The 57,671-nt window shown below is 44.1% G+C and carries 46 protein-coding genes (1 of these 46 running past the window's edge); 27 read left to right on the plus strand and 19 right to left on the minus strand.

Going from position 1 to position 57,671, the window contains the following annotated elements:
- Positions 1 to 707: 707 nt before the first annotated feature.
- The 13 genes from M2470_RS11335 to M2470_RS11395 all read left to right on the plus strand — a co-directional run bounded on the left by M2470_RS11335 (position 708) and on the right by M2470_RS11395 (position 15,246).
- Positions 708 to 1,874: a Gfo/Idh/MocA family oxidoreductase gene (locus tag M2470_RS11335; RefSeq protein ID WP_280745232.1), complete on the plus strand. Its 1,167-nt coding sequence runs from the start codon at positions 708 to 710 to the stop codon at positions 1,872 to 1,874.
- Between the two features lie 145 nt (positions 1,875 to 2,019).
- Complete coding sequence (locus tag M2470_RS11340) at positions 2,020 to 3,600, plus strand: SUMF1/EgtB/PvdO family nonheme iron enzyme (protein WP_280745231.1); 1,581 nt, start codon at positions 2,020 to 2,022, stop codon at positions 3,598 to 3,600.
- 34 nt (positions 3,601 to 3,634) lie between these two features.
- On the plus strand, positions 3,635 to 5,035 hold the full coding sequence (locus M2470_RS11345; RefSeq protein WP_280745230.1) for a Gfo/Idh/MocA family oxidoreductase: 1,401 nt from the start codon (positions 3,635 to 3,637) through the stop codon (positions 5,033 to 5,035).
- Positions 5,036 to 5,038: 3 nt separating this feature from the next.
- Entirely contained in the window at positions 5,039 to 5,980 is a 942-nt protein-coding gene (locus tag M2470_RS11350) for a sugar phosphate isomerase/epimerase (protein WP_280745229.1), read from the plus strand.
- 22 nt (positions 5,981 to 6,002) lie between these two features.
- The gene (locus M2470_RS11355; protein WP_280745240.1) at positions 6,003 to 6,677 is read left to right on the plus strand and encodes a helix-turn-helix transcriptional regulator; all 675 of its coding nucleotides are present in this window, start codon (positions 6,003 to 6,005) and stop codon (positions 6,675 to 6,677) included.
- Positions 6,678 to 6,684: 7 nt separating this feature from the next.
- The gene (locus M2470_RS11360; protein WP_280745228.1) at positions 6,685 to 7,257 is read left to right on the plus strand and encodes a LuxR C-terminal-related transcriptional regulator; all 573 of its coding nucleotides are present in this window, start codon (positions 6,685 to 6,687) and stop codon (positions 7,255 to 7,257) included.
- An 84-nt stretch (positions 7,258 to 7,341) separates the two neighbouring features.
- Positions 7,342 to 9,675 carry a TonB-dependent receptor gene (locus tag M2470_RS11365; protein ID WP_280745227.1) on the plus strand — a complete coding sequence of 778 codons (2,334 nt, stop codon included), beginning with the start codon at positions 7,342 to 7,344 and terminating at the stop codon, positions 9,673 to 9,675.
- A gap of 77 nt (positions 9,676 to 9,752) precedes the next feature.
- Entirely contained in the window at positions 9,753 to 10,145 is a 393-nt protein-coding gene (locus M2470_RS11370; RefSeq protein WP_280745226.1) for a DUF2007 domain-containing protein, read from the plus strand.
- Between the two features lie 12 nt (positions 10,146 to 10,157).
- Positions 10,158 to 10,340 (plus strand): hypothetical protein, encoded by a 183-nt coding sequence (locus M2470_RS11375; RefSeq protein ID WP_280745225.1) that lies wholly within the window; start codon positions 10,158 to 10,160, stop codon positions 10,338 to 10,340.
- Positions 10,341 to 10,505: 165 nt separating this feature from the next.
- Positions 10,506 to 11,840: an NADP-specific glutamate dehydrogenase gene (locus M2470_RS11380; RefSeq protein WP_280745224.1), complete on the plus strand. Its 1,335-nt coding sequence runs from the start codon at positions 10,506 to 10,508 to the stop codon at positions 11,838 to 11,840.
- A gap of 240 nt (positions 11,841 to 12,080) precedes the next feature.
- Positions 12,081 to 13,511 (plus strand): RNase adapter RapZ, encoded by a 1,431-nt coding sequence (locus M2470_RS11385; RefSeq protein ID WP_280745223.1) that lies wholly within the window; start codon positions 12,081 to 12,083, stop codon positions 13,509 to 13,511.
- Positions 13,508 to 14,245, plus strand: coding sequence for a nucleotidyltransferase family protein (locus tag M2470_RS11390; protein WP_280745222.1), 738 nt, complete (start codon positions 13,508 to 13,510; stop codon positions 14,243 to 14,245). The genes M2470_RS11385 and M2470_RS11390 overlap by 4 nt, the downstream gene beginning before the upstream one ends.
- Before the next feature lie 17 nt (positions 14,246 to 14,262).
- Positions 14,263 to 15,246, plus strand: a complete 984-nt coding sequence (locus tag M2470_RS11395; RefSeq protein WP_280745221.1) for a metallophosphoesterase family protein — start codon at positions 14,263 to 14,265, stop codon at positions 15,244 to 15,246.
- On the opposite strand, the gene cobS is transcribed toward M2470_RS11395, so the two are convergent.
- From cobS to M2470_RS11420, 5 genes are all read right to left on the minus strand, one after another.
- The gene (gene cobS, locus M2470_RS11400; protein WP_280745220.1) at positions 15,236 to 15,988 is read right to left on the minus strand and encodes an adenosylcobinamide-GDP ribazoletransferase; all 753 of its coding nucleotides are present in this window, start codon (positions 15,986 to 15,988) and stop codon (positions 15,236 to 15,238) included. The genes M2470_RS11395 and cobS overlap by 11 nt on opposite strands.
- Position 15,989: 1 nt before the next feature.
- Positions 15,990 to 17,027: a nicotinate-nucleotide--dimethylbenzimidazole phosphoribosyltransferase gene (gene cobT, locus M2470_RS11405; protein ID WP_280745219.1), complete on the minus strand. Its 1,038-nt coding sequence runs from the start codon at positions 17,025 to 17,027 to the stop codon at positions 15,990 to 15,992.
- The gene (locus M2470_RS11410) at positions 17,027 to 17,536 is read right to left on the minus strand and encodes a bifunctional adenosylcobinamide kinase/adenosylcobinamide-phosphate guanylyltransferase (RefSeq protein ID WP_280745218.1); all 510 of its coding nucleotides are present in this window, start codon (positions 17,534 to 17,536) and stop codon (positions 17,027 to 17,029) included. Before M2470_RS11410 ends, cobT begins: the two co-directional genes overlap by 1 nt.
- Positions 17,536 to 18,450: an adenosylcobinamide-phosphate synthase CbiB gene (cbiB, locus tag M2470_RS11415; RefSeq protein ID WP_280745217.1), complete on the minus strand. Its 915-nt coding sequence runs from the start codon at positions 18,448 to 18,450 to the stop codon at positions 17,536 to 17,538. The genes M2470_RS11410 and cbiB overlap by 1 nt, the downstream gene beginning before the upstream one ends.
- Before the next feature lie 163 nt (positions 18,451 to 18,613).
- A complete protein-coding gene (locus tag M2470_RS11420) occupies positions 18,614 to 21,433 on the minus strand; it encodes a TonB-dependent receptor (protein WP_280745216.1) in 2,820 nt (939 codons plus the stop codon).
- 375 nt (positions 21,434 to 21,808) lie between these two features.
- On the opposite strand from M2470_RS11420, the gene M2470_RS11425 reads away from it, so the two are divergent.
- From M2470_RS11425 to M2470_RS11475, 11 genes are all read left to right on the plus strand, one after another.
- On the plus strand, positions 21,809 to 22,390 hold the full coding sequence (locus tag M2470_RS11425; RefSeq protein WP_280745215.1) for an RNA polymerase sigma-70 factor: 582 nt from the start codon (positions 21,809 to 21,811) through the stop codon (positions 22,388 to 22,390).
- 50 nt (positions 22,391 to 22,440) lie between these two features.
- Positions 22,441 to 23,340 carry a FecR domain-containing protein gene (locus M2470_RS11430; protein WP_280745214.1) on the plus strand — a complete coding sequence of 300 codons (900 nt, stop codon included), beginning with the start codon at positions 22,441 to 22,443 and terminating at the stop codon, positions 23,338 to 23,340.
- Positions 23,341 to 23,539: 199 nt separating this feature from the next.
- Entirely contained in the window at positions 23,540 to 26,878 is a 3,339-nt protein-coding gene (locus M2470_RS11435; RefSeq protein WP_280745213.1) for a TonB-dependent receptor, read from the plus strand.
- Positions 26,879 to 26,896: 18 nt separating this feature from the next.
- The gene (locus M2470_RS11440) at positions 26,897 to 28,390 is read left to right on the plus strand and encodes a RagB/SusD family nutrient uptake outer membrane protein (RefSeq protein ID WP_280745212.1); all 1,494 of its coding nucleotides are present in this window, start codon (positions 26,897 to 26,899) and stop codon (positions 28,388 to 28,390) included.
- 82 nt (positions 28,391 to 28,472) lie between these two features.
- Positions 28,473 to 30,014 (plus strand): sulfatase, encoded by a 1,542-nt coding sequence (locus M2470_RS11445; RefSeq protein WP_280745211.1) that lies wholly within the window; start codon positions 28,473 to 28,475, stop codon positions 30,012 to 30,014.
- Positions 30,015 to 30,028: 14 nt separating this feature from the next.
- The gene (locus M2470_RS11450) at positions 30,029 to 31,465 is read left to right on the plus strand and encodes a sulfatase (RefSeq protein WP_280745210.1); all 1,437 of its coding nucleotides are present in this window, start codon (positions 30,029 to 30,031) and stop codon (positions 31,463 to 31,465) included.
- A gap of 13 nt (positions 31,466 to 31,478) precedes the next feature.
- On the plus strand, positions 31,479 to 33,074 hold the full coding sequence (locus tag M2470_RS11455) for a sulfatase (RefSeq protein ID WP_280745209.1): 1,596 nt from the start codon (positions 31,479 to 31,481) through the stop codon (positions 33,072 to 33,074).
- A 110-nt stretch (positions 33,075 to 33,184) separates the two neighbouring features.
- Positions 33,185 to 34,093: an SPOR domain-containing protein gene (locus M2470_RS11460; RefSeq protein WP_280745208.1), complete on the plus strand. Its 909-nt coding sequence runs from the start codon at positions 33,185 to 33,187 to the stop codon at positions 34,091 to 34,093.
- Between the two features lie 13 nt (positions 34,094 to 34,106).
- Entirely contained in the window at positions 34,107 to 36,107 is a 2,001-nt protein-coding gene (locus M2470_RS11465) for a tetratricopeptide repeat protein (RefSeq protein WP_280745207.1), read from the plus strand.
- 250 nt (positions 36,108 to 36,357) lie between these two features.
- Complete coding sequence (locus M2470_RS11470; protein ID WP_280745206.1) at positions 36,358 to 39,696, plus strand: TonB-dependent receptor; 3,339 nt, start codon at positions 36,358 to 36,360, stop codon at positions 39,694 to 39,696.
- Positions 39,697 to 39,708: 12 nt separating this feature from the next.
- Positions 39,709 to 40,923 carry an ectonucleotide pyrophosphatase/phosphodiesterase gene (locus M2470_RS11475; RefSeq protein WP_280745205.1) on the plus strand — a complete coding sequence of 405 codons (1,215 nt, stop codon included), beginning with the start codon at positions 39,709 to 39,711 and terminating at the stop codon, positions 40,921 to 40,923.
- Here the strand turns inward: M2470_RS11475 and M2470_RS11480 are convergent.
- From M2470_RS11480 to M2470_RS11510, 7 genes are all read right to left on the minus strand, one after another.
- Positions 40,916 to 41,572, minus strand: a complete 657-nt coding sequence (locus M2470_RS11480) for an ABC transporter ATP-binding protein (protein ID WP_280745204.1) — start codon at positions 41,570 to 41,572, stop codon at positions 40,916 to 40,918. The two genes, M2470_RS11475 and M2470_RS11480, sit on opposite strands and share 8 nt — an antisense overlap.
- 10 nt (positions 41,573 to 41,582) lie before the next feature.
- Positions 41,583 to 42,686 (minus strand): hypothetical protein, encoded by a 1,104-nt coding sequence (locus M2470_RS11485; protein ID WP_280745203.1) that lies wholly within the window; start codon positions 42,684 to 42,686, stop codon positions 41,583 to 41,585.
- A gap of 3 nt (positions 42,687 to 42,689) precedes the next feature.
- Positions 42,690 to 43,400 carry an outer membrane lipoprotein-sorting protein gene (locus tag M2470_RS11490; protein WP_280745202.1) on the minus strand — a complete coding sequence of 237 codons (711 nt, stop codon included), beginning with the start codon at positions 43,398 to 43,400 and terminating at the stop codon, positions 42,690 to 42,692.
- A 10-nt stretch (positions 43,401 to 43,410) separates the two neighbouring features.
- The gene (locus M2470_RS11495; protein ID WP_280745201.1) at positions 43,411 to 44,631 is read right to left on the minus strand and encodes an FtsX-like permease family protein; all 1,221 of its coding nucleotides are present in this window, start codon (positions 44,629 to 44,631) and stop codon (positions 43,411 to 43,413) included.
- A gap of 19 nt (positions 44,632 to 44,650) precedes the next feature.
- On the minus strand, positions 44,651 to 45,688 hold the full coding sequence (locus tag M2470_RS11500) for an FtsX-like permease family protein (protein ID WP_280745200.1): 1,038 nt from the start codon (positions 45,686 to 45,688) through the stop codon (positions 44,651 to 44,653).
- 574 nt (positions 45,689 to 46,262) lie between these two features.
- A complete protein-coding gene (locus M2470_RS11505) occupies positions 46,263 to 46,556 on the minus strand; it encodes a transcriptional regulator (protein WP_280745199.1) in 294 nt (97 codons plus the stop codon).
- Positions 46,556 to 47,134, minus strand: coding sequence for a hypothetical protein (locus M2470_RS11510; RefSeq protein WP_280745198.1), 579 nt, complete (start codon positions 47,132 to 47,134; stop codon positions 46,556 to 46,558). Before M2470_RS11510 ends, M2470_RS11505 begins: the two co-directional genes overlap by 1 nt.
- Before the next feature lie 160 nt (positions 47,135 to 47,294).
- Here M2470_RS11510 and M2470_RS11515 point away from each other — a divergent pair, with 160 nt between their 5' ends.
- Positions 47,295 to 48,524, plus strand: a complete 1,230-nt coding sequence (locus tag M2470_RS11515; protein WP_280745197.1) for a PLP-dependent transferase — start codon at positions 47,295 to 47,297, stop codon at positions 48,522 to 48,524.
- 8 nt (positions 48,525 to 48,532) lie between these two features.
- On the opposite strand, the gene gpmA is transcribed toward M2470_RS11515, so the two are convergent.
- The 3 genes from gpmA to M2470_RS11530 form a co-directional block, all read right to left on the minus strand.
- Positions 48,533 to 49,279: a 2,3-diphosphoglycerate-dependent phosphoglycerate mutase gene (gene gpmA / locus M2470_RS11520; RefSeq protein ID WP_280745196.1), complete on the minus strand. Its 747-nt coding sequence runs from the start codon at positions 49,277 to 49,279 to the stop codon at positions 48,533 to 48,535.
- 97 nt (positions 49,280 to 49,376) lie between these two features.
- On the minus strand, positions 49,377 to 49,694 hold the full coding sequence (locus tag M2470_RS11525; protein WP_280745195.1) for a hypothetical protein: 318 nt from the start codon (positions 49,692 to 49,694) through the stop codon (positions 49,377 to 49,379).
- A 104-nt stretch (positions 49,695 to 49,798) separates the two neighbouring features.
- Complete coding sequence (locus M2470_RS11530) at positions 49,799 to 52,150, minus strand: BamA/TamA family outer membrane protein (RefSeq protein WP_280745194.1); 2,352 nt, start codon at positions 52,148 to 52,150, stop codon at positions 49,799 to 49,801.
- 79 nt (positions 52,151 to 52,229) lie between these two features.
- On the opposite strand from M2470_RS11530, the gene M2470_RS11535 reads away from it, so the two are divergent.
- Positions 52,230 to 53,000, plus strand: coding sequence for an RNA methyltransferase (locus M2470_RS11535; protein WP_280745193.1), 771 nt, complete (start codon positions 52,230 to 52,232; stop codon positions 52,998 to 53,000).
- A gap of 157 nt (positions 53,001 to 53,157) precedes the next feature.
- Here M2470_RS11535 and M2470_RS11540 read toward each other — a convergent pair whose 3' ends face one another.
- On the minus strand, positions 53,158 to 53,949 hold the full coding sequence (locus tag M2470_RS11540) for a gluconate 5-dehydrogenase (protein WP_280745192.1): 792 nt from the start codon (positions 53,947 to 53,949) through the stop codon (positions 53,158 to 53,160).
- Between the two features lie 128 nt (positions 53,950 to 54,077).
- On the opposite strand from M2470_RS11540, the gene M2470_RS11545 reads away from it, so the two are divergent.
- Positions 54,078 to 55,292 carry a DUF4861 domain-containing protein gene (locus M2470_RS11545; protein WP_280745191.1) on the plus strand — a complete coding sequence of 405 codons (1,215 nt, stop codon included), beginning with the start codon at positions 54,078 to 54,080 and terminating at the stop codon, positions 55,290 to 55,292.
- A gap of 82 nt (positions 55,293 to 55,374) precedes the next feature.
- Here the strand turns inward: M2470_RS11545 and M2470_RS11550 are convergent, their stop codons facing one another.
- The 3 genes in view from M2470_RS11550 to M2470_RS11560 are tightly spaced (at most 12 nt apart) and all read right to left on the minus strand, a layout consistent with a single transcriptional unit that may run on beyond the window.
- Positions 55,375 to 56,457 carry a membrane dipeptidase gene (locus M2470_RS11550; protein ID WP_280745190.1) on the minus strand — a complete coding sequence of 361 codons (1,083 nt, stop codon included), beginning with the start codon at positions 56,455 to 56,457 and terminating at the stop codon, positions 55,375 to 55,377.
- A gap of 12 nt (positions 56,458 to 56,469) precedes the next feature.
- Entirely contained in the window at positions 56,470 to 57,567 is a 1,098-nt protein-coding gene (locus tag M2470_RS11555) for a D-TA family PLP-dependent enzyme (protein WP_280745189.1), read from the minus strand.
- 3 nt (positions 57,568 to 57,570) lie between these two features.
- Positions 57,571 to 57,671: the 3' end of a RidA family protein gene (locus tag M2470_RS11560; protein ID WP_280745188.1), read on the minus strand. The gene runs 370 nt beyond the window's last position; the window shows 101 of its 471 coding nt (coding positions 371-471); the start codon falls outside the window, past its right edge — the gene reads right to left on this strand; the stop codon is at positions 57,571 to 57,573.

Here is a 57,671-nt window from a genome sequence, read left to right on the forward strand (position 1 = left end):
GCGGGTGCAAAGGTAAAACAACACTTCGCATATTCCAAATATTATTGCAACTTTTTTCTGAAAAAATGCAACCGGAAAAATGTTGCGCGTACATAATTATTATCTATAAGGGAAAATCAGAGGAATAATTATAAACCTTTTCTGGCAGTACACTGCAAAAGCGGCTTCGAGCGTTCAGGAATATCCAAAAGAACGTTTGTTTTTACTAGAGAGAGTTGCTGGGTCACAACTGTGACCCACGTGGTTCACAGCCGTCGACCACCTGAGTCACAACTGTCGACCAGCTGGGTCCGGCTGTCGACCACGTGGACCATATACGTAACCCAGTAACTTTCTGCTAACACAAAAAAAAGAGAAAAACGATTGTAAATACGAACTTATAGGTGTAGTCTGTTTCTTATTTTGCCAAAAAATAAAAAAAATCCCTCTTCGCTTATTGTATATAACAGCAAGCTCAAAACGCATGAAGGGGTTTTAAATGAAACACCCGTGCAATTTTCACTTCATGTAAAACAATGCTATTATCCAATAGATGTGAACAAAAATACTGTTATGCCATATGAATATTTTTCCTATATTTGACGGACGAATTCTGAAGTTATGCTTTAGCACTTATTCATCGTATGGTGTAAGTATACTATGTTATTTATTGAGTAAAAACTTGTCAACTAATCAAAAATCATAATATTAACCTAAAATTTAAGAGGATGACAAACAGAAAGCTAAGGATGGGAATGGTAGGTGGTGGTAGCGATGCGTTTATCGGAGCAATCCACCGGTGTGCCGCGTTTATGGATAATCAAATCGAATTGGTTTGCGGTTGCTTTAGTGTGAATCCCGAAATATCATTGAGCTCCGGGCGTTCTTACTTCCTTCCCGAAGATCGGGTTTACAAAACATACCAGGAAATGTTTGAACACGAAATGACTCTCCCCGAAGGTGAGCGCATGGATTTCGTAACAATCGTAACCCCTAATAAATGGCATTTTGAACCTGCTATGATGGCACTGGAAAGAGGGTTTCATGTGGTAGTAGACAAGCCAATAACCTTCTCTTTGGAAGAGGCTAAACTTTTGGAAAAGAAAGTAGAAGAAACCGGTCTGATTCTGGCTCTTACTCATGTTTACTCGGGTTATCCGGCTGTAAAAGAAGCAAGAGACAGAGTTGCTAAAGGCGAATTCGGTAAGCTACGTCGCGTATACGTAGAATATACACAAGGATGGCTATCCGAAAGAATTGAGCTACAAGGTGGTAACAATGCAGGTTGGCGTACAGACCCCAAACGCTCGGGAAAAGCCGGTGCTGTTGGTGATATAGGAACACACGCCTGGCATTTGAGTGAATACATTACAGGTCTGAAAGTAACCGAATTATGTGCCGATTTGAAAGCTTTTGCACCCGGACGTCCGATAGACGATGACGGAGCAGCTTTCTTGCGCTATGAAAAAGGTGTTACAGGCGTTCTGACCTGCACACAGATAGCTGCAGGTGAAGAAAACCACCTCTGCATCCGCGTATATGGAGAAAAGGGAGGTCTGGAATGGAATCAGGAAGAGCCAAACAGCCTCTATCTGAAATGGACCGATAAGCCGAAAGAAATCATCCGTATGGGCAATAATGGGTATATTGGTGATATTGCCAAATACAATAGCCGTACCCCGGGCGGGCACCCGGAAGGATTCATCGAGTCTTTTGCTAACATTTACAAGAATTTTGCGGCTACTGTACGGACTGTCAAGAACGGAGAAAAACCCTCTGGCAAGATGCTCGATTTCCCGACGGTTCATGAAGGAGTACGCGGTATGCAATTCATTGAAACGATGGTAGAAGCCGGCTACAATGACAAGCTGAAATGGCAAAAATGGATCGAATAATAATAAAAAGTGTAATCAGATAACATTATTCGTTAAATAGCATAATCTTTTTTCGCTTTGTAAAGAAGATTATGCTACTTTTATTGCCGATTTAATAATCAATTAATACTTATACGAAAAAAAGTTGACCATACTGACAAAATTGATGATGAGAAAATCTAATCGCTATTCTGCTTCAGAGAAAAAAAATATCTTTAAGAAGAAATCATTCTTCTTACTTTTGGGATTAATCCTGGGTGCGGGCTGTATTGTAGCCCTTTATTTAACGTCTGTGTATTTCTCCACAGATGAGTCGTGTATGATGTGCCATGTGCACCCGCATGTAGAAGATAGCTGGAAACTATCCAAACATATGAACAACGGGAGCGGTACCAAAACGCATTGCGTGGCTTGCCACCTTCCTCCCCAAAGTCACACATGGGATCATTATACAGCAAAAGCCAAACTGGGCTTAAAGGATGTATGGGGTTATCTAACCAAAGACAGTGCCGATTTTGACTGGAACAGGATGTCGGAGCTAGAATATGCCGTTACTTACATACCTAATGAATCATGTAAAGAATGCCATCATAACTTATTCCCCGAAGGTATTACGGGAGATGGCATCACCGCTCACTTGTATTATGAAGAAAACGAGAAAAAACTAGACCTGCAGTGTATCAGCTGCCACCTGGATGCCGGGCACTACAACCCCAATTACAGTCATGGAAAACTTACGGGTATTCCGGGCGTTTCTTCCGGATCGGGAGCTGTAGACACAAGCCTTTACTTTAAAGCGTCTACAGTTGTTACTTCATTCAACAATTATACTGAACAAATACCCGGTACCCCCGTGACATTCAATATGATTGCCATACCCGGCGGAACCTTTAAGATGGGTAGTACGGAAAAAGAATCGTTCCATAAACCGGACGAATCACCGATACGTAATGTAACGCTTAGTCCGTTCTTTATGGCCGAAGTTGAAGTAACCTGGGATCAGTTCTGGGCTTTCTATGCTAATACGATGAGTGAAGGGCGTACCCCTCCTGAAGCAGTATATGCCAATAACAGCAATCCGGACGTAGATGCTATCTCCGGTCCTACCCCACCATTCGGATTCCCTGATCAGGGCTGGGGTTCGGGAGACCGTCCGGCTATTACCATCACCCACTATGCAGCTGAAACCTTCTGCCAATGGTTATCGAAAAAAACCGGCAAAAAATACCGTTTGCCTACAGAAGCCGAATGGGAATATGCAGCACGTGGTGGCAGCGAAACACCTTATTTCTTTGCCGGTGATCCTAAGAAATTCTCGGATCAGGGCTTTTGGCGTAAGTTCTTCGATGCAGATACTGATTCCATCAGCTCATATGTAATTTACAGTAAAAATAGTAAAAATAAAACACAGGAACCATCGGCTGTTAAGCCTAATCCGTTCGGTTTAAAGAACATGCTGGGTAATGTTATGGAATATTGTGCCGACAAATACGATCCAGAAGCATACAGTAAAGGAGGAGAAAGTGTTGTGGATCCGTTGGTAACGGAAGGAACCGAGTGGGTTGTACGTGGAGGTAACTATACATCTGATGCTGCAGATTTGCGTTCGGCAGCCCGTGATTACACGAAGCATGAAGCGTGGTTGAAAACCGACCCGCAGCAACCTAAAAGTATCTGGTGGTACTCTGATATTCGCGGAATCGGCTTCCGTGTAGTATGCGAACCGGATGCATCCATAGCCAAGTAGGCATTTTTACTCATATAATATAAAAAGAAATATCATGAAAAAAGAAAACAGCATCAGCAGAAGGTCATTCTTAAAAAGCTCAGCAATGGCTGGAGCAGTAGGTGCTATCGGAACTGGTAGTGCAGCCGTTCTTACCTCTTGTGGAGGTGGCGCTTCTGGTGAAAAAGCCGGAGCCGTTAAAGCACTGAAGGAACCGGGCACATATTATGTTCCCAACCTGGTAGATTTTGCTACCGACGGACAAGAATTAAAAGCAGGTATTATTGGTTGCGGTGGTCGTGGTTCAGGTGCTGCATTCGACTTTTTAAATGCTGCAAATGGTGTTACTGTCACAGCTTTAGCTGATACATTTAAAGATCGCGTAGACAGTCTAGCCGAAAAACTGAAAACAGAAAAAGGTATCGACATTCCTGAAAGCATGCGCTTTGTAGGACTTGATGCTTATAAACAAGTGATTGATAGCGGTGTGGATGTAGTTATTGTCGCTACTCCTCCTAATTTCCGCCCGACTCATTTCCAATATGCTACAGAAAAAGGTAAACATTCTTTCCTTGAAAAACCAATCTGTGTAGACCCTGTAGGATACCGTACAATCGTAGCTACTGCCAAACAAGCACAAGCCAAGAACCTGTGCGTGATTACAGGAACACAACGTCATCACCAACGCAACTATGTAGCTGCTTACCAGAAAGTAATGGAAGGTATGATCGGAGAAATCACAGGTGGTACGGTTTATTGGAATCAGTCTATGCTTTGGTTCCGCGAACGCCAGGCCGGTTGGAGCGATTGCGAATGGATGATACGTGACTGGGTAAACTGGAAATGGCTTTCCGGAGACCATATCGTAGAACAACATGTACACAATATAGATGTATTTACTTGGTTCAGTGGTTTAAAACCTAAAACAGCAGTAGGTTTTGGTTCTCGCCATCGCCGCGTTACAGGTGACCAGTATGACAATTTCAGTGTAGATTTTGAAATGGAAAACGGCATCCATATGCACAGTATGTGTCGCCAGATAGATGGTTGCGTAAATAATGTAAGCGAGTTTTTCCAGGGAACTAAAGGTACTTTGCAAATCAGTGCCGGAAACGATGCTGTGATCAAAGACCTTGCCGGTAACGAAATCTGGAAGTATGACTTCGAAGCAGAAAAAGCAAATACCAAACAACAGAATCCATATGTATTGGAGCATGTAAACTGGATCAACCACATCCGCAGCAAAAAGCCTATAGATCAAGCTTCTGAAACAGCTATTGCTTGTATGGCTGCAATTATGGGACGTGAGTCAGCTTATTCAGGCGAGATGTCTACATGGGATGCTATGACCACTTCTCCGCTGGATTATCTACCTAAGGATCTGAATCTGGGTAAAATGGACATGAGTGGATTTACAACTCTTGTTCCGGGCAAACCACGCGATCAAAAGAAATAAATTATGGCACTTGACAGAAGGAATTTCCTACGAACTTCTTTATCCGGTGCCGCTATAGCAACAATGAGCGGGACGGCTTTAGCCTCCTGCTCCGTTAAACCAACTTCGAACGAAGAAACCAAAAGCGGAAGTTGTTGCTCTAATAGTAAAGCCGAACTGAAGCTTTCCTTTCAGGAAGGTACGGCTCCCGGCAAGGACTTGAATGAAAAGTTCGATTATTTTGAAAAGCTAGGCATCGTTGGTTTTGAGCCGGGCGGCAAAGGACTTGCCGGACGTGTAAAAGAAATCAAAGAAGCATTGAACGGGCGAAACATCAAAGTGAGCGCTATTTGCGCCGGTTTCGACGGATTTATCCTTTCTACAGATCCGGCAATCCGCAAACAATGCACAGACACCATGAATGAGATCATTGCTGCCGCAGGCGAATTAGGCTCTACAGGTGTTATTATTGTGCCAGCCTTCAATCATCAGACTCCCGTTATGCCACATACACAGGAAACACGTGATTTCTTGTGTGAGCAATTCGATATCATGGGAACATATGCCCGTGAACACGGAACAACTGTGATTCTGGAACCCCTGAACAGAAAAGAAGCTTTCTATCTGCGTCTGGTAGCCGATGCCGCGTCTATTTGCCGCGACATCAACAATCCGGGTGTTACCTGTTTGGGAGACTTCTGGCACATGACATGGGAAGAAACCTGTGACATGGGTGCTTTCCTCTCAGCCGGCAAATATCTGCAACATGTTCACATGGCCAGCCGCAAACGCCGCAGTATGCCTGGCGAAGACGGCGAAGCAGACAATTATGTAGCCGGATTTAAGGGATTAAAAATGCTGGGATACGATAAATATGTGAGCTTTGAATGTGGATGTCAAGGCGACCGGGAAGTAGTACTCCCCGCAGCAGTAGAACTATTGCGCAAACAGTGGGAAGAAGCCTGAAATGCCGTTAGTATACTCTAATATGCAAATGAGTGGAGTGGTAGAAGAATACCCTTCACTCATTCCTGTTATCAACCGGTTTGGAATCCGTTTGGGATTGGGTGACCAGTCTGTTCAGGAGCTCTGTGGTACCTATTCTCTGGATACGGATTTCTTTCTGACAGTGATAAATACCTTCCTGAATGAAGAGTATTTTCCGGAAAAGAAACTGCAATCGTTCCACACATCACAAATTATTGATTATCTGCAAAAGACCAATCATTTTTACAGGCAGAATCAATTACCCAACATAGAGCGCCATCTCAGTTACTTCATCAAAGGAAGTACCGGGAATCAGTCTCTTTCCTTAATTGGAGACTTCTTTGCCAAATTCAAAAAGGAATTTGAGTCACGTATTGAGTACGACGAGAAAACATGGTTTCCTTACTGTCTTGCACTGAATGACAAGCTGCAAAACGCTGCTCAAACAGTCTCCCCTCCTTCTCCTTTACAAAAAGAAGATAGCATCGAAGAAATGCTTGCCGACCTGAAAAAAATCATGGTGAAGCACCTTTCGGGACAATACGATGAAAACCTCTGCTATGCAGTTATTGTAGCGATAAACAATCTTCAGAAGGACATCAAGCAGCAAAACCGGATCCGCTACCGGATACTTGCTCCGATGGTAAACGCGATGGAAAACACTGCTAATAAGTAATTTGCAAATGCAAAAAACAAAGCAAATAGCCATCATCCTTCCAGACACCTTACAAAGTACCGGTCTGCAAAGCTTATTAACTGATTATTTCCCTCCGGTAGAGATAGCTTGCTTCAACAGCTACGAAAGCCTTATATCCGACGGAGTTGAGCATTTTGATTACTATTTCACACAAGCTGATGTATTTGTATTAAACACCGACTACTTTCTGCCCCGGCGCAGCAAGACTGTTATCCTGCTGGATAAAGAGATAGCCTGCCCGTCTTCCACCGGATATTACACTTTAAATATCTACGATTCGCAAGAACTGATTATAGAGCATTTGCAGGAAATTTTAGTAGCCGAAACAGTCCATACTACAGAGAAAAACAAAGAACTTTCATCCAGGGAAACCGATGTTCTGAAGCTAATCGTACAAGGAAGCACCAACAAAGATATTGCCGATAAGCTTCATATCAGCCTGAATACGGTTCTCTCCCACCGAAAGAATATCACTGCCAAACTCGGTATCAAAACAGTTTCCGGACTTACCTTTTATGCCATCATGAATGGCTTATTACCCTCTGATTTTATCGGATAACCAAAAAAATCACTACATCTAGTGATTGACTTAAAAAGAAGTTTATTGTTCCTTTGCCCTCATAAATCATATTAAAAGCAAACAATGAAGAGACCGTACCTTGCAGGGCTAATCACGATTAGTTTTTTGCTGAATTTACAGACAATCAAAGCTGACAATACCAATCCCAATGACACCATCAAAACGTATAACATTGATGAAGTAGTTGTATTATCGTCTACCAAAGAAACAAATACGTTACGGACTTTGCCGGGATCTGTATCCATTATCTCACCACAAGCCATCAATGGCAGGCAGATTGATGCCCTGAAAGATATCAGTTCTTTTGTTCCCAACTTATACATTCCGGACTATGGCGCCAAGCTGACGTCCGCCATCTATATCCGGGGTATCGGAGCTCGCAGTAGCGGACAATCGGTAGGCTTATATGTAGACAATGTGCCTTACCTGGATAAAAGCACATTCGACTTTGAGCTAACAGACATCCAACGGATCGAAGTACTCCGTGGCCCTCAGGGAACCCTTTACGGACGAAATGCCATGGGAGGAATTGTAAATATATACACACTTTCACCCTTTGACTACCAGGGGACGAAACTTGCCGTTTCAGCAGGAAATCACGGACAGTTTAAAACCAAAGCGTCTCATTATATGAAGATCGGAGACAAGGTAGGCATATCCCTCAGTGCTTATTATGACAGAAACGATGGGTACTTCACCAATACATACTCCGGAAAGAAAGCCGATCATGAAGAATCTGCAGGCGGACGCTTTAAATTAGACTGGCAAATAAATCCCAAATTGTTGGCTGCTTTCACCTTGTCTTACGATTATGTAGACCAGGGGGCATTTCCTTATGGATTATATCATAAAGAAACAGGCGTCATTGATCCTGTAAACATCAATGATTCTTGCTATTATACCCGTAATTTATTGACGAGTAGTTTGTTTCTGGAATACCGTACAAAGCAGTTTGCACTCAGCAGCACCACCGGTTTTCAGTATCTGGACGACGATATGCTGATGGACCAGGACTTTTCGCCCAAGTCTATCTTTACCCTCAACCAGCTTCAGAAGCAAAAGGTTATCAGCGAAGAAATCGCTATCAAAAGCCTGACAAAGAGCAACTATCAATGGTCTTTCGGAGCGTATGGATTCTATAACCAATTCGATACGGAAGGGCCTGTTACATTCAAAGAAGACGGCATAAAAGATGTTTTGCAACCTGTATTCAACAAGATAAAGAGCAGTAGCAATATGCCTTTCTTCCTGAGGATTATGGACGAACAGCTATACATACCCGGCTCCTTTGAGACGCCTTCGTATGGCTTTGCTCTGTTCCATCAGTCTACCTACAACAATCTGTTTACCGAAGGATTGTCTTTAACAGCTGGGATTCGCTTAGACTATGAAAAACAGGAGATGGACTACAAGTCGACAGCTACTATGCACATGGGCATGAGCCGTGACAGCGTAGGAGGTACAGTTGTAGAATTACCCGGTGGTAGCACGCCTTCCGTAATGGACGAACATACCTCCCAGGATTTCTGGCAGGTGTTACCCAAAGTGTCCCTGAAGTACGAATGTACACCCACTACCTTTACCTACCTGTCTGTAGCCAAAGGATATAAAACCGGAGGATATAACGTACAGATGTCGGCAGACCTGATGCAGAGCCAGATGCAGTACGACCTGATGTCGCAATATATGGGAGAAGAATACGCTGCCAGCTACAAGCCCCAGCCCATAGACGAGGTTACAGCCTATAAACCGGAGAAAAGCTGGAATTATGAATTAGGCATTCGCAGCGAACTAATTGACAGAAGGTTATCAACAGAACTTACGCTTTTCTACATGGATATAAAGGATATGCAGATCACGAAGTTTGTAGACAGCGGCAACGGGCGATACCTCTCTAATGCAGGAAAAGCCAGGAGTTATGGTGCGGAATTGTCTCTGCGAGCTCGTATTACTAACCAACTGACAGCTGATATCAACTACGGATTCACCCATGCCACATTCAGGGATTATATCTTTGAAGAGAAAGGAGATGATGGTATCATAAAGACAGACTGCGAGGGAAATTACATCCCCTATATCCCCCGCCATACGTTAAACATAGGACTGCAATATAACAAACTCTTCCGTAACGCATGGATCGACCAGTTTACAGCTTCCGCACAATTCAGCGGAACCGGAAATATCTACTGGTCGGAACTGAACGATATCAGCCAGAAGTTCTACGGCGTACTGAACGCCAAAGCAGGCATCCGGAAAGGGATTGTAAAGTTGGATGTGTGGGGCAGAAACATTTCCGACACCCAGTATGCCGCCTTTTACTTTGAATCCTTTGGCAATCCTTACATCCAGAAAGGGAAGCCCTTCCAGATAGGAGCCGAAATTTCCATCGCTTTCTAAAGCGTTAGATTGGTTGTTTGAATCATATTTTGTACATTTGTATAAAGAGGGATTCAAATATCCGATAAAAGAGACTCATGATGGATAAAATGGTAGAAATAGCCCGGTTTCAGTATCCAAGCCAGGCACAAACGTTGGTTGCTTTATTAAAGTCGGAAGGTATTGATTGTTATGTCAGGAATGAAGTAAGCAGTCAGGTAATGGCAGGATATGTCGATGTAGGCGGGGCACGTGTTGAATTATTGGAAAGCGAAGTATCCCGCGCCATTGAAATTATGAAAGCCAATGGTTACGAAATACCGGATGAAGACGAGCAAACAGAGCAAATCAAAGCCATATCTGGCTGGGCCAAACATATACCATTTCTTAAGAACCTCTCCCTGGAAAGACAAATCCTTTTCTTGCTATTACTTGTAGCCGTATGCGTCGGGCTGCTTGTTTTCATGGGTTCATTATTATCTCAAAATTGACAAAAACACAGAATGGCACGAAGAAAACTATCAAATAGTCAAATCGCATGCATTACCCTATTGTGGGGGTTCTTATGTTATATATTATTGACATACAGCGAAAAAATAGACTTCTATGTTATATTTTCCCTACTAGCCTCAGCTATCATTATATTTGTTACTATTTACAAGAATATCAAGAGTCGAGATAAATAACATTTCGTAGCATTTATGCACAAACAATGACGAAATGATATTTTTTTCACATTTTTGCTTTCAAATATTTTTATGTTTTGAAAAATAGCTTACCTTTGCATCACGTCAGAGATGACTTGTCGCAGATGACAATTTGGTATAATTTCTATATAAACAACAATTCTTATGAAGGCAAATGAAGTTTTAGATGACTTAAAAAGAAGGTTCCCCAATGAACCGGAGTATCATCAGGCAGTAGAAGAGGTATTAGAATCTATCGAAGAAGTTTACAACCAACATCCAGAATTTGAAAAAAACAATTTGATTGAGCGTTTGTGTATCGCCGACCGTATTTTTTCTTTCCGTGTTACATGGGCGGATGATAAAGGACAGGTTCACACAAACATGGCCTATCGTGTACAACATAATAACGCAATCGGCCCGTACAAAGGAGGTATGCGTTTTCACGCTTCTGTAAATCCTTCTATTCTGAAGTTTCTTGCTTTTGAGCAAACATTTAAAAACTCATTAACCACCCTTCCGATGGGAGGTGGTAAAGGTGGTTCCGACTTCAATCCCAAAGGCAAATCCAATGCTGAAATCATGAGGTTCTGCCAGGCTTTCATGCTGGAATTGTGGCGTCATATAGGCCCGGAAACAGATGTTCCTGCAGGCGACATTGGCGTAGGCGGACGCGAAGTATCTTATATGTATGGGATGTATAAAAAACTGGCACGCGAAAACACCGGGACATTTACAGGCAAAGGGCTTGAATTTGGCGGTTCATTGATTCGCCCGGAAGCCACAGGCTATGGCAATGTGTACTTCCTGCTGGAGATGCTGAAAACCCGCAACATTGATATTAAAGGTAAAATAGTAGCTGTTTCCGGTTCCGGAAATGTGGCACAATATACAGTAGAGAAGCTGATTGAACTGGGAGCAAAACCTGTTACCATGTCAGATTCAAACGGTTACATCTACGATCCGGATGGTATCGACAGTGAAAAACTGGCTTATATAATGGAGCTAAAAAACCTGTATCGCGGACGTATCAAGGAATATGCCGAAAAATACAACTGCAAATACGTGGAAGGAGCTCGTCCGTGGAGTGAAAAATGTGATATCGCACTTCCAAGCGCCACACAGAACGAACTGACAGGAGATGACGCTAAGGCATTGTTGGCCAATGGCTGTATCGCCGTTTCCGAAGGAGCAAACATGCCCTCTACCCCTCAAGCTATAGAAGCCTTCCTGGCTGCCAAAATACTCTATGCTCCGGGTAAAGCAGCAAATGCCGGAGGAGTAGCCGTTTCCGGACTGGAAATGACACAAAATTCCATGAAGCTGAGCTGGACGCGTGAAGAGGTAGACAATAAACTGAAAAGTATCATGAACTCCATCCACAGTCAATGTACCACATACGGTAAGGGTGCCGACGGTTATGTAAACTACGTAAAAGGAGCAAATATTGCCGGATTTATGAAAGTTGCCAAAGCCATGATGGCACAAGGAATCATATAAGATAATAGGACGATTTTTTTATCATAAAAGAATCACGCCACATATGTAAAACGATCGATCCACATCTGTGTTTCGATCGTTTTACATATGTGGTTTGATCGCGTGACATATGTGGCGCGATTCTTTCGTCGCAAACATTTACTATACAATTCATTAGTTTTTGAGGCTTTAATTTTCGATCAATAACTATGAGGGATCATCTGAAAAAAGCGTATCTTAGCAGCCCATAAATGAGCATGAATGATTATTGACGAACTAAAAAAACTGTATTTCTCAAACACCGGATCTCAGCCTCAAGAAGTAACAGAGCTGCCATCATCAGGTTCAAATCGCCGTTATTTCCGTCTTGCGGGAGACAAGACTCTTATTGGAGTCAGCGGCACTTCCAAGGAGGAGAATGAGGCTTTTGTCTACATGGCAAACCACTTTCGCCAAAAGGGTCTGAATGTACCGGAAGTTTACAGCTTTTCCGACGATAAACTATATTATCTGCAGGAAGATCTGGGAGATACCTTATTATTCAATGCGATTGAAAAAGGACGTAAAAGTTGTGTGTTTGACGATAAAGAACGCCAACTGCTACATCAGACAATCACGCGCTTACCGGCTATGCAGATAAACGGAGCGGAAGGCTTCGACTTTTCCAAATGCTATCCGCAACCGGCATTCAATGAGCGCTCCATCCTTTGGGACTTAAATTATTTCAAATATTGCTTCTTGAAAGCAACCGGAATGGAGTTTCAGGAAGACAAACTGGAAGATGATTTCCAAAAGATGAGCGATGTATTGTTACGCGATTCGTCTAATACATTCCTATACAGGGATTTTCAGTCCCGTAACGTCATGATTAAAGACGATAAGCCTTGGTTTATTGACTTTCAGGGCGGACGTAAAGGCCCTGTTTATTACGACGTAGCCTCATTTTTATGGCAAGCAAAGGCACAATTCCCGGAAGAATTGAGAAATGAATTGCTGGATGCGTATATTGAGGCATTAAGCCAATATAAGCCGGTAGATAAAATATACTTTATCGAACAACTGCGCCATTTCGTACTTTTCCGTACACTACAGGTATTGGGAGCTTATGGGTTTCGCGGATACTTTGAGAAAAAACCTCATTTTATTCAAAGCGTGCCATTCGCCATTGCAAACTTACGCCAACTGCTCCGTGAGGACTATCCGGAGTATCCATACCTTTGTACAGTATTACGTGAACTTACCAACCTGAAGCAATTTTCCGACGATATCCGCAAGCGGATGCTGGAAGTGAAAATTGTCAGTTTTGCATATAAGAAAGGTATACCTAACGACCCGACCGGAAACGGTGGCGGATTTGTGTTTGATTGTCGCGCGATTAATAATCCCGGAAAATACGAGCGATACAATCATTTCACAGGATTGGATGAACCTGTTATCAACTTTCTGGAAAATGACGGAGAAATCACCCAATACCTCGAGCATGTCTACACCATAGTAGATGCTTCCGTTAAAAGATATCTGGACAGAGGGTTTACCAATCTGATGGTTTGCTTCGGATGTACCGGAGGACAACACCGTTCGGTGTATTCTGCCCAACATCTGGCCGAACACTTACATAATAAATTCAAGGTTAAAATACACTTGACTCACCGGGAGCAAAATATTGAACAAATTTACGACGCTGTATTATGAAAGCTATGATCCTTGCTGCCGGCATGGGAACACGCCTCATGCCGCTTACTGAAACTTTGCCGAAAGCACTTGTTCCTATCAACGGAAAACCAATGTTAGAACATTTAATCCTGAAGCTCAAAGCTGCCGGATTCCGTGAAATTATTATCAACATTCACCATTTTGGGGATCAAATCATTGAATTCCTGGATGCACATGAATATTTCGATATCAAAATTAAAATATCAGACGAAAGAGATTATTTACTTGACACCGGAGGTGCAATCAAGCATGCCGCCCAACTACTACAGGGCGAAGAACCATTCCTTGTACACAATGTAGATATTCTGTCGAATGTAGACCTGAAAGCGCTTTACGAGCATCATCTGGAAACAAACCCGTTGGCGACTTTACTTGTCAGCAAAAGAAATACATCCCGTTATCTCTTGTTTGACAAACAGCACAAACTATGCGCCTGGAGGAATCGTGATACCGGAGAGATCAAATCGTATTTTCCGGATCTTGATCCTAAAAAATACGAAGAATATGCTTTCGGTGGAGTACATGTTATTTCGCCTAAAATATTTGAGCAGATGGAAGAATGGACGGGTAAGTTCTCAATCATCAACTTCTACCTGTCTGTATCCACAAAGATGAATATACAGGCGTACCCTGCCAGGAACATCAGCCTGATCGATGTAGGAAACCCGGAAGGCTTAGCTAAGGCCGAAAAATGGATGCAATCTAAAATCTAATAAATAAACAAAAAACAATGAGATCACTGATTATATGCTTGGGTATACTATGTTGTGCCCTGGGAATGCAAGCCCAGCAGACAGCATTGAGCTTTAATGCCGAAGGTAAGTTTAAAATCGTACAATTCACTGATGTACATTATATTCACAACAATCCCAAATCAGATATTTCTCTTGAAAGGATCGATGAAGTTTTGAATGCCGAAAAACCGGATTTAGTGATACTCACTGGTGATATCATCTTTGGCAAACCCGCTGAAGAAGGCTTCCGGACAGTATTGAAGCTGGTTTCCGATCATAAAGTTCCTTTCGCCATAACCTTTGGCAATCATGATGATGAGCAGGGGCTAAGCCGTAAGGAATTATACGAGATAGCCAAAGGCATACCCTATAACGTTACCTCAACAACGGAAGGCCTATCCGGTGTTACCAACTTTATCCTCCCCATAAAGAACAAAAGCGGGAAAGAAGCTGCTATCATATATTGCCTGGACTCTCATGCATATTCGGGCATCAAAGGTATAGAAGGTTACGACTACATCAAGTTTGACCAAGTTCAATGGTACCGTCAGAAGAGTGCCGCTTATACCCAACAAAACGGTGGGAAACCAATCCCTTCTTTGGCTTTTTTCCATATTCCTTTTCCGGAATATAACCAGGCAGCAGCAGACGAAAATGCCATGATGATCGGAACCCGTAAAGAGAAAGCATGTGCCCCTCAGCTCAATTCGGGACTGTTCGCTTCGATGAAGGAAATGGGAGACATCATGGGCGTGTTTGTAGGGCACGACCATGATGACGACTATGCTGTGTACTGGAAAGGAATCTTACTGGCTTACGGACGTTACAGTGGCGGCGATACCGTTTACAACAACCTTGCCAACGGAGCCCGTGTTATCGAACTTACAGAAGGCACTGAGGGCTTTAAGACCTGGATTCACCTGAAAGATAATGAAATAATCAATCGCATAAGCTATCCTGCCGATTTCATCAAGCGATAGTCGTGTGTAGGATAAGGATACCCAGATAGAAGCTCAACTCACAAAAGAGGAAAGTAGCTCCACAACAATCGCCAGTATAGCCTTGTATCTTTTTCTTCATCAAGGAAGTAAGAAGAAACCAGACGATAACGGGCAGCACTATTGCCGGGAAATAAATCACATCGGGCATCAATAACAAAGGAATACACGCAAAAAGGAGGCAGAGGATATACTCTCCGGCAGACATGGGATTATATAGCGTTTTGCTTTTGGATTCTTCCACTTTACGAGCATAAGGCAAACGGTTGATGATCATCGCTGAAACTCCTTTGGCAAAAGGATCGCCGGCAAGGATCACACTTCCGGCTATTTCCAACGGCAAATGGCTCAGCAAAGTATAATACAAGCCAAAATAAAAGATCAACCCCACTACCCCATACGTCCCGATATGGGAATCTTTCATGATAGCAAGGATACGCTCCTGTGTTGCACCTCCGCCAAAACCATCCAGAAAATCGGCAAGTCCGTCCTCATGCAGACAGCCTGTTATCAACAACCGGCTTATCATAGCAAGAAGCAGGGCAACTCCATAAGGCAGGACAAGAGAAGTAGCAAACAAAACAAGCACCATACAGGCAGCCGTAAGCCACCCCGTTAGCGGCCAAAAAGGAAGTACCCGGCTAAAAGACGAAGAAGATACATTTGCCAAACGCCAGAAAGGCAAACGGGTAAAGAAAATAAAAGCTGCCAATAACTGCTGCATCTCAGAAGTACTTAGTAACAGAAGCCTTGGAGAAACTCGACATTTCATTCAGCATTCTGACAGCCGAATCCACAATAGGATAGGCACATATCGCACCACTTCCCTCTCCCAGGCGAAGTCCCAGGTTCAGCAGAGGGGTCGCATGCAGGATTTCGAGCAAAGCCTTATGCCCGGCCTCATCACCGCAATGCCCGTAAACACAATAAGAAAGCATCTCCGGATAGAGTCTGGAAGCTGCCAGTACGCAGTTTGTCATGATAAATCCATCAACCAGAATCAGCATTTTCAGCTCAGCAGCCCGAAGCATTCCTCCTACTGCCATCACCATCTCGTATCCGCCAAAATAACGCATTACATTCAATACACTACGATCTCCTTTGTAGTTATCAAGAGCCTCCTGCAAGACATTAAGTTTGTGACGAATACCATCCGTATTCAAGCCACTTCCGGCACCTACACAATCCGGCAGAGACAGACCTGTCAGACAGGTCATCCACATACTCGAAGCTGCTGTATTAGCAATCCCCATCTCTCCAAAGCTGATCACGTTTGTCCCTTTATGGAAACAGTCTGTTACTACATCTGCACCTGCTTGAAGCGCCTGTTCCATCTCGGCAATCGTCATAGCTGCCTCATAACGAAAGTTGCGGGTACCTTTCCTTATCTTTCTATTCGCAGAAAGGATGTTGGAGGGGAAATCATAATCAATACCGGCATCTATCACTTTTAGGGTAAAGCCATGCTGGCGCGCCAGAAAACAAATACCGGCTCCTCCTTCCAGAAAGTTATACACCATTTGGCGGGTCACCTCTTTGGGTGAAGCGCTCACACCTTCGTCTGCTATTCCATGATCGCCGGCAAAAATAATATTCACCGGTTTGCGCAAGGAAGGAGAAAAGCTTTGTTGGATAAGCCCTATCTGCAGGGCAAGAGATTCCAGTGTTCCGAGTGATCCTTTGGGTTTTGTCAGATCATCTATCTTCGCTTGCAATGCCGCAGCCATCGCTGTATCCGGACTTTCTATAGAGAATGTTATCATTATTTTATTGTTAATGGTATACCACTTATCATAGCTATTACCTCATCGGCACGGGAGGCTACAAACTGGTTTAGCCAGCCCTGCAGATCAGTAAACTTACGTTGCAACTCATTGACAGAAGTACCTCCCCAGCCTATTTCATTCGTGATAAAGATAAAATAGGCGTCTTGTCGGGTAAAGAGGTCAAACTCTTCTTTGAGCAAGGATAAGGCTTCTGCAACATTTCCGTCATTATCGTAAAAGAAGTTGGTTGCCCAAAGGGTCAGGCAGTCTATTACTACAACCCGTCCTTCTAACGAATGCTTGCTCAGCTGCTTTTCTTCCTCTATATTGGTCCATTCGGAGCCTCGGTCTTGTTGGTGCCTTTCAATCCTCTGCCGATGTTCTTCGTCCCATATGCGGGAGGTGGCCAGATATACCGGATTACTACTTTGTTGCAAGGCAAGCTGTTGTGCATAACTGCTTTTGCCAGAACGCTGTCCACCAGTTATAAGGATTATTCGCTTCATCAGACAAGATAGGGAAAACCGGTTAGTAAGACTAATACAACGATGATCCCCATGGTAAGCTCCGTATTGTTATTTACCTGGATCGCCCGCTGCAGATCGTGCCAGTTAAACGGCCGCTCGTTCACTCCGATATAGGGTTTCTCTACCGAACGGCCAAAATAGTCGTGTGTCCCACCGAAACGGCAATCCAGGATTGCAGCCAAAGCAGCTTCGGGGTAGCCGGCATTAGGGCTCTCATGTGCCGTCCCAAAACGGTGAAGGAAGCCTCTTTTATTCCAGTTTCCCGAAACAAACAACATCATATAAGCAGTCAAGCGGGCAGGAACATAGTTTGCCACATCATCTATCCGGGCAGCCGTAGCGCCAAATTCGATATAGCGTTCGGTCTTATAGCCTATCATTGAGTCGAGGGTATTTATCATTTTATACGCCAGCATGCCGGGCAAGCCCAGCAATGCAAACCAGAACAAAGGTGCAATAACGCCATCGCTCAGGTTCTCAGCCAACGACTCCAATGCTGCTGTCTTTATTTCATGAGGGGAAAGATTGGATGTATCCCGGCCTACAATGCGCGAAAGACGTATGCGTCCTTCCTCTACATTTCTGTCAACAGCCTCAAACACAGCCTGCACCTCCGTCATCAAAGTCTTACCGGATAAACAATAGAAAACGCCGACACCTATCAAAACAGCCTCCAATTGAAGATGTATTCTGGCGGCAATAGCTAAAAAGCCTGCACAAATACAATACGTAGCTACAATTAATAGACCCGAGAAAAGCATCCCTTTGTGCATACGATTCTCTCCCTTATTAAACTCCTTCTCGCCGGCGGAAATCAGCTTCCCAAACAGAACCACAGGATGTGGCCAACCCTCCGGATCACCAATCAGGCGATCAAGCAACCAGCCTCCCATGAAAGGAAGAATATTTAGTAGACTTAATGGATTCAATAGACTTAATAAATTCAATAAACGTAATAGACCTAATAAACTTAATGAATTACAAATTTAATCAATTTATTCCATTAAGTCCATTAAGTCTACTAAGTTTATTAGGTCTATTAAGTTTATTAAGCCCTTAGAAACGCATAGGTGGAGGGCCGCCATGACCGCCCGGTCCGCGACGTCCGCGCATGGCATCTGAAGCCGTGGCTCCGCCTTTGAAGATGCTGAAGCGATAGACAAAGTGTACCATGAAGTAGCTGCTCAGCGTATTGTAGCTTGAATAGGTATATCCTTCGCTATTGATCTGCTGAGTGATACCACTGCGTTGTTGAAGGATATCGTATATCTTAAAGCGTAAAGTTGCTTGTTTGCCCTTCAGGAAAGACTTGGAAGCCGAAGCATTCCAGATGACTTCGTTTTGGTCATATCCGGCTTGGTATCCGGAGTTGGTAGACCAGTTGATATCACTTTCAATCTTAAAATCGTATGGGAGATAAAGAACGGTTGTTCCTCCTACCCCATAGTTGAAAGTACTTACATTATTCTTAGGCTGCAATGAGTAATCGGCCTTGTTATACCGGATATTCCCGTTTAAGCCTAAGTCTATGACATTGGAACGGAAATCAATACCCCCACGTTCCATTAAAGTAAGACTCTTGTTTACGTTTTTCTGACTGTCGATAAAGGAGTTATTGTTTGAATAACTAGCCATTGACATGGAGTTTATCGTAAACTTCTTATTCTTTAAAGGTGTGTTGAACATAAAGCGGAAATTGCCTCTATAGTTGCCGTCTGTATTCCGGTAAGTCGTTTCCCTTCTACCCCCTTCCAGGTTCCTGATGTCCGAGACGATCGCATTTACTACATAGTTACCATCGGCCATCAACATAAATGCAGTCTGTTTTTCCGGCAGAAATTTCTGAAAACGAATAAAGAGGTTGTTGGTATAATACGGCTTCAGATCCGGATTACCGATGATTGTATTATTAGGATTCGATACATTGGCTACAGGCTGCAACTGTGTCATACTGGGCTGACTGGTACGTCCGTTATAGTCTACCCGCAGATTTGTTTGCTTATTATGTATGTAGTTGAACTGAGCCATTGGCGACAGGTTCACCACATTCTGAGAGATAGACGATAAAACAACATCCCCGATAAATGTCTCACTCTTATTATAAGAAGGGTCCAGATTCAGCCCCAATGTATAATTAAACTTCTGTCTTTGAGATTTGAAGCTCAGGCTGGCACGTTGTGTGATAAATTCGTTCCGGTAGCTCTGGCTATAGGCCGTATCCAATACAGTATATAAGCCCTGATCGTCTTTGGCATAGGTATATTTAAGTGCCTCTTGCTGGCGCTGGCTGAAACTGTAAGTTAGCTGCAAAAAGTTATTCCTGCCCAGCGGTTCTACCCAGGAGACATACGCCCGGTAGTTATACCCTTTGTTATTATATTGGTATTGCTGGTCTATCAACTTGTTTTGCTGATCACTTCCGAAATAATAGGTATTGGAATACTCGATGCCGTCTTCGTCGGAGTCACTATAACCTCCGGAGAAAGATCCACTCACTACCCGTCCTTCGCTATTCAGCTTACGGCTAACCTCCAAGCGAGCATCTACGTTATATCCGTTTCCATTGTCTGCCGTATAAGAGTCCCCCATATTCAGTGAATCCATAGAGGCTACATCCATGCCCCCTAAGCCTTGCAGGGTAACGTATTCTTCCGACGAATGGTTTTTGCTTTTGCTGTAACTAAAGTTCGGACGGAAAATAATACTTGTCAGCGTATCCGGCTTCCATTCCAAACGCAGGTTCGCACCTATATTATCCGACTTTCTGTTTCTGGAGCTCTCACTCTCTTGATACTGCGTGCTATCGTTGGCCTGTATCTTTTCTTCCCGGCTATTGCCGAAAAGGTCATTGTCGGAATGGCTGTAGCGGACATTTCCGTTCAGAGTCAGTTTCTTATTAAATTCTTTACTGAAGTTCATCCCTATGTTGCCCGACTGGGTAATCCCGCTGCTATTGCCGCCTCTGAAGCGAGGGCCTCCGCCACCTCCCATTCCCTGGAACATGGTAGATGCCAGGTCGGAAAATCCCATATTATTGGTATTGTTTACTCCTCCCATGATGGTAAACTGGTCACTGTTGTAGAAGCGGTTCACCATAAAGTTTCCTTCGTAGCGTTCTTCACTTCCGTATCCGGCAAAGGCATTACCGAACCAGCCCTGTTTCATTCCGGGTTTGACTGTCAGGTTGATAATGGTTTCTTCATTCCCGTCGTCAAATCCTGTCATCAGAGTCATATCACTTTTCTTGTCCAATACCTGCAATTTGTCTATCATATTAGCAGGTAGGTTCTTGGATGCCACTTTGGGGTCATCGGAAAAGAATTCTTTTCCATCCACCATTACCTTCTTTATCTCCTTCCCGTTTACGGTGATTTTTCCTTCGCTATCTACTTCTACTCCGGGCATTTTCTTCAATAGGTCTTCCAGTACCGAGCCTTCTGTTACCTTATACGAGTCGGCATTATACTCTATCGTGTCATTACGCACCACTACTTCTGCCGCCTTCCCTATCACAACTGCTTCACCCAAAAGGATAGAACCGTCACTCAGTTCCAGTTTACCAACATCCACTGAGGCTGTCCGCCCTGTTATCTGCAAAGGCTGATACAAGGGCTCAAAACCGATAAAAGAAATGTGAAGCAGATAATCTCCCGGCTTCACATTTTTAAGAGAAAAAGTCCCGTTACGCGAACTGGCTACTCCATTAATCATCGTACTATCCCTGACATTCAACAAGCGAACAGTGGCCTGCTCTACCGGAGTACTTGTACCTTCTTCAACCACTGTTCCTTTTATTTCCACACTTGCCCTTTGTGCCAAAGCCGGAAAAGAAACCAAAACAACCATCCACAAACAAAGGATTTTTCCTATTTTCATAAATAAAAGATTAAAAACTTATTGTCTCATTGAAAACCATCATGTGAATAGATAGACGATGAAAACATTCATTAGTTTAATAAGCCTTATTGTGATTTACATTTATTAACAACATATCTAATACTTTTGAAACTAAACATACCTAAAATTATTCTTTTCACAGCTGTGGGATAAGCATTTCGCACTTGTGAAAAGAAAGTTTCACAGCTGTTAAAAATACATTTCACAGCTGTAGAAAAAATAAAAAAAGACATTCTTCTGAAAAAATAAGTGAAACTCATTCACAAATGCGATACAAGTAACACTTTCACGCACCAATTTTGTTACATTTGCTCTAGGTTCAGACAATATATATAAAACGAGCTCTATGTTCCAATGAAAACAAAGAATCTTTTACATTCAGTATCCAATGATGAACGAGGTTCTTTCGATGTGTTTTATCATACATATTATGAGCAGATTTTTCGTTTTGCTTATTACTTCCTGAAAGACAAAGAGTCTTGTAAAGAGGTTATTACAGACGTTTTCTATGCTGTTTGGCAATCAAGGAAACGCCTGAAAGATATTGAGAATATCGAAACTTACCTTTATATTGTCGTACGGAATGAAGTGGGCAGATATCAAAAACGCTACAATAACCCTTCACACACATCTTTGGACGAAATACCCATTCATCTGGAATTAAGTACAGATTCTTCGCCGGAAGATGACATTCAAAACAAAGAACTCGAACAAATACTAAGCAAAATAGTCAGCGAACTACCCGAAAAATGCCGGGTCATCTTTTTAATGACCTACAAAGAAGGTTTAAAAACCAAACAGATAGCCGAAATCCTTTCTATAAAGGAAAGCACCGTTAGGGTACAAATGAAAATAGCGACAGATAAGATCGTAGAAGCCGTTAAACCTTATTTTCCTTATTTTACGTTAGCGATTTTAACATACATTTGCAAATAAAACCCAATTTTCGCTTAAACGAAAAGCCCTTATCATTACTCCTCTCTATAATGACAGATAAAGAAAATAAACATAAAACACTTCATGAATGGCTGGAACAGATAGATCTTTCTCCCCAGGTTACGGCTATGGGCGAAGATATAAAAGAACCTGTTCTGAAACAACTCAACCAGCGTATAGACAAGGCTAAGCGCCGCTCGCTATGGATCAAAATGGCTTCTGTAGCCGCTTCGATTCTATTGTTGTTAGGTGTTACAAACTACGTTTCTTTTCAACAGGGATATAACAAACTGAACAGCCAGTTTGTAGAAATGAAAAATCCGCTGGGAATGCTTTCGTCCATTGAACTGTCAGACGGAACAAAAGTAACCCTTAATGCCGGAACCATCCTGAAATACCCGACAGCTTTTACCGATAAAGACAGGATAGTAGAAGTAGACGGAGAGGCTTACTTTGAGGTAGTTCACAACAAAAAACAACCTTTTATCGTAAAAGCGGATAATATTAATGTACGGGTATTGGGTACCAAGTTTAATGTAAAAGCCTACAAAGAAGAAAAGAATATAGAAGTAACCCTGGAGGAAGGCAGCATTGAAGTAGGCTTAAATAATCAGAAAAAGTATATCCGCGTTGATCCGGGACAGCAAGTACTCTATGATAAATTCAGGAATATATTCCAGAAAAAGCAGGTAGACTTAAACTATTATACAGCCTGGCGCGAAGGTAAATTTTATTTCAACAGTATGACATTTGAAGATATAGCCCGGCAATTGGAACGGCACTTCAATGTGCATATAAGCATATCGCCTGACAGGCTTAAAGAAATTATCTATACCGGAGATTTTGTGCGTCAGGAAAATCTGGAGCAGATACTCAGGGTAATGACAGCAGATAAACGAACTTATTATCAAATAGATGGAGATTTTATTCAAATATATGACAAAAAATAAAATAACAAACGTTTTTGCCTATGGAGCACGACTCATGATGAAAACAAATAAACGGAAAATGAGATCAACATTTCCCGTTTAAAATGACTTTAGTTTAATAACGTGATTACAAACCTAAAATCAGTACAAAAGTATGAATTTATTATCAATTAAAAGGCAACGTGTGCCTATTTGTTTCTCTAATAAACTCCTTAATATTATGAGATTGACTGTAATACTGTCTTTGTTAACCATTTTTTGTGCTTCTGCAGTAAATGGCTACTCGCAAAAAGCCGAGATCTCTCTGAATCTGCAGGATGTAACGTTAGAACAAGCGCTTAATGCTGTAAAACAGCAAAGCGAGTACTCTTTTTGGTACCGGAACGAGGAAATAAATCTGGACAAACTCCTCTCCGTACATATAGAAAAACAACCGATTAATAATGTAATGGACAACCTGTTGGCCGACCAGGGCGTGAATTATACGATAGATGACAAACATATCATCATCTATAAGAAAGCAGGAGAATCCAGCAACGTTCCGGCACGGCAACAAGACAAACGGATAACAGGTGTTATCGTTGATGAGTCAAACCTGCCGATCATTGGTGCCAACGTAATTGTAAAAGGAACAAGCCTGGGTACAATTACCGATATAGACGGGAAATTCTCACTGGAAGTTCCGGTGAATGCTATCCTGCAGGTTTCGTATATCGGGTATACCAGCAAGGAAGTAGCCGTTGGCAACCAAAGCACGCTGCGTATCATCCTGGAAGAAGATTCAAAAACCATTGACGAAGTGGTAATTATCGGCTATGGCTCTGTTAAGAAAAGTAACCTGACAGGTGCCGTATCGTCGATTAAAACAACTGAATTGCAACAAACGCCTATCACTTCAATCGACCAGGGGCTGGCAGGACGTGCTTCCGGGGTACAGGTAACTCAAACATCCGGTATGCCAGGCGCTGTAGCCTCTATCCGTGTTCGCGGTAGCAGTTCTTTGCAGGGAGGAAACGAACCCTTGTATGTAATAGATGGATTCCCCGTATACAGTGGCGGAGGCTTTGGTGAAACCGGAGGAAAAAGCCAGATGAGTGGACTGGCAACTGTAAACCCAGGCGACATTGAATCTATTGAAATTCTGAAAGATGCATCTGCTACCGCTATCTATGGAGCCCGTGCTGCCAATGGAGTAGTACTGGTAACCACCAAGAGCGGAAAAAAGGGACGTGATATCGTAACCTTCGAATCAAGCTGGGGTATCCAGAGTGTGGCAAAGAAAATTGACTTGATGAATGCACAAGAGTATGCCGCATTAATCAATGAAGCCTATACCAATGACGGATTGAGCCCATACTACAACGCGACTCAATTGGCTGAAATTGCCAAACTGGGCAAAGGTACAGACTGGCAGGATGAACTATTCCGTACGGCTCTGACACAAAGCTACCAGCTCTCTTTCTCCGGAGGGGATGAGAAAACAACCTATGCTATTTCCGGAGGCTACTTCGACCAGGAAGGTATCATTATCAACTCAGAATTTAAGCGGTATTCGCTTCGCCTGAACCTGGATCGCCAGATGTCTAAAACCTTTAAGGTAGGTACACATATGTCGGGTAGCCATACCATCAGCAAATCGCCTCCTACCGATGTGGGTGACAGGCTTGGTGTTATTACAGGAGCCATGAAAATGAGCCCGATTCAGCCTATTTACGAAAACGAAGAAACAGGCGAATATACACAGATGAATATTCCGGGGCTATTGATCGCAAACCCGATTGCTACGGCAAAAGAACAAATATACGACAACGCAACAACCCGCGTACTGGGTGATGTATATGCCGAGTGGGAATTCCTTCCGAACTTCAAAGCCAAAGTATCTGTAGGTACCGACGTTATGTATTTGAAGGCCAATCACTACACTCCGTCCAATATTTACCAGGCAATGGGTACGGCTACAGCCACGATCAATACATACCGCTCAATAAACTGGTTGAATGAAAACATTCTGACATGGAATAAGACAATCAACGACATTCACGACCTGAGCGTATTAGGTGGATTCACTATCCAGCGGAACAACGTAGAAACCGTTAAGGCTTCGTCTAAAGGCTTTGTTAATGATGTGATGAAATACAACAACTTGGGAGCGGCTTCTACCTATCTCAAACCGGAGTCTTCCGCTACACAGTGGAGCATTATGTCTTATCTGGCTCGTGTTAATTATTCGCTTTACGATAAGTATTTATTCTCTGTAAATGCGCGTATAGACGGTTCTTCCCGCTTTGGGGATAATAATAAATACGGATTCTTCCCTTCCGGTTCATTTGCCTGGAGACTGTCTGAAGAAGAGTTTATGGAAGCTACCCGTTCGGTTATCAGCAACCTGAAACTACGTACCAGCTACGGATTTACCGGAAATACGGAAATCGGTGTATATGAGTCTTTAGCTACACTGGGTAACAACAACTGGACCATAGGTAACGGCCTTGTATCCGGCTTCTATCCGAACAGAATACCGAACCCCGACCTGAAATGGGAAAAGACCGGACAATTCGACTTAGGAATTGACGTAGGGTTCGTTGATAATCGTTTCCGCATCACGGCTGACTATTACCGCAAGAAAACAACCGATCTGTTGTACAACGTAGCTATCCCTAATGCTTCGGGATACTCTTCTATGCTTAAAAATATCGGTAGTGTAGAGAACAAAGGGGTTGAACTATCGCTCGAAAGTGACAATGTGACCGGAATATTCAACTGGACAACAGCTTTCAACATCTCGTTCAACAGAAATAAAGTACTGGAACTTGGAGGTGAAGAATATAAAGAAATGGACGAAGGAGACGGGCACTTGAAAACTGGTTCTATCCGCCGCCTGGTAGTAGGTAAACCGATTGGTGTATTCTATGGCTACCGCTTTGACGGTATCTTCCAGAATGAAGCCGAATGCGCCGAACAAATCTCTTCTGCCTCTCCTATCGGTGTTGGCTTACGCAGATACAAAGACCTCAACGGCGACAATAAAGTAGATGCCAATAATGACCGTGAAATTCTGGGTGACTCTAATCCTAAGTTCTTTGGCGGTTTGACAAATACATTTGGTTATAAAGGTTTTGAGTTAAATGTATTCCTGCAATACTCGTACGGAAACAAGATATTCAATTACAATGCCATGGAGCTGGAAGCACCTACCGGAGGACAGAATGTGTATAAAGACCTCGTAAACCGCTGGACTCCTACAAATCCGAGCAACGAATATGCAAAGGCTTCTACCAATCGTAACTTATTGGTGAGTGACCGTTTTGTAGAAGATGGCTCATACTTGAAACTGAAAACATTATCTCTTTCTTACAGTTTCCCCAACCTGAAGTTTAAACACATCGGAGGATTACGCCTGTATGTAACGGCTCAGAACTTACTGACATGGACCGATTACAGAGGCTACGACCCGGAAGTAAGCTACCGTGGCGCTTCTACACTGGAAGCCGGTGAAGACTTTGGAGGTTATCCACAATCCAGAACATATATGTTTGGTGTTAAAATTGATATTAAATAACGTATGAATCGAAAGACAATGAAAAAATCTATTATATATCTGTTTTCAGCCCTGGTTTTATCAGGCATGGCAGGCGGTTGTTCTTCTTTCCTGGATGAAAATCCGACAGACCGCCTGGTAGTAGGCAACTTCTATACCAGCGAAAAAGACGCTCAGGCGGCAGTAGATGCTACCTATGAACAATTAAACAGTCTTTACAACCGTCTGATGTATATGCTGGGGGAACTTCCTACCGACAATATGAAGAACGGTTTGGGTATGCCCAATCCTTTCCTGCAAGACCTGGAATTCCTGCGCCACAACTCGCAAAACACCTTTGTACGCGACATGTGGAAGAATTGCTATTCCGGTATATCAAGAGCAAATACGGCAATAAATAAAATTCCGGAGATTGAGAAAGTATCGGAAAGCAAGAAGAATCGTTTTGTAGCTGAAGCCAGCTTCCTGCGCGGACTCTTTTACTTCAATCTGGTACGCTACTTTGGGGATGTACCTCTGATTCTCAATCTGCAAACAGTAGAAGATGCCATGATAGCACGTACGCCTAAAGCTGAAGTGTACAACCAGATTATCCAGGATCTGACCTTTGCGGAAAATAATTTGCCGCTCCGTTCGGAATATTCGGACTCAGATGAAGGCCGCGTAAACCGTGGAGCAGCCAAGATACTACTGGGCAAAGTATATCTGACAATGGGTGAATTCCAGAAGGCTAAAGACAAACTGGCAGAAGTAGTGGAAAACGAAAGCACCTATGGTTTCGGATTGCATGATAACTATGGAGCCAACTGGAAAAACGATACGGAAGCAGGTATAGAAGCCGTATTCTATGTAGAGTACAAGGCGCCTCCTTTCAGAAACAATGGAGAAATGTCTCTGGCAGGTCCAAAATACTCTGTTCCCGTGCCTATTGGTGTAGCAGCTATGAACGAGGCAGATATACCTACCAAGGAATTGTACGACCAGTTTGATGATAAAGATGCTCGCAAGGCTGTGAACTTCCGGACAGAGTTTAAGCACTTCACTACCGGAGAGATCATTGTTTCCAGCATCCCTATCTCTGTTAAGTACTTTGTAGACGGATTGGCTACGGGTGACCACTGCGATGTAAACATGCACATCATCCGCTATGCCGATGCTGTGCTAATGTATGCCGAAGCTTTGAATGAAGCGGGCGAGTCGGCTAAGGCTCTCGAAACATTGAACAGAATCCGCAAACGCGCATACGGAGATGATTCGGGCAACTTCAAAGCCATGTCAAAAGACGAGTTCCGGGCTACTATCCTGAAGGAGCGTCGCTTGGAATTCCCGCACGAAGGACACCGCTGGTTCGACCTCGTACGCATGGGTGTCTTCGTAGAACGCATGAAAGCCCATAGCGCCTACGAAGCAGGCGTGGCAGAGGCTAACAAGACAGACATTGCCAAGAATATAAAAGATCACATGATATTGATGCCTATCCCTCAATCGGAGATAGACCTGAATCCAAACCTGGTACAAAATCCCGGTTGGTAATTATTCCTTAGCACAAGAGGCACAGAAGGGAGCTACTCCTCTGTGCCTTCGTGCTGAAACATCATACTAGTTAATCATTATTATGAAAGCAAAGTACATTCATCCTTTATTATTGTCCGTTGGCTTTGCGGGATACTGCTCTGCAGAAGCGCCCGATACAAAGGAACAAACGGCAGGCAAGAAGCCTCTAAATGTTGTGTTCATATTGTCCGACGATCACCGCTACGACTATATGGGATTCATGCAGACTGTTCCCTGGCTGGAAACGCCTCACATGGATCGCATGGCTCGTGAAGGAGCTCACATCAAAAACGCATTTGTTACTACTTCTCTCTCCTCCCCTAGCCGGGCGTCTATACTGACAGGCATGTATTCACACGCTCATAAGGTAGTAGATAATACGGCTCCTCTACCTACGGGACTGACCTTCTTCCCCGAATACCTGCAAAAGGCGGGCTATCAAACAGCCTTCTTCGGCAAATGGCATATGGGTAACGATTCGGGCGATCCGCAACCGGGCTTCCATCACTGGGAAGGCTTCAGAGGGCAAGGCGAATACTACAATCCGCGCATCAATACCAATGGCGAATGGATTCAGTACCAAGACAGCACTTATGTTACCGATCTGCTGACGGAACACGCCATAGACTTTATGAAAAAACAGCAGGCAAATAACGAACAGTTCTTTGTTTATCTTTCCCACAAAGGAGTACACGATAATTTCGCAGCCGCCAAACGCCATAGAGATTGCTACAAAGACAAAGAACTTGTATTACCCCCTTCCTTTAACACGCCCCATTACGGTATCAGTGAACTACCTACTATCGACCCGGCTACCGGCAAGGCCGCTTCCGGTAAAGACTATTATGGAGATAATATGATACCCGACTGGGTTAAGAGCCAACGCGAAAGCTGGCACGGGGTAGATTATTCCTATCACGGGCGTCCGTGGGACGTACAGGTAAGGAGGTATTGTGAAACCCTTCGCTCGGTAGACGAAAGCATCGGTTCGGTATTGGATTATCTGAAGGAAGCCGGCTTGGATGAGAACACATTGGTTATTTACATGGGCGACAATGGCTTTGCCTGGGGCGAACATGGATTGATAGACAAACGCCAGTTCTATGAAGAATCGGTAAGGGTTCCGATGCTGGCTCGTTGCCCCGCTTTATTCAAAGGGGGACTTGTGGTAGAAAATATGGTACAGAATGTAGACATCGCTCCTACCATCATGGATTATTTAGGACTGAACAAGGCTGAGCAAATGGTGGGTTATTCATTCATCCCGCTGCTGAAAGGTGAAAAGCCCGACTGGCGCGAGCGTATCTTCTACGAATACTATTGGGAACATGAGTTTCCGCAAACGCCTACCATGCACGGAGTTCGCACCGACCAATATAAATACATCCGTTATCATGGAATATGGGACACTAACGAGTTTTACGATTTGCAGAAAGACCCATACGAGATGCAGAACCTGATCGCCTCACCGGAGCATCAGGAAACAATTAAGCAATTGAATCACGCATTATACGACTGGCTGGAAGGTACAGACGGTATGAATATCCCGCTGAAAAGGACAGAACGTCCACATACCGACCACCGGAACATCAGAAATTACTAAAAACAGGATATATTATGTGGATGAAGAATGTAGTAGCAGGTGGTGCACTTCTGGCATCGGCCTCCTTGCAGGCGCAAACACCGCCTAACGTCGTATTGATTTTTCTGGACGACATGGGTTACGGAGACCTGACAATTACAGGCGCTTCCGGCTACAAAACACCAACAATCGACCGCCTGGCTAAAGAGGGTATGTTTTTCTCTCATTTCTATGCGGCCCAACCCATCAGCAGTGCCTCACGGGCAGGGATTATGACGGGTTGTTATCCGAACCGGGTAGGTATCAGCGGAGCTTTGATGCCGCAAGGAAATACGGGGCTGAACCCCAACGAAGAAACCATTGCCGAAGTATTGAAAACAAAAGGCTATACTTGTGCAGCGGTAGGCAAATGGCATCTGGGCCATCTGAAACCTTTCTTGCCGCTTCAGCAAGGTTTTGACGAATACCTGGGTATTCCTTATTCCAACGACATGTGGCCTGTAGATTACGAAGGCAACCGGGCAACACCGGCTTCCAACCTGCCGCATAAACTTCGCCACCCGGCCTTGCCATTGATTGACGGAAACGAGAAAGCACGCGAGATCTGGACACTTGGCGATCAGGGCGAGTTGACTACCTTGTACACCGAACGGGCTGTCCGCTTTATCAAACAGAATAAGGAAAAGCCGTTTTTCCTCTACCTGGCACATTCTATGCCGCATGTACCACTGGCTGTGTCTGACAAGTTTAAGGGGAAAAGCGAGCAGGGATTGTTTGGCGATGTGATGATGGAACTGGACTGGAGCGTACAACAGATTCTGAAAACTTTGGAAGAAAACGGGCTCGACGAGCAAACCCTCGTTATTTTCACCTCCGACAACGGCCCCTGGTATAACTTCGGAAACCACTCTGGAAGCAACGGAGGGCTACGCGAAGCCAAGGCTACAACCTTTGACGGGGGACAGCGAGTTCCTTGCCTGATGCGCTGGAAAGGCGTCATTCCCGAAGGAGTTGTTTGCAATCAGCTGGCGTCTACTATTGATATTTTGCCTACCTTAGCGGCTCTAAGCGGAGCTGCTTTGCCTCAAAAGAAAATAGACGGAGTAGATATCTCGCCTTTGATGAAAGGTGAAACAGAGGTATCACCCAGAGACCATTTCTTCTATTATTACGGGGTAAATAATCTGGAAGCCGTTCGCGATGGACGGTTTAAGCTGATTTTTCCGCACAAGCATGCCACCTATCTGGAACCGGCCAACGACGGATTCCCAGGGAAAGTAGGGCAAGACAAAATAGGACTGTCTTTGTATGACCTCCGCCGCGATCCGGGAGAACGCTTCGACGTGAAGGAGATGTATCCCGAGGTGGTTGAACGCTTATCGGCACTGGCTGAAAAAGCTAGGGAAGACATGGGCGACGACCTGACAAAGCGCGAAGGAGCCAACAGAAGGGAAATAGGGAAGGTTAATTAATAAACAAATAAAGATGAAAAGCTATCTCAAAACCAGAGCTTTAGTAGCTCCTACATTGTTATTGGCCGCCTGTGGATCCGGACAAAAGGAAGCGGAAGAAAAGCCGCTGAACATTATCCACATCATGACCGACGACCATTCGTACCAAACGATCAGCGCTTACGGGCATCCGATATCGAAACTGGCTCCTACGCCCAATCTGGACAGGCTGGCGTCTGAAGGAATGCTATTCAGGAAGGCTTTTGTTGAAAACTCACTTTCTACCCCCAGCCGCGCTTGTCTGATGACCGGTTTATACAGCCATCAAAACGGGCAACGCCAGCTTGGCAAAGGAATTGATAGTACGAAAGTATTTTTCTCTGAGATATTACAGCAACACGGATACCAAACGGGCGTAGTGGGCAAGTGGCATATGCAATGCGAGCCGAAGGGCTTTGATTATTATCATGTGTTATGGGATCAGGGCGACTACTACAATCCTGAATTTAAAAGCAAGAAAAGTAACGGAGCCTACGTAAAGGAAGAAGGTTACGCTACTACGCTTACCACCGACCACGCCATCGAATTTCTGGAAGAAAGGAATCCCGACAAACCCTTCTGCCTCCTGGTACATCACAAAGCCCCGCACCGTAACTGGATGCCGGAAGGCAAATACCTGGACTTGTATGAAGAGATAGACTTCCCGCTTCCGGAAACCTTCTACGACGATTACAACACTCGCTGCGAAGCGGCTCGTACACAACAAATGCGCATCGAAAACGATATGACACTGGTGTACGACCTGAAGGTAGACGAATTGAAATCCGGAGATATACAACCGAACGATTGGTTGACCAAGTCCTGGAATGCCTCGCTGGATCGCATGACACCCGAACAACGCGACGCATGGATGGCTGCCTACAAACCCAAAAACGAAGCCTTCATCGCCCAGAACCTAAGTGGCGACGAACTGCTGAAATGGAAGTACCAGCGCTACTTGAAAGACTACCTGCGCTGCATCAAGACGATTGACGATGAAGTAGGACGCCTGATCGCTTATCTGGAGGAAGAAGGCCTGATGGAAAACACCGTGATTGTTTACACTTCCGATCAGGGCTTTTATATGGGCGAACACGGCTGGTTTGACAAGCGCTTTATGTACGAAGAATCGTTCCGCACGCCGCTGATCATTCGTCATCCGTCTAAGATAAAAGCCGGTAGCGTTTGTGATGCCTTGGTGCAGAACCTGGATTATGCTCCTACCTACCTGGCATTGGCCGGGATAGAGAAGCCTGCCTTTATGGAAGGAACCTCTTTAGTTCCACTCTTTAGTGGGCAGACACCAAACGACTGGCGCGAATACCTGTACTACCATTATTATGATTATCCGGCGATCCATCAGGTACGCCGTCACGACGGAGTTCGCGACAATCGCTACAAACTCATTCATTTCTACGGAGAGGCTAATCAGTACAACGCAGCTATCGACTGCAACGAACTATACGATCTGCAAAGCGACCCGAACGAGGTGAACAACCTCTACGGCAATCCCGCCTACGCAGAGGTGGTAAGCCGTCTGCAACAAAGGCTGGACAATTTCCGTCAGGACTTAAAGGTAGACGAATATTAAGTATTCAACCTGATACATTGAACGCTCCGTATCGAGCGTTTCCGAACGATGCCATAAAAACTTTTGTCTTTATGGCATTGTTGTATTATAAAAAATGTTACATTTGTAGTATGTTAAGGATAGTATCGCATCTTGAATGGTTATTGATGGTACATGATTTTGTGACTGTACCACAGATTGGAGGTTTTGTATTACAACCGATTCCCGCGTCTTATCATGCGGCTGAGCACCGTTTCAGCCCGATGCGGAAAGAGATCATGTTTAATACAACACTGAAGCATAATGACGGTTTGTTACTGGAATCGTACATGGACAGCTACCATGTAGATTACCCGGGAGCCTATCGGATGCTACAAGATGACGTAAATGAAATCAAAGACATGCTATACAAAGGGCTGACGGTTTCGCTGGGAACAATCGGCTCGTTCCGTCGGGGAAAAGAAGGGCAAATCATCTTCCTTTCTGCCGAGGCAAATCCGTTTGGTATCGAATCATACGGATTGGAAACTTTCCAGCTGAGGACCTTGCGTTCGTTGCAAAAAGAAGAAGCTGCCCTTGTTGCCAGTGAGCAGAAAAAGGAAAAAGATACGTTTTATATCCCGATCAACCGCAAAGTACTGCGCGGAATCGCTTCGGTAGCCGCTGCTATTGCGTTGTTCCTGATTGTTTCTACTCCGGTAAAAGAATTGGATACCAGTGCATACACAGCCAGCTTTATCCCTACTACAGTTATTTCCAACAGGGCTGGTGTTCAGCCGATCGTTAAAGTGAATAAAGAGGTAGCAACCCCTACATATTATTATGTGGTAGTAAGCAGTGTTAATTCACTTCAACAGGCCGATGAGTGCCTTGCCAGGATGAACCGCTCTGTTTTCAAACGCGCCAACAAGATAAAAGGAGGTAATAAGATACGGGTGTATGCCGACAAATTCAACAGCAAAGAGAAAGCAGACGCTTACCTGTCCAAGCTACGCACCAACCCTAAATATGCCGATGCTTGGGTATATTCAATCCCTTAAGTAATTAGCTTCATTGGAATTCCAGCTTGATACCGACAATAATGAATTTCAGGATGCGCTACGTTTAATAACCCATACGCGCCAGTCTGTTTTTTTAACCGGAAAAGCCGGAACAGGGAAATCCACCTTTCTTAAATACATATGCAAACATACGAAGAAGAAACACGTAGTGTTGGCTCCGACAGGCATTGCAGCCATTAATGCCGGAGGTGTAACGCTGCATTCATTCTTTAAGTTGCCGTTTCGTCCGATGTTGCCCGACGATCCGGATCTCAGCCAGACCGACCGCCGGATCTACGAGTTCTTTAAATACCGGAAGTCGCACCGCAAACTCCTCTCTGAGGTAGAATTAATCATAATAGACGAGATATCGATGGTACGAGCCGACACAATTGACTGTATCGACCGTATCCTGCGTGTTTTCTCGGGAAATATGCGTCTGCCTTTCGGTGGCAAGCAATTATTGTTTGTGGGAGATATCTATCAGCTTGAGCCTGTAGTACCTTCCGACCAGAAAGAAATATTAAGTCTCTTCTATGCCAGTCCGTTTTTCTTCTCGGCGCGGGTTTTCAAGGAAATAAACCTGGTACCGATAGAACTGCAGAAAGCTTACCGGCAAACCGATCCGGTATTCATTAATATATTAGACAGTATACGGAATAACACCACCCGCCAGCAAGAGCTCGACACCCTGAATGCCCGTTACTTCCCTACCTTTTCGCCCAGGAATGAAGATATGTATATCACCCTGGCTACCCGCCGCGACCACGTGGATTTTATCAACGAGAAGAAGCTGGCCGAATTGCCCGGAGAAGAGTACACCTGCGAAGGGGTCATAGAAGGTGATTTCCCGGAGTCTTCCCTGCCTACGCAGCTACACTTATCTATCAAGGAGCAGGCGCAGGTTATTTTTATCGACAACGATCCGGAACGAAGATGGGTCAACGGCACCATCGGAATGGTCTCGGGCATTGATGGAGAAGGTAACGTATTTGTCTTGCTCGAAAACGGGAAAGAGTATTTGATAGAACCAACCTCCTGGCGCAACTACCGATACAAATACAACGAAAAGGAGAAGCGGATAGAGGAGGAGATTATCGGTAGTTTTATACAGCTGCCCATTCGCCTGGCCTGGGCTATCACAGTGCATAAAAGTCAGGGGCTGACGTTTAGCCGGGTAGTAGTAGATCTGACAGGTGGGGTATTTGCAGGCGGGCAGACGTACGTGGCTCTCAGCCGCTGCACTACGCTTGAAGGTTTGGTACTGAAAACCAAAATAACGCCACGTGACATTTTTATTCGGAAGGAGATCGTAAACTTCAGCCAAATGTTCAACGACAAAATGCTGATTGACAAAGCGATCAAGGAAAGCGAGGCAGAATTACTTTATGCACAGGCTGCCGTCTGTTTCAACAAAGGGGAAATAAAAGAGGCTGTGGAGAGCTTCGCCTCTGCTATCGACAAACGGAACGAACTGGCTACCCCGTTGGCACAACGACTACTCCGGCTCAAATTACAACGCATCAACAGGCAGCAGGAGGAGATACAGAAATTACGCGACAAACTAGCCTGCCAGCAGAAGGTGCAGGAGGAGTACGCTCACGAATATTACCTCATGGGGAACGAATGTGTAACAAAAGCAGGCGATTATAACGCAGCAATCCGCAACTTCGACAAAGCCCTCAAACTCTACCCCCAATACCTCGACGCCTGGGTACGGAAAGGAATTACCCTGCTGGACACAAATAACAGTTACGAAGCACACGTCTGCTTCAACGAGGCTGTAAATATCAATCCCCAATCCTTCAAAGCCCGTTACAACCGGGGGAAATGCCTCATTGCTCTCAAACATTACGAAGAAGCTATCGCCGACCTGGACAAGGCTGTAAGCATAAAGCCCACACACGCTGCCGCCCACGAATACCTGGCCGAAGCCTACCGCTACACGGGCAATAACGAACTGGCCCAGCGCCACCAGGACATTGCCGACGAGCTACGCGAAAATAAGTCCTGACCTTTTTATTTTTGCTCGCATCCCGTTTCAAATAGCACGTGAGCAAGAAAAAACAGCACACATCCTATCTTCTACAAAAAGAAGCTGAACAATTTTGAGACGAAGATTGTTTTAAAATTAATTGTTGTAATTAAAAATTAACACTAACGTATTAAGAAATGATAACAAATGTATACCTTTGCAAAGACAAATTAGTAACCCTTATTAATAACTAAATAATTCAGCGATCAACACTAAACTACAAAAGATTATGAGGCGAACATTACTTCTCTTGACTTTTTCTTTTCTAACTCTTTCTTTCTTTGTAAAAGCACAGGTTACAACTGCCGGTATTAGCGGGAAAGTAACCGAGGTTTCATCTGAGCCAATGATTGGGGTGAATATCATGGCGACTCACACCCCTACCGGAACCGTTTACTTCACTGTTACCCAGCCAAACGGAACCTATTCTTTTAACAACCTCCGCATCGGAGGGCCTTACGTTGTAGACTTTACGTATGTAGGTTTTAACCCGGAAGCACGCACAGGTATTGTACTGGCATTGGGCGAAGAACTGAAACTGAATGTAAGCATGCGGGAAGATACCCAGTCGCTCGACGAAGTGGTTATCGTAGCCGACAGAAATGCCATCATTTCGGGCAACCGTACCGGAGCACAGGAAATTATTACACGGGACAAGATGGATAAACTTCCTACCCTGAACCGTTCATTAAACGACTTTACGAAGCTTACTCCCATGAGTAGCGGCAGTAACTTCGGAGGCGTTTCATACCGTTTCAACAATGTAACGGTAGACGGAGCCTCCTTTAACAACTCCTTCGGATTGAGTTCCGGCCTGGGAGCCAGCGGCACTGAGCCAATCTCGCTCGAAGCCCTGGAACAAATACAGGTAATGATCGCCCCTTACGACGTGAGAAACGGAGGCTTCACAGGAGCAGGAATCAACTCTGTAACCAAATCAGGATCGAATGAGTACCATGCCTCAGTATATATGTACACGAAGAGTCCGTCCATGCGAGGCTACCGTGTAAAAGACGAAATATTGTCTGTCAAAGAGTTCTCGAACCATCAATACGGGCTCAGTTTGTCGGGTCCGATCATCAAGAACAAATTGTTCTATTTCATCAATGCCGAAATGGACCGCGTGGAAGAACCGGTAACCTATACCACCGAAAACTCCGCTCCAACGGCTGAAGCGTTAAGCGACTTGTCTCAGTTCTTGTCAGACCAGCTCGGTTACAATCCCGGCGGCTTCGACGTATCAAAAACAAAGACACAGGCAGACCGCATCACGGCGCGAATAGACTGGAACATCAACCCCAAAAACGTATTGAGCGTAAAATATTATTACCTCAAGTCTTATAATACAAACAGGCCTTCTACATCCGGAGCGCCCAAGAACGGACGCGGGCCTAACGAGTACGCCATCCCGTTCTCTTCCAGCTTTTATCGTACCAATAACAACTTCAACATCTGGATGGCCGACCTGAATACCACCATCAACGACCGGATGAGTAATTACCTGAAAGTGGGTTATTCACGCCTTCGTGATTTCCGTGATATGGACGGGGGCTTCTTCCCTCAGGTGGACATCCTGGACGGTAATGGTCAGGCATATACCACCTTTGGAACGGAAGCCAACTCGTATAACAACCAACTGGATACCGATATCTTCCAGATTCAGGACAACCTGGTAGTGAACCTTGGAAAACATCAGCTAACCTTTGGTACACAGAGTGATTACCGCCAGTTCAAGAATGGTTTCGCACAGAATTATCCAGGCTCCTGGCTGTTTGCTTCTATCGATGACTTTAAGTTTAACGTACTTGCCAGCAAAGATTATCTGGCTAAAAACGGCAGTATGCAAGGGTTCAATTTAGGTCAGTACGACCCGGCTCAGTTTGCAGGTTACAACCTGAATCCGGTAGCAGGTGGTTTGACAAACGCCGTAGCTTCGGGCTCAGCCAATACATCGTATAGACAAAAATATGCAATTGGTGATAAATTCCCCTTCTCGGAAGTAAATGTATTTCAGATTGGACTATACGTACAGGACAAATGGACTGTTAGCGATAAGCTGAACCTTACCCTGGGTTTGCGTATGGATATGCCGATCTTTACTACAGACCTGCCAACCAACGATAAAGTGGCAGCCGAAACCTATCGTGACGGAATGAAGATAGATGTTTCCAAATATCCCAATGCTAAACCACTGTTCTCTCCCCGCTTAGGATTTAACTATAATCCGCTGGAAGACGAATCGCTACAGCTACGCGGAGGAACAGGTTTGTTCTCGGGTACGCCTCCTTACGTATGGATCAGCAACCAGGCAGGTAACAACGGCGTATTGTTTGGTGACCTGAACCTGAAAGATGATAAGCTACCCTCACTTGGTTTTACAGGAGATATCAACACTTACAGACCCTCTGACGGCACAGCGCCACGAGCAGACATTTCTATCACTGATCCGGACTTTAAATACCCGAACCTGTGGAAGAGTAACCTGGCAGCCGATTATAAATTCCTGGACGGCTGGGTTGCAACGGTAGAGCTTCTTTACTCAAAGGACTTGAATGCCATTTATCATGACAACATCGGATTGGAAACCACCGACAAGTTTATAAACGATGGAGGCTCAGGAAATGCACGTCCGTTCTATACCGGAGAATACTATAGCAGTCTGGAAGGCAATCAGAAAGCCGCCAACAACGTAATCATGCTACGCAATACCAATAAAGGCTATTCTTTCTATACGACCTTGCAGTTGCAAAAAACCTTCAGAGGCACGCTGAAAGGATTGTACCTGAATGGTTCTTATTCCTTCGGTAAGTCAAAAAGCGTGACAGACGGAACATCATCGGTTGCTTACTCTGCCTGGAGATACCGTCCGGCTTTGAATCCTAATGCAGAAGAGTTGGGTTACAGCGCAGGTTCGTTCAATGGCCGCTTGCTGCTGTCTGCTTCATATACAGCCGACTGGTGCAAAACAATGGCTACCAACATCGGTTTGATTTATCAACGTTACCGTCCGTTCCGCTACTCGTATGTGTATAACGGAGACGCCAATGGCGACAGACTATCCGGCAACGACCTGATGTATATCCCCAGAAACTTCGACGAAGTAAAAGACCATCTGGTAGCAGGCAAGTTTGATTCTCAGGAAGATGCCTGGAAAGCTATGGACGCCTTTATCGAACAAGACGACTACCTGAGAAAAAACAGAGGGAAGTATGCCGAACGTAACGGAGCCGTTACTCCATACGCCAACCAGCTGGATTTAAGTTTGTATCACGACATCAAGATTTTCCAGAAGAATGGCCGTCCGCATACCCTGCGTTTCAGCTTTGATATTGCCAACTTCCTGAATTTACTGAATAAGGATTGGGGTGTTCATCAGACGACTTACCTGGGAAGCCAGAGCAGTCCGCAATTCCAGTTCCTGACAGTTGTTTCCAAGGAGAAACCTTCTGCCGATAACAATTACACATTAAAATATGAAATGCAGAAGGACTTATCCGATACGTATAAGACCAATATAGGAGACATTTCCTGCTGGCAGATGCAGTTTGGTATCAAATATATTTTCTGATAATAATATAATATGTATAAGACATTCTTTTTTCCGGGCGTATGTGTTTTTCTGTTGATTAGCATCATACTGCCCGGATGCTCTACCGCTAAAACAACAGGAGAGTACGTGGTTGTTTTGTCACTGGACGGCTTCCGTTCAGATTACATAGGTAAGGCCAAAACTCCTACACTCGACTCATTGGCAAAAGTGGGTGTCAAATCTGCTTTCCGCCCGTCTTTCCCCAGCGTTACATTCCCGAACCATTATACCCTGGCTACCGGGCTACATCCTGATCATCACGGGCTGGTGAACAATTTCTTCTATGCGCCAGACCTAGACTTAACGTACCGTTTGGGAGACAACACAGCCGTTACTAACCCGGACTTCTACGGAGGTGAGCCCATCTGGAACACAGCGGAAAAACAAGGGGTGAAAACAGGCGTTTACTTCTGGGTAGGCAGCGAGGCGCCCGTACAGAAGATGTGGCCGTCTATATGCAAACCCTACGACAAGTCCATCCCCTATACCAATAGAGCCGACTCTGTTATCTCCTGGCTCGAGCGACCCAAAAAAGAACGCCCCCGATTGGTTATGTGGTACATAGAAGAGCCTGACGGCATCGGACATTCCGCCACGCCAGAGGGTGTTGCCACCTACGAGATGATAGAGAAGTTGGATAGTGTACTGAACTATTACTTCACAAAAGCCCGCAAACTAAAAGACTTCAAGAAGATAGACTTTATCGTCCTTTCCGATCACGGAATGGCCACCTACTATCCGGACAAATACGTCAACCTGAACGACTACCTGCCAAGGGATAGTTTCGACTACGTATTCGACGGAGTACCCACACTGCTCTATCCCAAGAAGAGCTATGTAGACAGCGCCCTGGCTATCCTGCAAAATGTACCGCACATCAAGGCATACAAGAAGGATGAAGTGCCCGAGCAGTTCGTTTACAGAAAGAATCCCCGCATTGGCGACATCGTGGTGATTCCCGACATCGGAACCTATGTACAATTCCGTCCGGAATCCCGTCCACGCCTGGCCGCTACGCACGGGTACGACAATTTCGCGCCCGAAATGGAAGCCATCTTCTACGCAGCCGGCCCATCGTTCAAGAAAAACACGGTATTACCGGTTATGGCGAATGTGAATTTATACCTCATTATAGCCAACTTACTGAACCTGGATCCGGCTCCAAACGACGGGGATATAGAGGTCGTAAAGAAGCTATTTAAATAAAAGAGACTACCTCCTTCCCTTCCGAGATCACTTTGGGATCATGGCTGGCAATGATAAAACTCATACCGGTTTGCGTGTTTAAATCGCGCATCAACCGGATGATGTTTTCAGCATTTCGCTTATCCAGATTGGCTGTAGGCTCATCGGCAAAGATCACTTTGGGCTGAGTTACGATAGCACGTGCGATGGCCACCCGCTGCTGCTCCCCTCCTGATAGCTCGCCCGGCTTTTGCTTCAGTTTGTCTTTCAGTCCAACCAGTTCCAGCATGTAGCGGGCTTTCTCGGCTTGCTCTTTCCGGCTGTAGCTAAACAACGTCAGAGGGAGCTCCACATTCTCCAAAGCTGTCAGGACAGGTATCAGGTTGAACGACTGGAAAACGAAACCGAAATTCTTCTTCCGCAACTCAGTAAGCGATTTATCTTTCTCGAAATGCACCTCCTGGTCTTCGAATAAGTAGGAGCCGCTGTCCGGCTTATCTAAGGTAGCCAGAATGTTCAGGAGGGTTGATTTTCCAGAGCCCGACGGTCCGGCCAGAATCGAGAAACAGCCTCTCTCAAAGGTATAGGAGAAGTCAGTTAATACCTGGTTTTTAATCTTCCCCGTCTGGTAATATTTATGGATATTGGATAGTTTTATTAAAGTATTCATATTGTATTATTTAGAAATGACAACTTAATAATATGGACGTTTGCGTATGGAAATCGGCCAGTGATTTATTGAAGATCATAGACGATAGCTCTACCTGGAAGTTATTTACCTTCCAAACGAACAAAGGAGCGATTATCAACTGATTAGAGTTTACATCAAAAAACGAACGTAACTGAAAATTAAACCGATCATATAGATCTTTAATTTCTGCAGATGCAAACAAGTTACACTTCCCGACACTTATAGGATCATAAATTATACCATTCAGGGGCATATACTTCTTGTAATTATTTACTTCTTTTCTACTCAGATAATCTTCCCTGAAACGGCATTCCACACGTGCCCCCAGATAGGCATTAAAGGAGACGGAAATTCCGTTTACCATCTCGGTATAAAACTTAGATGACCTATTCTCCGGAGCAATCAACCCGCCCTCCTCTCCTACCCGGTAACTCTTGGAATAGTTGCGAAACACCCCTTCGCTATAAGCGATAAAAAGATCCCCTCCATACGAAATATCATAGCCCAGCTGCTGATGCTTCCGATATGAGAGGAAGGACAGACTCAGGTCTACCCGCTCCCCTGTGTAGTTGTACTTCAGCGAGTAGCTGAAATCCTCGAGCTCCTTCTCCGGAAACACGTAAAGCTCCAGCGAGCCTGTGTTGAAGAGATAGGTATAGCTAAGCAAGAAGATGCCTTCGAGGCGGTTCTGCGTGCGGAACGGGTCTTTCTGAATATAGAAATTCGTAGGATTCCAAAGCATCCCGCTTCCCCAGTCCAAGCGCTTCTTACCTACCGCCCAATGATGCCTGTCCTTCCACGAAAAACGGGTGTACAACTCTTGAAAAGAAAAGCCGGTAGAGTCCTTTTCGAAGTTATAATTGACCAGACTGCCCTCTACCTGAAGGCTGTTGGACAGCTCCCCGATATCACTCTTCAGTGTCACAATCGGATAGAGCCGGGAAGTAGCACTAAACGCCCCCTTATCCAGGTCGTCATACTGTCCTTTTGACTCCAATATTACCTGGTAGGAAAGATCGTGCGACTGAGCATTGGCCAGCAATGGCAGCCAGGCTATAGCACCCGCGCATACATAGTAACAAAGCCGTTTCATAGCCTATTGCTTTAAAGAACCTAAGGTGAAAAACACCGATGGTTTTTCTTGTCTGCGCTTGCAGTTTTCGTAATACATCTTGGTTCGAGAGTTTTTCAACAACTCGTCTTTTATCAACATTTCACTCATATATAATGTACCGTCGGACTGCTTATCATACGCATAGTCTATTGTTTTAATGAGCTTTCCGGAGAGGGCAAACATTTCCTGCTTCAGAGGCACGCCTCGCTGTGAGTCGAACAAAATAATCACTTTATTATAGGAAACCGAAAGGTCTTTTGCTTTCAGCTCCAGTTGGACTAAAGTATCCTCTTGTTGCTCGCTTCCTGTCAGTTCGTAGTCTTTGCTGAATGCAAGTCGCATCAGGTCTCTATTGGAGGCATCACTTCCCATAAAGGCCTGCTTGAGAGGTAGCTTTATCACCTTGCTTGTCCGGGGCATGTACATCCACATATTCGACTCGTCGTTAAGCATCCGGCGGCCTTTTTCCACGGCAGGCCCCACGAATTCCATACGCATTTTCGCCTCTTTCCGGTAAAACTCAATCTGGTAATACTTGAGCAATTTATCGTTTTTGTAGACTTCCATTTTAATGTCGGCATACTCTATATACAAGGCCTCGTCTATCAGAGAAAGATAATCCGGACCTGCTGCATACACCGGCATATTGCCGGCCAATAAGACTAGTAGTGAGATAATACATATCGTTTTCATATTCTGTTTACTATTTTTCGTTTAACAATTTGATAATTCGCATACTATTTATAGATGAGAGAGACAGCCAGGTAGCCAGCAAGGGGTAAAGAATAGCTACGGAAGCAGCCCAAAGGACATCCTTGATATTCAATACAGGGCAGATAATTGAAGAGCCAAAAGCAAAGGAAGCCGAGCTACCCAGGTATACACCCCCTTGCAGATGTATAATAGATAGCAGCAGCAGTATAACAGCAAGCCCCGTCACAAGAGACAACAAACTGATATAGAAAGACTCGCAAAGAAATATCCGCTTCACTACCCGCCGGGAGAAACCAAAAGCAAGCAGGGTGCCGATTTCCTTCCGCCGCTCATTGATATTCTCTATCTCCATCGCCCAAATACCTGCAAAAGAGATCAGTAAGAGGAAGAAAACCATGCCTGCCAAGGAGTATTTGTTGATATTGGAAAGAGCCTGTGCCGTACTAAGATGGTCGGTGTAAGACTCTACCCCAATCCAGGGATGGCGGGTTTCGAGGATAAGTTGCTTTTTTATCCTATCAGCCTGCTCCAGATCGGTCAGGTCAATCAACAGATGCGTCGGCAGATTCGTATGGTAAAGCTCTTTTGCCTGAAGATAAGAGGTATAGACCGTATACTTATTAGCCTGAGAGGTATTGAGGAAGAAACCGCTTATGCTAAAATCGCCGATATTGACGGTACCGTCAGCCGACTGGATCATGACGCTACAATCATCACCAACAGACAGTCCGGCCTCCTCTGCCAAGCCCTGACTAATCAACATGCCATTAGACACTTGCCCCCAATCTGCCGAGCCTTCAAGCAGACCAACCGCCTCATTCAGTAAGGGAAGTTCATCTACTGAAACACCCTCAATCTTAACACGTTGTGTTGCATCCACAGCATATAATAGTGCATTATATGCCACCACTCGCTGCCGGTAACCGCTTATTTCCGGCATACGCTCCATTAGGTTCAACAGAGTGCTATATTCTTCATCTCCAAAGACTTTGTTTTCATAACCCGACAATTCTTTCTTTAAATTCAGGCGAATAGCTCCCGTTTCAAATTTGATATTCCGCATCACGATCTGGCTTTCAATCCCTCTCGATAAGGAGAAAATAAGGATAACCATCATGACAGTCAGCGCAATACCCAGGCCATTCAGCCAGACAGTCCCTATATTCTTATGTACATTTCTGACTGCTTGTTTTATATAGATATACATCATAATTCAATTATTCAGTTACTCAGTTATTAACCAGTGAATAAACCCTCCTTTTCCGCAGTTTTCCGACACTTATCAGGACAGCCAATACAGCCGTAACCATAAACAGCAACAAGACTTGCAGAAAGTCCCTGAAATAGAGATGTGGAGGCAGCTTGTCAGTCATCAAAGCGGTCTGCATATACTCCGATTCTATCGCAAAACCCTCTACTGGGAGCAGGCTTTGTAACGTCAGCAATAGCAAATAAGCAATCGCCACAGCAAGAAATGTCATAATAAGATACTCTGCACAGAGCAAAATCCTTATTTTCAACCAGGAAAACCCAATAGCCAAAAGCGTCCCAATTTCCTTCATGCGCGAACGAACCACCAGGGATGCCAGTGTAAGCAGTATAATCAGGCTGAAAGAAATAAAGACCACCTGAGTAAGTACCCCTCCGGCACCCCACACCTTGACTATCGCGCTCATCAACGGGACGGTCTGCTCCCATGAAGCAAGCCTTAAAGCAGGATCCTGTTCCATGCACCAATCGGCTAGTGAGGAAACCTCCTGAGGAGTGAAACCGCTGTCTGCAAGCGGGTTGACGATCAGTTCAAGTACCTGTACATCTTCCACCTCTACTATCTCCTGCCCCAATCGGTAAGGCATAAACCCATTGCGACTCAGAAAAATAGCCAAGCCTTCTTCCTTGAAAACACCGGATACAACACCCAAGGCATCCGACATATAGTCATTCACATTATCAGCCAACAGCAGCAAGGTATCCCCTACCCCACAAAGTAAATCTTTCGCCAAGCTCTCACTGATCAGCACCTCATTAGCCGAGCCAGGCATGTTTCCCTGAAATACATCAAGCATACCGGCTATCCGTTGGAGGTGATCGTCTTCCAAGGCATGAAAATTTGTGTATGATGTCCCCTCGTTGAATGATACCAAGGCACCAAGCCTGATTCGCCGGTTTATATGCGCATTACTGCAAATTGTTTTTAATTTATTTATATTATCATCTGTTATTTCTACTATTCTTTGTTTATTTAATTCAGATTCTAATATATTCATTTTTACATCTTCTGAATTAAATATTATAAATTGACCAGATATCGTTTCATTTATTCCTATATACAGTTTATTCTTTATTCCATTCACTAAAGCATAATCTGAAAGAATAATCACAGAAGAAATCAAAATAGTTGATATAAAGAATATTGATTGCTTTTTCTTTCTACCAATATTGTTTATAATGTATTTTATCTTTATCATATCTATTTATCTTATTATTATTTGATTTTTATTTTATAGACAACAAAATCTAAGCACAATACCATCGTGTATTGTGTAACATCATATCAAAATGTAATTGAATTACTTTTCTAAATCATACAGTTCATCCATTGAAAGTAAAGGACAACTTCTTCACACCGCTTGATGCCTTTTTTAGTTAGACCTACCTTCAAAATAATTTAGACGTACCTCTAAATTTATTTACACCTACCTCTAATTTAATTTACACGTACCTCTAAATCGATTTAGACGTACCTCTAAATTAAAAACAGACAAAGCAAGCCCGGGAAAGGCTGAACACCTCTCGGTAAAATCAATAAGAAAAATAAGGATACTGGATCTGGTTTACATACTAATTATCAGTGAAACGGATGTAACTTTTTAGCGCTTCAACATACTCTTCAAATGCCTTCACGCCTTCGGGAGTGATTTTACAGAGCGTACAGGGGATCTTACCTTTGTAGGTCTTTTCCACCTCGATGTAGCCTGCTTTGCTAAGTTTGTCTATCTGCACACTGAGGTTACCGGCTGTGGCACCGGTCTGCTCGCGGATATAAACAAAGTCGGCATCCTCCACAGAAAGCAGTAACGACATAATCGCCAGACGCAATTCCGAGTGTAGTAATGGATTTAACTCTTTAAACATCAGGCATTATTTTTACTTTTATGATTGAGGATATGGCCCGGTATAACAAAGACCAGCACGAAAACAAGCGACAGGAGGAGCAAGCGGTTCTCGCCCTGCATCCAGAGTACAACAGGCGATAGTGCCATAGCTATCGCACCGGCTATAACGACAGGCTTTATCTTCACTACCAGTCCCGTAAGGGCCGTGCACATCCCCAGCAGAAGTGAAGTAAAGAAAAGACTCTCCATATCGTGAAAAATGAGGGTAAACCCGCAAGCTATAATAATAGTAATCCCCATCAATATCCAGATGTACTTAACCACACGATCAATGTAAGTCGTTTTGTTTCGCATCCGGTTATAGATACGGGCTACGATGGGCCAGGCAATAGCGGGCAATACAAACCAGAGGTATCCCCAACGCCAATCAGCCGTGGCATGGATAAGGCACCAGATCACAATCGCAAAAGCCACACTGAGATAGCCAAACAGGAGAAAGGGGCGCCCGCTATTCTCTGCCAATTTATTTTGCGTATTCCGGATCATTTGACTAATGAGTTCCAAACTTTCCTTTTCAGTAATTTTCCTGTCTTCCATATCATTTTTGTATTTCTCAATACAAATATAAAGTAGTTTATTTTATAAACCACATTGATTAACACAGTTTAACTTCCGAGGAATATTTTATTTTATGGGAGGAGGCGAGAGTTATTAAAGCAAATCTATTATACATTTGCAACAGGTAAAATACATACTTATGACCCAATCAAGTTTTGAAGCGCAGTTGCTGCATACTCCTTATGAAAAGGCTGATGCACACAAGGCGCTGTCTATGCCGGTTTACAATTCTGTGGCTTTTGAGTTCGACTCGGCCGAAGCTATGGAAGAGGCCTTTTGCGGACGTAGTTCCGATCATTTTTATTCACGGATCAGCAATCCTACGGTTCAGTATTTTGAAGAGCGTGTGCGCACTGTTACAGGGGCGCTGAGCGTAACGGCTTTAAGCTCCGGAATGGCTGCTATAAGCAACACCTTTTTCACACTGAGTCAGACAGGTATGAATATCGTAACCTCTCCGCATTTGTTCGGAAACACCTATTCTTTCCTTAGGAATACATTGGCGATGTTCGGAGTAGAAGTTCGTTTTTGCGATCTGACAAAGCCGGAGGAAGTCCGCTCCAATATTGACAACAACACCTGTGCCGTCTTCCTGGAGATCATAACCAACCCCCAATTGGAAGTAGCCGACCTGAAAGCCTTGTCTGCTATTGCGAAAGTAGCTGGCATTCCGTTGATTGCAGATACCACCATCATCCCTTTCTCGTCATTCAACGCAAAAGACTTCGGGGTGGATATTGAGCTTGTTTCCAGCACGAAATATATTTCGGGAGGGGCCACTTCTGTGGGAGGGCTTATCATCGATTACGGTTCGACAGACTGGAGCCGGTCTAAACCCCTGGAAGCATGGCACGGACAAGCAGGGGATGCCGCTTTTACCCTGCGCCTGAGAAAAGAGATACACCGCAACATAGGCGCCTATATGACACCTCAATCGGCTTATATGCAGTCTCTTGGACTGGAGACCTTGCAGATCCGGTATCAGCAGCAAGCCAGTACCTGCCTGGAATTGGCCAAACGCCTGGAACTGATGGAAGGAGTTATCTCCGTTAACTATACGGGCTTAAAGAAGAACCCGTTTCACGCCATCAGCACCAGCCAGTTCGGAGCCTATCCGGGAGCTATGCTGACATTCAACCTGATATCCCGCGAAGCCTGTTTTTCATTCATGAATCGCCTGAAAATCATACGCCGGGCCACCAACCTGTTTGACAACAAAACATTGGCGATCCACCCGGCTAGTACCATTTATGGCAGCTTCAGCGACGAACAACGAAAAAGCATGGACATCAAGCAAAAAACCATCCGCCTCTCCGTAGGACTGGAACAAGCTGACGATCTGCTTTTTGACATAGAGCAAGCTTTGTAAGCGTTGCTTTATTGCTTTTTACCTTGATTGGCTACGGCTTCCATTAGTTTTTTGATCTCTTCGGGGTCGCCCAGGAAGTAGTCGTTTTGTAGTTTGAGGTTGTCGTCAAACTCAAAGACATAGGGGATAGCTGTAGGCAGATTGAGATGGACGATATCTTCGTCGGATATGTTCTTTAGGTACTTGATAATGCCGCGCAAGCTGTTTCCATGCGCTGTAACCAATACCTGGTTTGCTTTATGTAAAGTAGGAAAAATCGTTTCTTTCCAGTAAGGCAGGATACGCTCTACTGTGTCTTTCAAAGACTCTGTTCGTGGCAAATCCTTATCTGCCACCTGTTTGTAGCGGATATCGTGTTTGGGATTGCGCGGATCATGCTCATCCAGCGGCAAGGGGGCTATATCATAACTCCGGCGCCAGATAAGTACCTGTTCATCACCATATTTTGCAGCTGTTTCACTTTTATTTAAACCTTGCAGATTGCCATAATGCTTCTCGTTCAGACGCCAGTTTTTCTCTACCGGAATCCAGTCCTGATCCATCTGGTCAAGCACATTATTCAAGGTTTTTACGGCTCTTTTCAGATAAGAAGTATAGGCAACATCAAAGACATAGCCTTTCTCTTTCAGCTGCCTACCGGCTTTGATAGCCTCTGCCACTCCTTTTTCCGTTAAATCCACATCAGTCCACCCGGTAAAGCGGTTTTCCTTATTCCATGTACTTTCGCCATGGCGGAGCAAAACAATACTTTTCATATATAATCTCCTTTCACATTAACATTTACTCATTATTTATAATAACAAATAAATGCGCGAAAAGTTATTATACACCCTACAAGGGAAGGACTTTCAATCAGGGATTGTGATGATGCTCCCGACGAGGAGGACGCCCTTTGTCATACTCCCACTGTATCAGTTTATCGTTCAATATATGAAGCTTATACATGCCATCTTCCGCGTTTGTATAACCCAATATCTCTACATTACCATCCGGTGTTTGAATCGCGCCTACAGAGCGATAAGACTTGCCCATCACGGATATAACATTCCTCTTCGACATACCTAACTGAATTTTCCGGATATTGGAATCGGCCTTTATTGCATCTGTATAAGAGGAACATGACACCAACAGACACCCTATAAATAAAGAGAATAAAACATTTCTAATCATAAACATAATATTTAATACAACAAAGTACATAGCATATGCTAATCAAGCGAAATATACGGTTTTTTTTTGTATAAACGAAAGAAAGGGATACCTTCACATTAGGATCAGAAGGGATAGCCAACGGCGAAATGCCAGGCAAAGTTTTTGTGGAAATTAGGATGAGTTATAGCCCATCGGTCTGAGCCTTTCGCTTGTGGATCATAAGCTTTAAAGCCTGTATCAAAGCGTATCAGGAAAAAATCAAAGTCGAGACGTAAGCCCAAACCATAGGAAAATGCTATTTCCTTATAAAATTGGGTAAATTTAAACTTCCCGTCTTCCTGGTCGGGATATGAACGAATAGTCCAGATATTGCCGGCATCTACAAAGGCTGCCAGTTCAAATTTCCAGAATAATTTGGTACGATATTCCAAATTGGCATCCAGGCGGATATCGCCGGCTTGCGTGGCAAAGGTTGCCGAGTCACTTGACATACTGCCCGGACCCAGCGAACGAACCGACCATCCCCGCACACTGTTGGCTCCGCCGGCAAAATAACGTCTCTCAAAAGGTATCCGTTTGGCATTGCCATAGGGATAGGCTAAACCTACTCCTAAGTGAAAGGCCAGTCTGTTTCTATTGTCTAATACAATACCTTTGCTGAAGTCAAAATCGCCTTTCATATATTGGGAATAATCAATACCAAAAAGCTCATAATTCCCATTATTTCCCTTATCTGCCTGAAGAATATGGGACAGGACATTCAATACATTACCGGCTGATTCTACCGACACGCGGAAAGAATGGGTATTGCGCTGACGGTGTTGAGGATTGTAATTGTTGAAGCTATATGTATAACCGGAGCTAACGATAAACTGGTTGTTAAAGTTGTACAACTGCGTAGCTTCGGGCAGGGAGGTTAGAAAATCTCTATTAATGCGGGGCAGATAAAGGTAGTCTACATCTATCAGGTTAAACGTATGGCGAGCCAGGGAGTTTGTCCGGTTTTGCCAACTGTAGCTCCAACCGCCCGAAACAACAGCTCTTTCGTATTCAGGACGAGTCTGGCGATTGTAGCTGACCTTGAATTCCGTATTAGCACGAAGTTTTCTGCTGAAGTTTTCACTGATAAAGGGGAATAAAAAACGGGGAAAAACCAAAGACATCTCCCCTCCTATTTCCCAGTAATTATCAAGTCCGTATTGCTTGCTGCCTGACAGTGACTCATAAGCTCCACGAATTTTGGCGGAAAAGACTTCCGAACCTTTGAAAAAATTACGATGTCTGTAGTTAAGACTGGATGCAAATCCCAGATCACCGGCTGAGTTTGTCCCTTCAATATCTACACCAAAGCCATGAACCTTTGCCGGAGACGTCAGAATGGTAGCATGTAGCTTCATGGTATCGTTTTCTTCTATCTCATTAAAGCGGATATTCACATTTCGAAGTGCATTTAAGGAGGCAAAAGAAGAGTAGGTTTGCTCCAGGCTTCTCTCGCTAAACAAGCTGCCGGGAGTCATATAGTTACTCCTTCTCAATATATTGGGACGAATACTCCGCCCGTTTTTGCCGTAAACAATAGTAACATCTCCTTTTTTCAAGGTATCTGTAGGAATGAAAGGTTCATCGTCTTCCAGACGAAGAGGATCGTAATCCGTAAGGATTGTAATGTCTTTCAGGTAGTAGCGGCGATGGGGCTGCTCTTCAATAGTTCCATCCGGCAATATCTTCCGGTGGGGCTTCAGTATCATCTCAAGGTCTACTATATTGTCATTAAATGTGCTGTCGGCCAGATACGCCAGGTTGTCACGATTAAAGCCGTAATACCCTCTTCTACGCAACAGGGAAGTAATTCGCTGCCTTTCTTTATCTAGCTGATCTCGATCAAAATTATCCCCTTTTTTTACTACCGGAATATATTCATCCGGAGTAGAGCGGAAGGCTGCTCCCAGGCGGGAGCGGACGGGAGGTTTCAAGTGAGCAATGCTATCTATAAGCGGATCGTCCAACTTCATTGCATAGTCTCGGATCACATAAGGTTGATTACTGATCACATCATAGGTTACAACAGCCTTCTTATTCCTTGTTGTATCAACAGATGTAGTAATTTCAGCATTCGGATAGCCTTTGTTGGTCAGAAAACGCTTCAGTTCATCCACCGATTCACCTACCAAGGTAGTATCAAGAATGATCGGTGCTTCGCCTATTCGTCGGATTTGTTTATTTATCCATTTATTCTCGTCACGTCCCGACCAACCATATACGAATAACTGCCATTTCATCAGGTTAAAAGCCTTAAAATTGGGTTGTTGGCGAAGATACGGTTTTAGTTCTGTGGACTTATATTGCTTGTTATCCGTATTAATCACAACTTTATCAAGCAGGTACTCACCGTCTGCCACAAACTTAGTTGAGCTGCAGGAAGACAAGACCCACACCCACAAAGCTATAAATATCAGACGAAAGAGAAGCTTCATACCCTAGTTGTTTACGCCCGCAAATGTAGTTCAAATTAAAGAAAATCGCGTACTTTTGTTTTGTAAAAAGAGAATAAGGATGATTAGCAAAAGTAAATTAAAATACATTCGCTCATTGGAACTTAAAAAGTTCAGAGACGAACACCGGGCATTTGTGGCCGAAGGAAACAAACTGGTATCCGATATGCTTGGGGCTTATGAAAGTGAACTGATCATCGCTAAGCCTTCATGGATGGCAACCCAGGGGGATATACCTACTCTTGAGTTACTGGAAGCAGATGAGCATGATATCCGTAAAGGTAGTTTTCTGAAAAATCCGCAAGATGTAATCGCCGTATTCAAGCTTCCTGCCTACAAGCTGGAAGAAGTAGACCCTTCCGGAGAGGTTGTTCTGGCGCTCGATTGTATTCAGGATCCCGGCAATATGGGAACCATTATCAGGCTGGCGGCCTGGTTTGGCATCGGGCATATTGTATGTAGCATGGATACAGTTGACGCTTTTGCTCCCAAAACAGTACAGGCCACTATGGGCAGCCTGGCACATGTGAAAATACATTATACAGACCTGGAGGCTTACCTTACAGAATGGAAAAACAGAGACATACCTGTATACGGCACATTTCCGAATGAGGAAAGTATTTATTCCAAACAGCTATCCGACAAGGGCTTTATCCTGATGGGGAATGAAGGAAAAGGTATTCGCCCTTCTCTGGAAAGCCTGATTACGGAAAAGCTCTGCATCCCAAGCTATCCCGAAAACACAGATACAGCCGAGTCGCTAAACGTAGCCATTGCTACAGCTATTGTTTGTGCCGAATTCCGCAGACAACATATATCCAAACATAGATAAAGTCCCGTACCAAGATGGAGGTACAGGACTTTACAAAGGGCTAGTCTTAAAAAGGGAATGTCTTCGGTGCAAATATAAATCGCTTAATATCAACCGCAAAACATTTTGTCAAATTGCCAATAGATAAATGCAAATTGCCAATCCTCATTCCTCTTTATTAAGGCTGCTTCCCTATATAAGCTAAAATTCCGCCATCTACGTACAAGATATGTCCGTTTATAAAGTCGGATGCCTCTGACGATAGAAATATAGCAGGGCCCATCAAGTCTTCCGGAGTTCCCCAGCGGGCAGCCGGTGTTTTTGCAATAATAAAAGAATCAAACGGATGACGTGAACCATCGGCTTGTTTTTCACGCAAAGGAGCTGTTTGAGGTGTAGCTATATAACCCGGCCCTATTCCATTACATTGTATATTATATTCGCCATATTCGGAAGCTATGTTGCGAGTCAACATTTTCAAACCTCCTTTAGCTGCAGCATAGGCTGATACGGTTTCACGCCCTAATTCGCTCATCATAGAACAGATATTGATAATCTTGCCCCCACCTTTCTTGATCATAGAAGGGATAACGGCTTTGGCAACTATAAAAGGAGCATTCAAGTCTACATCAATTACCTGGCGAAACTCGGCAGCAGACATCTCATGCATAGGGATACGCTTGATGATTCCTGCATTATTAAACAGAATATCAATAACCCCAACTTCCTTTTCCACCTGAGCAACCAGAGCGTTTACCTGTTCTTCATTCGTTACATCACATACATAGCCATGTGCCTGAATGCCTTTTTCTTTATAAGCAGCTACTCCTTTGTCTACCAAATCCTGGTTAATGTCGTTAAATACAATTGTTGCCCCGGCTTCCGACAAGGCTGAGGCGATTGCAAAACCAATCCCATAAGAAGCACCTGTAACAAGTGCAACCTTCCCGTTCAATGAAAAATTTGCCATTTTCTCTTCTCTTTTTAGTTATTATAATAAATCATGTGTTCGTACACAAATATTCTGCAAATTAAGCAAATTATTAGTTCTAATCTAAAGATTATTCATATTTTTACGCCAAAATTCATGGAATAATTATGAGAACACTGATCAGTCTATTATTTATGTTCGTAGCTCTTGCTTGTACTGAAAGAAAAGAGCTTACCGTTTCCGTAGCTAATTCTTCATCCTTGCAAAGGGAGTACGAGATCGTTGAGCTTGATCTGGCCGTCATTACAGAGAGATTCAACGGAGAAGATTTCATTATTACCAATCCGGAAGGCAAGCAAATTCCTTACCAATTGACACATGATAAGAAAATAATCTTTCCGGTTAGCCTAAAAGCTCATGAGGTGGTTAATTATTCAATCAAAACCGGAAAACCCGATTCCTACAAAGCCCTTGTTTTTGGAAAGTATTATCCTGAACGGGTAGATGATATAGCCTGGGAGAATGATAAGATCGCATTCCGCACTTACGGACCGACTCTGCAAGCTAGTGGAGAGAAAGCTTTCGGTTATGATGTATGGGTAAAACGTGTACCTGAGCTTGTTGTTGAGCAACGCTATGCTACAGAATTAAACCCGGAGACTAGGAAAAAGATTGAAGAACTCAGAAAAACCGATCCCGAAGCAGCACAAGAACTTGCTAATTCGGTGTCATACCACATAGACCATGGCAACGGCTTGGACTTCTACAGTGTTGGCCCGACGCTGGGAGGAGGCACCTCAGCTTTATTAGCAAACGATAGTTCTATCATTTATCCCTATTGCTACAAAACATACGAAATAGTGGATAACGGCCCCTTAAGGTTTACAGTTAGATTAACATATAATCCCCTGACTGTAAACGAAGATACAGATGTAATAGAAACCCGCACCATTTCACTTGATGCCGGATCGCAACTGAACAAGATTACTGTAAAATATACCAACTTAAGCAAAAACACACCCATTGTTACAGGCATTGTCATGCATGAGCCAAGCAATGATTATCAAACCAATACAACAGAAGGATTTATCGCCTACGCAGCACCTGCTGATCCTGTAAACGGACAAATATATGTAGGTGCTGTTATCCCATCGATCATCAATGAAGCGAAAGCTGTTTATTTCTCTGACAAAGAGAAAACAGAGCGCAAAGCCAACGGGCATGTACTAGCTTTCAGTGATTATACTCCCGGTGGCGAATATGTATATTATACTGGCGGAGGTTGGAATAAATGGGGATTTGAAAATTCTCTCAATTGGTTTAACTACGTAAGCAATTTCTCACAAAAAGTAAGAGAACCATTAAGCATTAATATCCAATAGGATAGTCTAATAAAAATAGAATAAGCCTTTTTCTTTACCCTGTATGTGGAAAGAAAAAGGCTTATTTATTTGGAGTAAACTCTTATACCGGAAGAGAATTTTGTAAGAAACGAATTACATTTCCGCTGGCTATTGCTTCAATATCTTTGTCGCTATAACCTCTTTTCTTCAGTATTTCGGGGACTTTTTGCAGATCTGCGATTGTTTTCAGGTCGTAGGGACATTGCTCTGTTCCGAAGGCACCGTCCAGGTCGCTTCCTATAGCGGCATAATCAGTATTACCGGCTAATTGGCAGATATGGTCTATGTTATTAGCCATTATCTCCAGGTTACAATTCATAGTCTGAGGGGTTGATACACCGCGTACCCATCCTGGTACCATCATCCATGCGTCCAGCGCTACACCTATTACAGCCTTACGTTCGATCAATGCCTTTATCATTTCGTCACTAAACTGCCGGTTATGATCTACAAATACACGACAATTATTATGGCTAGCCCAAACCGGTCCTTTGTAAAGCTCCAAAGCATGCCAAAAAGCTTCATCATTCAAGTGGGTTACATCCAGGATCATACCCAACTCATCCATTTTCTTTAGCAAAGATTGCCCCATCTCATTTAGCTTTCCCGAAGAATCTGTTCCGTTGGCATATCGTCCCGGGCCGTAATGAGCCGGGCCTACAGCTCTTAGTCCGCAATGATAGGCTCTTTCCACATGATCGACAGTTACAAATGAATCTGCTCCTTCAATGCTCAATACATATCCGATGGATTTATTTTTCGATGTTCCGCCTTCTTGCCATGATGAGAGATGTTTGTTTAACTCATCCCGCGTCCGTATCATAGTCATAAAGCCGTCTTCTTCCATTGCTTTATACCAAGCCAACTGACCTTGGGTTTGCGCCCAGGCCTGTTCAGGCGAATGCCATCCGGGTAAAGGATTATCGGGTGCTACATAGCGTCCGATTTGGGTTGCAACTATCAAACCGACATTTCCTTTTCTCAACTCCTCAAAGGAGATAGTAGCATTTCCTCTGTCCGGTTTATCGGTCATGCCATGTTCTCTTCTGTTTATTTCCTGTACGGACTCCCGTAAATCCCGATTCCACTCCAAGGCATTCATGCTGAGGTCGAGATGTATATCTGCAATTAATTGTTTAGACATTTGTTTTTGAATTTAAATAGTTATATAACGGTTACGGGCTATAATGTTCCACGCTTCGGTAATCATTTTATCTCGAGCCACAAAGGCTTTATCATACAAAGCAACAGTAGGGCAAATATGTACCGGCACAGCATAAAACACATCCCCATGCGAATAGATACCGGTATCCGGAACTTCCAATACCAAATGTTCCTCACTCTGAGATACCTGTACCGCATCCGGGGCATTCAGGAAATGTACGCGCGGCAAGGGGTTTTCAGAGGCTACAGCTTTATAACCCAAATCAACACAAAGCCTTTTTTTATCGATAATAGATATCACCCGGGTGATCAGTACGGCAGCATAATTAAACGGCATATCGGTAAATAAGTGCTTGTACCCCCAATCCCAGAACACAAAGGTGCCCGGACTACACTCCACATGTTCACGATGTACGTGCATAGGGAAAGTAGGGGTTCCACCAACAACCAAAAGCAACTGGTACGTGAACCATGACTGTATTTCTTTGTGTACTTCTTCTACCATAGCATAAGCAGCATCTGCCAATCGTTGCCTCTGAACCGGATCCGCTTCATGAATATGTCCGTCATATCCATGTAGCCCAATCAGCCGAAGATGCTTCAATGATAAGATATAGGCTGCAAGTTCTACAGCTCCTTCGGGCTGAATACCGGTCCGGTTCATTCCTATATTCAAATCAATAAGCACATCGATTACCGTACGCTCTGCGGCAGACAGATCATTCAGTGCCTTTGCACATTCTTTATTGTCTACCAAGCAGGAATAATGCGTCTTCTGATAGGTCTTAGCCAGTTTTACGAAACGAGCCATCTTAGCTCCGACGGGCTGATAGGCCAGCAATACATCAAGTGCATCAATCATACCCAGCATTTCAGCCTCGGCAATGGTTGCACACTTGAATTTAGATATTCCGGCCTTCATCATCATTTCACAAACTTCCCCCGTTTTATTGGTCTTTACATGAGGACGAAGCTTGTTTACACCTCCGGCTATTCCCAGCGCTAAATTAATATTATCTAAAATAATATCCGGATATATCACCAAAGCCGGGGAATCTACCGATTCAATATTATCAACCACATACCACATGGCTTACTCCAACTCAAAAAGTGCTTCAATTTCTACAGGAATATTATCGGGTAGCGAACCGAAACCTACGGCACTACGCACGCCTACTCCGTTATCTTCTCCCC

This window comes from Parabacteroides sp. PH5-46 (assembly GCF_029892785.1).
Classification (GTDB): Bacteria; Bacteroidota; Bacteroidia; order Bacteroidales; family Tannerellaceae; genus DFXE01.

Coding starts and splice junctions, on each gene's coding strand:
- M2470_RS11380 (WP_280745224.1), top strand. CDS start 10,506: ATGAAGGCAAATGAAGTTTTAGATGACTTAAAAAGAAGGTTCCCCAAT.
- M2470_RS11540 (WP_280745192.1), bottom strand. CDS start 53,949: ATGGCAAATTTTTCATTGAACGGGAAGGTTGCACTTGTTACAGGTGCT.
- M2470_RS11475 (WP_280745205.1), top strand. CDS start 39,709: ATGTATAAGACATTCTTTTTTCCGGGCGTATGTGTTTTTCTGTTGATT.
- M2470_RS11440 (WP_280745212.1), top strand. CDS start 26,897: ATGAAAAAATCTATTATATATCTGTTTTCAGCCCTGGTTTTATCAGGC.
- M2470_RS11345 (WP_280745230.1), top strand. CDS start 3,635: ATGAAAAAAGAAAACAGCATCAGCAGAAGGTCATTCTTAAAAAGCTCA.
- M2470_RS11390 (WP_280745222.1), top strand. CDS start 13,508: ATGAAAGCTATGATCCTTGCTGCCGGCATGGGAACACGCCTCATGCCG.
- M2470_RS11340 (WP_280745231.1), top strand. CDS start 2,020: ATGATGAGAAAATCTAATCGCTATTCTGCTTCAGAGAAAAAAAATATC.
- M2470_RS11445 (WP_280745211.1), top strand. CDS start 28,473: ATGAAAGCAAAGTACATTCATCCTTTATTATTGTCCGTTGGCTTTGCG.
- M2470_RS11505 (WP_280745199.1), bottom strand. CDS start 46,556: ATGTTTAAAGAGTTAAATCCATTACTACACTCGGAATTGCGTCTGGCG.
- M2470_RS11500 (WP_280745200.1), bottom strand. CDS start 45,688: ATGAATATATTAGAATCTGAATTAAATAAACAAAGAATAGTAGAAATA.
- M2470_RS11470 (WP_280745206.1), top strand. CDS start 36,358: ATGAGGCGAACATTACTTCTCTTGACTTTTTCTTTTCTAACTCTTTCT.
- M2470_RS11335 (WP_280745232.1), top strand. CDS start 708: ATGACAAACAGAAAGCTAAGGATGGGAATGGTAGGTGGTGGTAGCGAT.
- M2470_RS11420 (WP_280745216.1), bottom strand. CDS start 21,433: ATGAAAATAGGAAAAATCCTTTGTTTGTGGATGGTTGTTTTGGTTTCT.
- M2470_RS11435 (WP_280745213.1), top strand. CDS start 23,540: ATGAGATTGACTGTAATACTGTCTTTGTTAACCATTTTTTGTGCTTCT.
- M2470_RS11375 (WP_280745225.1), top strand. CDS start 10,158: ATGGCACGAAGAAAACTATCAAATAGTCAAATCGCATGCATTACCCTA.
- M2470_RS11410 (WP_280745218.1), bottom strand. CDS start 17,536: ATGAAGCGAATAATCCTTATAACTGGTGGACAGCGTTCTGGCAAAAGC.
- M2470_RS11550 (WP_280745190.1), bottom strand. CDS start 56,457: ATGTCTAAACAATTAATTGCAGATATACATCTCGACCTCAGCATGAAT.
- cbiB (WP_280745217.1), bottom strand. CDS start 18,450: ATGGGAGGCTGGTTGCTTGATCGCCTGATTGGTGATCCGGAGGGTTGG.
- M2470_RS11530 (WP_280745194.1), bottom strand. CDS start 52,150: ATGAAGCTTCTCTTTCGTCTGATATTTATAGCTTTGTGGGTGTGGGTC.
- M2470_RS11555 (WP_280745189.1), bottom strand. CDS start 57,567: ATGTGGTATGTGGTTGATAATATTGAATCGGTAGATTCCCCGGCTTTG.
- M2470_RS11525 (WP_280745195.1), bottom strand. CDS start 49,694: ATGATTAGAAATGTTTTATTCTCTTTATTTATAGGGTGTCTGTTGGTG.
- M2470_RS11350 (WP_280745229.1), top strand. CDS start 5,039: ATGGCACTTGACAGAAGGAATTTCCTACGAACTTCTTTATCCGGTGCC.
- M2470_RS11360 (WP_280745228.1), top strand. CDS start 6,685: ATGCAAAAAACAAAGCAAATAGCCATCATCCTTCCAGACACCTTACAA.
- M2470_RS11455 (WP_280745209.1), top strand. CDS start 31,479: ATGAAAAGCTATCTCAAAACCAGAGCTTTAGTAGCTCCTACATTGTTA.
- M2470_RS11480 (WP_280745204.1), bottom strand. CDS start 41,572: ATGAATACTTTAATAAAACTATCCAATATCCATAAATATTACCAGACG.
- M2470_RS11385 (WP_280745223.1), top strand. CDS start 12,081: ATGATTATTGACGAACTAAAAAAACTGTATTTCTCAAACACCGGATCT.
- M2470_RS11510 (WP_280745198.1), bottom strand. CDS start 47,134: ATGGAAGACAGGAAAATTACTGAAAAGGAAAGTTTGGAACTCATTAGT.
- M2470_RS11450 (WP_280745210.1), top strand. CDS start 30,029: ATGTGGATGAAGAATGTAGTAGCAGGTGGTGCACTTCTGGCATCGGCC.
- M2470_RS11425 (WP_280745215.1), top strand. CDS start 21,809: ATGAAAACAAAGAATCTTTTACATTCAGTATCCAATGATGAACGAGGT.
- M2470_RS11485 (WP_280745203.1), bottom strand. CDS start 42,686: ATGAAACGGCTTTGTTACTATGTATGCGCGGGTGCTATAGCCTGGCTG.
- M2470_RS11495 (WP_280745201.1), bottom strand. CDS start 44,631: ATGATGTATATCTATATAAAACAAGCAGTCAGAAATGTACATAAGAAT.
- M2470_RS11490 (WP_280745202.1), bottom strand. CDS start 43,400: ATGAAAACGATATGTATTATCTCACTACTAGTCTTATTGGCCGGCAAT.
- M2470_RS11395 (WP_280745221.1), top strand. CDS start 14,263: ATGAGATCACTGATTATATGCTTGGGTATACTATGTTGTGCCCTGGGA.
- gpmA (WP_280745196.1), bottom strand. CDS start 49,279: ATGAAAAGTATTGTTTTGCTCCGCCATGGCGAAAGTACATGGAATAAG.
- M2470_RS11535 (WP_280745193.1), top strand. CDS start 52,230: ATGATTAGCAAAAGTAAATTAAAATACATTCGCTCATTGGAACTTAAA.
- M2470_RS11545 (WP_280745191.1), top strand. CDS start 54,078: ATGAGAACACTGATCAGTCTATTATTTATGTTCGTAGCTCTTGCTTGT.
- M2470_RS11355 (WP_280745240.1), top strand. CDS start 6,003: ATGCAAATGAGTGGAGTGGTAGAAGAATACCCTTCACTCATTCCTGTT.
- M2470_RS11430 (WP_280745214.1), top strand. CDS start 22,441: ATGACAGATAAAGAAAATAAACATAAAACACTTCATGAATGGCTGGAA.
- M2470_RS11370 (WP_280745226.1), top strand. CDS start 9,753: ATGATGGATAAAATGGTAGAAATAGCCCGGTTTCAGTATCCAAGCCAG.
- M2470_RS11515 (WP_280745197.1), top strand. CDS start 47,295: ATGACCCAATCAAGTTTTGAAGCGCAGTTGCTGCATACTCCTTATGAA.
- M2470_RS11365 (WP_280745227.1), top strand. CDS start 7,342: ATGAAGAGACCGTACCTTGCAGGGCTAATCACGATTAGTTTTTTGCTG.
- cobS (WP_280745220.1), bottom strand. CDS start 15,988: ATGCAGCAGTTATTGGCAGCTTTTATTTTCTTTACCCGTTTGCCTTTC.
- cobT (WP_280745219.1), bottom strand. CDS start 17,027: ATGATAACATTCTCTATAGAAAGTCCGGATACAGCGATGGCTGCGGCA.
- M2470_RS11460 (WP_280745208.1), top strand. CDS start 33,185: ATGTTAAGGATAGTATCGCATCTTGAATGGTTATTGATGGTACATGAT.